49 protein-coding genes (1 of these 49 only partly in view) are annotated in these 57,671 nt (G+C 72.0%); 27 read left to right on the forward strand and 22 right to left on the reverse strand.

What is annotated here, in order from left to right; genetic code table 11:
- The 3 genes in view from ASG96_RS04290 to ASG96_RS04300 are tightly spaced (at most 3 nt apart) and all read right to left on the reverse strand, a layout consistent with a single transcriptional unit that may run on beyond the window.
- Positions 1-827: the beginning of a lipopolysaccharide biosynthesis protein gene (locus tag ASG96_RS04290; protein ID WP_057586873.1), read on the reverse strand. The gene continues 877 nt to the left of window position 1, outside the view; the window shows 827 of its 1,704 coding nt (coding positions 1-827); the start codon lies at positions 825-827; its stop codon lies off the left edge, out of view.
- Positions 817-1,764, reverse strand: a complete 948-nt coding sequence (locus ASG96_RS04295) for a hypothetical protein (protein ID WP_056760965.1) — start codon at positions 1,762-1,764, stop codon at positions 817-819. Before ASG96_RS04295 ends, ASG96_RS04290 begins: the two co-directional genes overlap by 11 nt.
- Before the next feature lie 3 nt (positions 1,765-1,767).
- The gene (locus ASG96_RS04300; protein WP_056760962.1) at positions 1,768-2,739 is read right to left on the reverse strand and encodes a glycosyltransferase family 2 protein; all 972 of its coding nucleotides are present in this window, start codon (positions 2,737-2,739) and stop codon (positions 1,768-1,770) included.
- Positions 2,740-2,808: 69 nt separating this feature from the next.
- On the opposite strand from ASG96_RS04300, the gene ASG96_RS24045 reads away from it, so the two are divergent.
- Positions 2,809-5,103 carry a glycosyltransferase gene (locus ASG96_RS24045; RefSeq protein WP_082591622.1) on the forward strand — a complete coding sequence of 765 codons (2,295 nt, stop codon included), beginning with the start codon at positions 2,809-2,811 and terminating at the stop codon, positions 5,101-5,103.
- Between the two features lie 9 nt (positions 5,104-5,112).
- On the opposite strand, the gene ASG96_RS04310 is transcribed toward ASG96_RS24045, so the two are convergent.
- Positions 5,113-6,003, reverse strand: coding sequence for a glycosyltransferase family A protein (locus ASG96_RS04310; RefSeq protein WP_157610645.1), 891 nt, complete (start codon positions 6,001-6,003; stop codon positions 5,113-5,115).
- 124 nt (positions 6,004-6,127) lie between these two features.
- Between ASG96_RS04310 and ASG96_RS04315 the strand changes: the two genes are divergently transcribed.
- Positions 6,128-6,787 carry a bifunctional 2-polyprenyl-6-hydroxyphenol methylase/3-demethylubiquinol 3-O-methyltransferase UbiG gene (locus tag ASG96_RS04315; protein ID WP_056760957.1) on the forward strand — a complete coding sequence of 220 codons (660 nt, stop codon included), beginning with the start codon at positions 6,128-6,130 and terminating at the stop codon, positions 6,785-6,787.
- A gap of 16 nt (positions 6,788-6,803) precedes the next feature.
- Here the strand turns inward: ASG96_RS04315 and ASG96_RS04320 are convergent, their stop codons facing one another.
- Positions 6,804-7,391 (reverse strand): hypothetical protein, encoded by a 588-nt coding sequence (locus ASG96_RS04320; protein ID WP_235509061.1) that lies wholly within the window; start codon positions 7,389-7,391, stop codon positions 6,804-6,806.
- 53 nt (positions 7,392-7,444) lie between these two features.
- Here ASG96_RS04320 and ASG96_RS04325 point away from each other — a divergent pair, with 53 nt between their 5' ends.
- A complete protein-coding gene (locus ASG96_RS04325) occupies positions 7,445-8,548 on the forward strand; it encodes an LCP family protein (protein ID WP_056760951.1) in 1,104 nt (367 codons plus the stop codon).
- Positions 8,549-8,593: 45 nt separating this feature from the next.
- On the opposite strand, the gene ASG96_RS04330 is transcribed toward ASG96_RS04325, so the two are convergent.
- The 5 genes from ASG96_RS04330 to ASG96_RS04350 all read right to left on the reverse strand — a co-directional run bounded on the left by ASG96_RS04330 (position 8,594) and on the right by ASG96_RS04350 (position 13,140).
- Positions 8,594-9,532 carry a hypothetical protein gene (locus ASG96_RS04330; RefSeq protein ID WP_157610646.1) on the reverse strand — a complete coding sequence of 313 codons (939 nt, stop codon included), beginning with the start codon at positions 9,530-9,532 and terminating at the stop codon, positions 8,594-8,596.
- A gap of 107 nt (positions 9,533-9,639) precedes the next feature.
- A complete protein-coding gene (locus tag ASG96_RS04335; RefSeq protein ID WP_082591623.1) occupies positions 9,640-10,272 on the reverse strand; it encodes a hypothetical protein in 633 nt (210 codons plus the stop codon).
- Positions 10,230-10,835 (reverse strand): dTDP-4-dehydrorhamnose 3,5-epimerase family protein, encoded by a 606-nt coding sequence (locus ASG96_RS04340; protein WP_057586881.1) that lies wholly within the window; start codon positions 10,833-10,835, stop codon positions 10,230-10,232. The genes ASG96_RS04335 and ASG96_RS04340 overlap by 43 nt, the downstream gene beginning before the upstream one ends.
- 13 nt (positions 10,836-10,848) lie before the next feature.
- Positions 10,849-11,727 (reverse strand): glucose-1-phosphate thymidylyltransferase RfbA, encoded by an 879-nt coding sequence (gene rfbA / locus ASG96_RS04345; protein WP_056760937.1) that lies wholly within the window; start codon positions 11,725-11,727, stop codon positions 10,849-10,851.
- A gap of 69 nt (positions 11,728-11,796) precedes the next feature.
- A complete protein-coding gene (locus ASG96_RS04350) occupies positions 11,797-13,140 on the reverse strand; it encodes a UDP-glucose/GDP-mannose dehydrogenase family protein (RefSeq protein WP_057587051.1) in 1,344 nt (447 codons plus the stop codon).
- A 73-nt stretch (positions 13,141-13,213) separates the two neighbouring features.
- On the opposite strand from ASG96_RS04350, the gene rfbB reads away from it, so the two are divergent.
- From rfbB to ASG96_RS04385, 7 genes are all read left to right on the forward strand, one after another.
- Positions 13,214-14,227, forward strand: coding sequence for a dTDP-glucose 4,6-dehydratase (gene rfbB, locus ASG96_RS04355; RefSeq protein WP_057587053.1), 1,014 nt, complete (start codon positions 13,214-13,216; stop codon positions 14,225-14,227).
- Positions 14,224-15,081, forward strand: a complete 858-nt coding sequence (gene rfbD / locus ASG96_RS04360; protein ID WP_057586883.1) for a dTDP-4-dehydrorhamnose reductase — start codon at positions 14,224-14,226, stop codon at positions 15,079-15,081. Before rfbB ends, rfbD begins: the two co-directional genes overlap by 4 nt.
- A gap of 140 nt (positions 15,082-15,221) precedes the next feature.
- On the forward strand, positions 15,222-16,958 hold the full coding sequence (locus tag ASG96_RS04365; protein WP_057586885.1) for a hypothetical protein: 1,737 nt from the start codon (positions 15,222-15,224) through the stop codon (positions 16,956-16,958).
- Positions 16,959-17,076: 118 nt separating this feature from the next.
- Positions 17,077-17,919 carry an aquaporin Z gene (aqpZ, locus tag ASG96_RS04370; RefSeq protein ID WP_057586887.1) on the forward strand — a complete coding sequence of 281 codons (843 nt, stop codon included), beginning with the start codon at positions 17,077-17,079 and terminating at the stop codon, positions 17,917-17,919.
- Between the two features lie 21 nt (positions 17,920-17,940).
- Complete coding sequence (locus tag ASG96_RS04375; RefSeq protein WP_235509062.1) at positions 17,941-18,591, forward strand: SatD family protein; 651 nt, start codon at positions 17,941-17,943, stop codon at positions 18,589-18,591.
- Positions 18,588-19,433 (forward strand): hypothetical protein, encoded by an 846-nt coding sequence (locus ASG96_RS04380; protein WP_057586892.1) that lies wholly within the window; start codon positions 18,588-18,590, stop codon positions 19,431-19,433. The genes ASG96_RS04375 and ASG96_RS04380 overlap by 4 nt, the downstream gene beginning before the upstream one ends.
- Positions 19,434-19,585: 152 nt before the next feature.
- Positions 19,586-20,575: a malate dehydrogenase gene (locus ASG96_RS04385; RefSeq protein WP_057586894.1), complete on the forward strand. Its 990-nt coding sequence runs from the start codon at positions 19,586-19,588 to the stop codon at positions 20,573-20,575.
- A gap of 69 nt (positions 20,576-20,644) precedes the next feature.
- On the opposite strand, the gene ASG96_RS04390 is transcribed toward ASG96_RS04385, so the two are convergent.
- From ASG96_RS04390 to ASG96_RS04425, 8 genes are all read right to left on the reverse strand, one after another.
- Positions 20,645-21,583, reverse strand: a complete 939-nt coding sequence (locus ASG96_RS04390) for a glycosyltransferase (RefSeq protein WP_057586896.1) — start codon at positions 21,581-21,583, stop codon at positions 20,645-20,647.
- 4 nt (positions 21,584-21,587) lie between these two features.
- A complete protein-coding gene (locus ASG96_RS04395) occupies positions 21,588-21,908 on the reverse strand; it encodes a DUF3017 domain-containing protein (RefSeq protein ID WP_056760912.1) in 321 nt (106 codons plus the stop codon).
- A 9-nt stretch (positions 21,909-21,917) separates the two neighbouring features.
- Positions 21,918-22,772: a bifunctional methylenetetrahydrofolate dehydrogenase/methenyltetrahydrofolate cyclohydrolase gene (locus ASG96_RS04400; RefSeq protein ID WP_057587055.1), complete on the reverse strand. Its 855-nt coding sequence runs from the start codon at positions 22,770-22,772 to the stop codon at positions 21,918-21,920.
- 34 nt (positions 22,773-22,806) lie between these two features.
- On the reverse strand, positions 22,807-24,066 hold the full coding sequence (locus tag ASG96_RS04405) for an NAD(P)/FAD-dependent oxidoreductase (RefSeq protein ID WP_056761182.1): 1,260 nt from the start codon (positions 24,064-24,066) through the stop codon (positions 22,807-22,809).
- Between the two features lie 142 nt (positions 24,067-24,208).
- The gene (locus ASG96_RS04410) at positions 24,209-26,218 is read right to left on the reverse strand and encodes an ABC transporter ATP-binding protein (protein ID WP_082591624.1); all 2,010 of its coding nucleotides are present in this window, start codon (positions 26,216-26,218) and stop codon (positions 24,209-24,211) included.
- Positions 26,215-28,113, reverse strand: coding sequence for an ABC transporter ATP-binding protein (locus ASG96_RS04415; protein WP_057586898.1), 1,899 nt, complete (start codon positions 28,111-28,113; stop codon positions 26,215-26,217). The genes ASG96_RS04410 and ASG96_RS04415 overlap by 4 nt, the downstream gene beginning before the upstream one ends.
- A gap of 139 nt (positions 28,114-28,252) precedes the next feature.
- Complete coding sequence (locus ASG96_RS04420) at positions 28,253-31,237, reverse strand: DUF1116 domain-containing protein (protein ID WP_057586900.1); 2,985 nt, start codon at positions 31,235-31,237, stop codon at positions 28,253-28,255.
- The gene (locus ASG96_RS04425) at positions 31,230-32,159 is read right to left on the reverse strand and encodes a DUF2877 domain-containing protein (protein WP_057586902.1); all 930 of its coding nucleotides are present in this window, start codon (positions 32,157-32,159) and stop codon (positions 31,230-31,232) included. Before ASG96_RS04425 ends, ASG96_RS04420 begins: the two co-directional genes overlap by 8 nt.
- A gap of 121 nt (positions 32,160-32,280) precedes the next feature.
- On the opposite strand from ASG96_RS04425, the gene ASG96_RS04430 reads away from it, so the two are divergent.
- The 8 genes from ASG96_RS04430 (at position 32,281) to ASG96_RS04465 (ending at position 41,958) form a co-directional block, all read left to right on the forward strand.
- Positions 32,281-34,005 (forward strand): helix-turn-helix domain-containing protein, encoded by a 1,725-nt coding sequence (locus ASG96_RS04430; protein WP_235506851.1) that lies wholly within the window; start codon positions 32,281-32,283, stop codon positions 34,003-34,005.
- A gap of 403 nt (positions 34,006-34,408) precedes the next feature.
- The gene (locus tag ASG96_RS04435; protein WP_056760899.1) at positions 34,409-34,666 is read left to right on the forward strand and encodes a hypothetical protein; all 258 of its coding nucleotides are present in this window, start codon (positions 34,409-34,411) and stop codon (positions 34,664-34,666) included.
- Between the two features lie 199 nt (positions 34,667-34,865).
- A complete protein-coding gene (locus ASG96_RS04440; protein WP_057586904.1) occupies positions 34,866-36,353 on the forward strand; it encodes a uracil-xanthine permease family protein in 1,488 nt (495 codons plus the stop codon).
- Positions 36,354-36,499: 146 nt separating this feature from the next.
- Positions 36,500-37,381 (forward strand): xanthine dehydrogenase family protein subunit M, encoded by an 882-nt coding sequence (locus ASG96_RS04445; RefSeq protein WP_057586906.1) that lies wholly within the window; start codon positions 36,500-36,502, stop codon positions 37,379-37,381.
- On the forward strand, positions 37,378-37,932 hold the full coding sequence (locus ASG96_RS04450; protein WP_056760889.1) for a (2Fe-2S)-binding protein: 555 nt from the start codon (positions 37,378-37,380) through the stop codon (positions 37,930-37,932). Before ASG96_RS04445 ends, ASG96_RS04450 begins: the two co-directional genes overlap by 4 nt.
- Complete coding sequence (gene cutA / locus ASG96_RS04455; protein WP_057586908.1) at positions 37,929-40,379, forward strand: aerobic carbon-monoxide dehydrogenase large subunit; 2,451 nt, start codon at positions 37,929-37,931, stop codon at positions 40,377-40,379. Before ASG96_RS04450 ends, cutA begins: the two co-directional genes overlap by 4 nt.
- Positions 40,376-41,032 carry a carbon monoxide dehydrogenase subunit G gene (locus ASG96_RS04460; protein WP_057586910.1) on the forward strand — a complete coding sequence of 219 codons (657 nt, stop codon included), beginning with the start codon at positions 40,376-40,378 and terminating at the stop codon, positions 41,030-41,032. The genes cutA and ASG96_RS04460 overlap by 4 nt, the downstream gene beginning before the upstream one ends.
- A gap of 2 nt (positions 41,033-41,034) precedes the next feature.
- Entirely contained in the window at positions 41,035-41,958 is a 924-nt protein-coding gene (locus tag ASG96_RS04465; RefSeq protein ID WP_056760880.1) for a carbon-nitrogen hydrolase family protein, read from the forward strand.
- A 119-nt stretch (positions 41,959-42,077) separates the two neighbouring features.
- On the opposite strand, the gene ASG96_RS04470 is transcribed toward ASG96_RS04465, so the two are convergent.
- On the reverse strand, positions 42,078-42,635 hold the full coding sequence (locus ASG96_RS04470; protein WP_082591625.1) for an RDD family protein: 558 nt from the start codon (positions 42,633-42,635) through the stop codon (positions 42,078-42,080).
- Here ASG96_RS04470 and ASG96_RS24605 point away from each other — a divergent pair.
- Positions 42,634-43,845, forward strand: coding sequence for a DUF4573 domain-containing protein (locus ASG96_RS24605; protein ID WP_369813562.1), 1,212 nt, complete (start codon positions 42,634-42,636; stop codon positions 43,843-43,845). The genes ASG96_RS04470 and ASG96_RS24605 overlap by 2 nt on opposite strands.
- A gap of 35 nt (positions 43,846-43,880) precedes the next feature.
- Here the strand turns inward: ASG96_RS24605 and ASG96_RS04480 are convergent, their stop codons facing one another.
- Together ASG96_RS04480 and ASG96_RS04485 are read right to left on the reverse strand one after the other, a co-directional pair.
- Positions 43,881-45,101 (reverse strand): RNA polymerase sigma factor, encoded by a 1,221-nt coding sequence (locus ASG96_RS04480; protein WP_057587064.1) that lies wholly within the window; start codon positions 45,099-45,101, stop codon positions 43,881-43,883.
- A complete protein-coding gene (locus ASG96_RS04485; RefSeq protein WP_056760874.1) occupies positions 45,098-45,538 on the reverse strand; it encodes a YciI family protein in 441 nt (146 codons plus the stop codon). The genes ASG96_RS04480 and ASG96_RS04485 overlap by 4 nt, the downstream gene beginning before the upstream one ends.
- Positions 45,539-45,722: 184 nt before the next feature.
- Between ASG96_RS04485 and ASG96_RS04490 the strand changes: the two genes are divergently transcribed.
- From ASG96_RS04490 to ASG96_RS04525, 8 genes are all read left to right on the forward strand, one after another.
- Positions 45,723-47,852: a hydantoinase/oxoprolinase family protein gene (locus ASG96_RS04490; RefSeq protein WP_057586914.1), complete on the forward strand. Its 2,130-nt coding sequence runs from the start codon at positions 45,723-45,725 to the stop codon at positions 47,850-47,852.
- 1 nt (position 47,853) lies between these two features.
- Complete coding sequence (locus tag ASG96_RS04495; protein ID WP_200962648.1) at positions 47,854-49,884, forward strand: hydantoinase B/oxoprolinase family protein; 2,031 nt, start codon at positions 47,854-47,856, stop codon at positions 49,882-49,884.
- A 2-nt stretch (positions 49,885-49,886) separates the two neighbouring features.
- Positions 49,887-50,720 carry an NmrA family NAD(P)-binding protein gene (locus tag ASG96_RS04500; RefSeq protein ID WP_057586916.1) on the forward strand — a complete coding sequence of 278 codons (834 nt, stop codon included), beginning with the start codon at positions 49,887-49,889 and terminating at the stop codon, positions 50,718-50,720.
- A 253-nt stretch (positions 50,721-50,973) separates the two neighbouring features.
- Complete coding sequence (locus tag ASG96_RS04505; protein WP_056760866.1) at positions 50,974-51,993, forward strand: BMP family protein; 1,020 nt, start codon at positions 50,974-50,976, stop codon at positions 51,991-51,993.
- Between the two features lie 10 nt (positions 51,994-52,003).
- Positions 52,004-53,596 carry an ABC transporter ATP-binding protein gene (locus ASG96_RS04510; RefSeq protein ID WP_056760863.1) on the forward strand — a complete coding sequence of 531 codons (1,593 nt, stop codon included), beginning with the start codon at positions 52,004-52,006 and terminating at the stop codon, positions 53,594-53,596.
- Positions 53,593-54,678: an ABC transporter permease gene (locus ASG96_RS04515; protein ID WP_082591626.1), complete on the forward strand. Its 1,086-nt coding sequence runs from the start codon at positions 53,593-53,595 to the stop codon at positions 54,676-54,678. The genes ASG96_RS04510 and ASG96_RS04515 overlap by 4 nt, the downstream gene beginning before the upstream one ends.
- Positions 54,675-55,607: an ABC transporter permease gene (locus ASG96_RS04520; protein ID WP_056760861.1), complete on the forward strand. Its 933-nt coding sequence runs from the start codon at positions 54,675-54,677 to the stop codon at positions 55,605-55,607. Before ASG96_RS04515 ends, ASG96_RS04520 begins: the two co-directional genes overlap by 4 nt.
- A gap of 14 nt (positions 55,608-55,621) precedes the next feature.
- Entirely contained in the window at positions 55,622-57,124 is a 1,503-nt protein-coding gene (locus ASG96_RS04525; protein WP_057586918.1) for a carboxyl transferase domain-containing protein, read from the forward strand.
- Between the two features lie 57 nt (positions 57,125-57,181).
- Here the strand turns inward: ASG96_RS04525 and ASG96_RS04530 are convergent, their stop codons facing one another.
- Positions 57,182-57,427 (reverse strand): hypothetical protein, encoded by a 246-nt coding sequence (locus ASG96_RS04530; protein WP_056760856.1) that lies wholly within the window; start codon positions 57,425-57,427, stop codon positions 57,182-57,184.
- Positions 57,428-57,671: the final 244 nt, after the last annotated feature.

Consider the following 57,671-nt stretch of genomic DNA (forward strand, 5'->3'; position numbering starts at 1 on the left):
GGCACGGCATAGCGCCAGAAGCCGGTCGGCATCCCCGTGGGCAGGACCGGTCGCAGCACGGCCCGGCGGTAGACGGCCGAGATCGGCACGAGGCAGAGTGCGACGGCCGCCCCGCTGACGATGAGCCGTATCGTCCAGACGGCGTCGGGGGTTCCGACGGCGAGCACGACGGCGACGACCGCCACCTGGGTGGCCAGCGACGTGACGAGCGCGATCTTGGCGCCGTCGGCGGTCTTGTTCTCGATGGTCAGGCAGGCGACGGCACCGTCGAGCGCCGCTGGGACGACGATGCCGAAGACGATGGCGATGACCATGGCGCTCGTGGACACGTCGGCGAAGAGCAGCACGACGACCGAGAGCACGGGCATGACGACGAGGAGTCGGAAGCCCTGCGACTGCGAGAGCAGCCTGGACACCGCCTCGGTGCGCCCGGCAGCGTGGGCCTTGGCGCCGAACTGGATGACGGCAGAGCCGAACCCGGCCGTCAGCATCCGGGAGACGACCTCCATCAGGGCGGTGAGGAAGGCGAGGCGGCCGTAGTCGGCGGCACCGAGCACGCGGGCCATGAGCAGGTTGACGAGGAAGGCGACGGGGATGGCGATGAAGGTGTGGATGACGGTCCAGACGGCACCGCGGACGGCACCCTCCTGCAGACCCTCCCGGCTCATCTGCCCCGCGGGCTGCGCCTCGAGGTCGTCGACCTGGCGGTCGGGGAGGAGCAGGTCCGCCTCGACCTCGGCGGCCGCGGGCGTGCTCGGGAAGCCCGCCGGGGTCGCGTCGTCGGGGCGCGGGTCGGCCGCGCCCTCGTCGGGTCGGTCACTCGCCACGTCCGACCCCGTTCACCCGGTCGAGGGCGTCCATCAGCTCCGCGCTGCGCACCGTGTGGACCTTACGGCAGAAGGGTGAGCCCGAGGCCCGGATCTCGTCGAGGTCGTCGATGCCGAAGGTCCGCGTCGTGTCGTCGCCCGCCATCCACACCGAGTACGACACCGGGCGCGCGACGGCCGGCGGTTGCTGCCGGGCCAGCACCGTCTGGACGGCTGACTCGTCGGGGATGACCGAGCGCTCGTAGACCCGTCGCAGCGGGCTCCCCTCACCGAGCTCGCGCAGCACGAGATCGAGGCGTTCCCGGTCGAGCGCCAGCCACTGGGAGCCGAGGTGGATCGCGGAGGAACCGGACGGCATACGGCCGCGGAGGCCCACGTGCGCACCACGGCCCCGCGCGACGACGCGGAGCGACACGAGGGGCTCGGTGCGGTGGGCCAGCGCCCAGAGCGCCCGACCGGGGAGGCGTCCGGAGCGCAGGACCCCGTCGAGCGCACCGACGGGGTACCAGCGGTGGGTGTAGCGGGTCAGCTCGTCGTCGCCGGTGCCGTGGCGGCTCCCCCAGGCGCGGGCGTAGGCGAGCTCGCGTGCGGTGCCCTGCCAGCCGCCGGCAGCGAGCAGCTCGTGCTCCCAGGCCGAGAGCGGCCGCACCGGGTAGCACTGGCCGGACACGAGCACCAGGAGGTCGGGGTCGACGGCGTCACGGGCCTCACGCATCGCCTCGAGGGTGACCTCGACGAGCTCCCACGACCCCCAGTCGGTAGCTCTGCCGTGGCTGCGGACGTGCACGCGTTCGTCATCGATGACGGGGGCCGGGGTGCGGCGCGCGTCGTGGGTGACGAAGACCGTCGCCTCGGGGCTCGACCGCAGGATGGCGTGCACGAGCCGGGTGACCTGGTCGGCCTCGGTGTGGCTGAGGACGACGTATGCCGCGGGCACCGGTCAGGCCCGGGCCGTATGCCGGTCGCCGAGGCGGGTGCGGACGGCCGCGGTGGTGCCGGCGGCGAGGCCACCGAGCGCTGCCGAGGCGTGCAGCGCCCGGCCGCCGATGGTGCGGACGCGCTCGCGCGGGGTGCGCTCGCCGTCGACCACGGCCTTGGCGGCGTCGACGGCGTTGCCCCCGACCTCGCGCAGGGCCGTGCCGTAGAAGCGCCGCAGGATCGGGGCGCCCATGCCGAACGTGTGCGACAGGAGCACGACGTGGTTGCGGTGACCGTAGAAGGTGTAGCGCACGTCGAAGCGGCGCCCCCGGGTGTAGGGCGCCGCGACGTGCTCGACGAGGGCCGTCGGCGTGTAGACGATGCGATGGCCGGCCCGACCGAGGCGCAGCATGATGTCACTCTCCTCGCGCAGGCAGGTGCCCGGGAAGAGATCGATGATGCCGCCGATCTGCTCGAGCGCCGATCGCCGCACCGACATGTTGGCGCCGAGGACATGGTCGACGTCGAGGTCGCGACCGGTGTCGGCGGCGAAGTTGCCGGTCAGCGTGCCGTCGGGCAGGAGGCGTCCGACGGCGTCGAGCCCCTCGTGCTCCTCGCCGGGTCGCCCGTTGCTCGCGCGTCCGCCCACCGCGCCGACCGCCGGGTCGGCGTAGCGGGCCACGATGTTCTCGAGCCAGTCGGGCTCAGCGTAGGCGTCGTCGTCGACGAAGGCGATGATGTCGGACCGCGTCTCGGCGACGCCGATGGCGCGCGACGTCGCGAGCGTGCCCGGGCCGGCGTCGTTGCGGATGTAGCGCACACCCGGGAAGTCGGCGACGACGTCGGCCGTCAGGCGGTGCGGCGACGAGTCGACGACGACGATCTCGTCCGGCGTGAGCGTCTGGCGACCGAGGTGCTCGAGGCAGATCCGCACGTTTTCGGGGCGGTTGAACGTCGCGACGACCACGTCGGCGGAGGGCGAGGAAGCCGGCATGTGCGGAAGTATGTCAGCAAAGCTGCACGGACCGACCGAGTTCGGGAAGGTCGTGGGTAGCCTCAGGATGTGCCCACAGCCCCCACCTTGCCCGACCGGCCGCTACGTGTGGCGATCCTCGATCACACGGCCGAGCTGGGCGGCGCGGAGCTCGCCCTCGTGCGTCTGCTGGAGAGTCTGGATCCCTCGCGGATCGAGCCTGTCGTGCTCCTCTTCTCGACGGGTGCGCTGGAGGAAAGGCTCCGGCTGGCGGGCCATCGGGTCATCGTGGTGGCGCTCGACCCGGGCATCCGGGACGTGGATCGCGCCGTCGGCCCGGTGGCTGCCTTGCGCGCAGGCGTGGCAGGGGCCGGGTTCCTCACGCGACTAGTCGCGACGTTGCGGCGCATGGAGGTCGACGTGATCCACTCGACATCTCTGAAGGCCGACCTGCTCGCCGTGCCTGCGGCGATGGCGCTGCGCACCCCACTCGTCTGGCACATCCACGATCGCATCGCCGACGACTACCTCCCGGCGCGGACCGTGCGCGCGATCCGCACTCTGGCGCGCCGCCTTCCCTACGCGGTCGTCGCCAACTCCGCCGCCACCGCGGCCACGCTGCCCGGGGCCCGCCGGCTCACGGTGGCCCACCCGGGCGTGTCCGACAGCCAGCTGGCCGCCGCTCCGAGGGACCACCAGCCCATCGGTGCCGGCGTCATCGGCATGGTGGGACGTCTGAGCCCGACCAAAGGTCAGCTCGTCCTCGTGCGGGCGGCGAGACGGGTGGTCGACGCCCGTCCGGGCACCCGCTTCAGGCTGCTCGGTGATGCGGCGTTCGGCGCCGAGAGCTACGCGCGCAAGGTCAGTGAGACGATCGAGGAGCTGGGCCTCGGCGAGCACGTGGACCTCGTGGGGTTCGTGGAGGATCCCCGCAGGGAGCTCGACGCCCTCAGCGTCTGTGTCCACGCATCTACCGTGCCGGAGCCGTTCGGGCAGGTAGTGACCGAGGCGATCGCGTGGGGCGTGCCAGTCGTCGCGACGAGAGGTGGCGGTGTCGACGAGATAGTGCGCACGACCCCCGTCGGTTCGCAGACGGGTCTGCTTGTCGAGCCGGGCGACGAGGTCGGCCTGGCCGACGCGATCCTGGAGGTACTCGACCACCCCGACGACGCCCTCGCACGGGCGGCGCGCGCCCACGCCGACGTCTCCCGGCGGTTCACCGCAACGCAAACCGCTGAGACCATTACGTCCGTGTGGCAGTCCGCTGCCTCATTCGCGGCCCCCCGACCGCGGGTCGCCATCGCGCACGACTATCTCACGCAGCGCGGCGGCGCCGAACGGGTCGTCCTCGCGCTGCACCGCGCCTTCCCCGACGCGACGATCCACACGACCCTCTACCACCCGGACGGCACCTACCCGGAGTTCGGCGACGCGCACGTGGTCGTCTCCCCCCTCAACCACATCGGCGCGCTCCGCCGTGAGCACCGGGCTGCTCTCCCCCTGCTGCCGTATGCCGTGTCGCGCCTTCGCGTGGATGCCGACGTCGTCGTGGCGTCGAGCTCGGGGTGGGCGCACGGGGTGCCGACGACGGGCCGCAAGCTCGTCTACTGCCACGCCCCGGCCCGATGGCTCTACCAGGCCGACGCCTACCTCGGGGACGAGGCAGGCCGCTCGTTGCGGGCGCGTGCGCTGGGACTGCTCGGCGGGTGGCTACGCCGCTGGGACCGTCGAGCCGCGGCGTCGGCCGACCGCTACCTCGCGAACTCGACCGTGGTGCGCGACCGCATCGCGGCGGCATACGGGATCGACGCTGAGGTGCTGCCCCCGCCCTATGGCATCGACCCTGCCGACCCGCAGCAGCCGGTGCCCATGCTGGAGGACTGGGCCGACGGCGGCTACCTTCTGCTCGTCTCGCGTCTGCTGCCCTACAAGAACGTCGACGTCGCGGTGGCGGCCGTGCGCGGCCTGCCCGAGCGGCTCGTCGTCGTCGGATCCGGCCCGCTCGAGGCCCGGCTGCGCGCCCAGGCACCCGACAACGTCCGCATCGTGACCGGGCTCAGCGACGCGCAGCTGCGGTGGACGTACGCCCACGCCCGCACGCTGCTCGCGCCGAGCCTCGAGGACTTCGGGCTCACCCCGCTCGAGGCCGCGGCCTTCGGGGTACCCACGCTGGCCCTCCACGCCGGTGGCTACCTCGACACGATCGACGAGCGCGTCAACGGGACCTTTTTCGAGGAGGCGACCGCCGCTGCGGTTCGTGCCGCCGTCGTGGCCGACCGTGGCCGAGCGTGGGACGCCGCGGCGATCCGGGCGCACGCGGAGCATTTCTCGGAAGAGCGCTTCAACGAGCGGATCCGCGCAGAAGTCGCTGCTCTCGACATCTGACCTGTTGGATCACTCCCCGGCTGGGAGCCGGCGCCGAACGCTCAGGAACAGGCTGCGCCCAAGCACCTGAGGGCTGATTCCGGCAGCCGCGCGGAGGTGGTGTGCCGCATCGATCCGACGTCCCTGCGCGAGGGCTGCCCGCGCTGCATCAACGGCTTGGGAACCGTAGATCTCCTTGCTTCGCCGTAGCCCTGCCTTTGCCGCACGTACCGTCTCGCGGTCGCCCCTTGCCTGGGCGCGCAGGCGGTGCTGCTCGAGGATCAGGCGCCGCTCGCGCGATCCGCGGGCGTAGTCGCGAGATGCGTTCTGACCGTGCAGGTGCACGTCCACGAGGGCCTCATGGACCACGACCGGCGCATGTCCCGAAAGGAGAAGGCGCAGGAAGAGGTCCCAGTCCTGGGTTTGGGCCAGCAACGGACTCTGGCCGCCGACGCGGAGGTAGTCGGAACGACGGACCATTGCGCTGCTCTGGCACACCATCTGGTCTGCCAACAGCTTGCGGTAGCTCAGGTCGCGCTGGTCTCCACCGACCCGGGACCCGTCGACGACCCATGTGAACCACGTGCACCAGAAGCCGGCATCGGGGTGCTCAGACACAGCCGTCAGCTGCCGCTCGAGCTTCTCTGGGTGCCACAGATCGTCCTGGTCAATGAAGGCGACGAGCTCCGCCTTGGCGACCTCCACGGCGACGTTCCGTGCCACCGAGACGCCCTGGTTCTCCTGGCGCAGATGCACGACCCGGGGATCCACGTCCCGCACCCAGTCGACGGGGGTGTCGGAACCGTCGTCGACCACGATCACCTCGAGGTTCGCGACCGTCTGGCCGAGGACGGACGTCAGAGCGAGGGAGAGGTCAGTCCCCGGGTTGTGGACAGGGAGGATGACGGACACCTTGGGCATCAGATGAAAGTAGCGCAGTGCTGCCTCGCGCACGCCACCAAGAGGTCGTGGCTAGCCTCCACCGACCTAGTGCGCGCGCGACATGGCAGCCCGCTGCGCTCCACGGGCCAGTAGATTCCATGACGTGACCGACCTTCCGCAGCAGGACCTTTATCACGACAACCCACGGCTGGATGTCGCACCCTTCATCCCCACCGGCGCGCGCTCGGTGCTCGAGGTCGGGTGCGGCAAGGGTGGCTTCGGTCCTACACTTCGCCGCACGCTGGGCGAGCAGGCGCGGATCGTCGGTATCGAGCCGGTCCCTACTCAGGCAGCCGTGGCTCGCACCGGCCACGGATTCGACGACGTAATCGACGGGTACTTCCCGCAGGGGCTGAGAACCGAGGACACGTTCGACCTCGTGTGCTTCAACGATGTCTTGGAGCACGTCGTCGACCCCTGGACGACTCTGGCGTCGGCAACCGAGCGTCTCAACCCCGGCGGTCACGTCGTGGCGGCGATTCCAAGCATCCAGTACGCGCCCGTGACGATCGCCTTGCTGCGAGGCCATTGGGACTACACCGACGACGGGACATTGGACCGAACCCACGTACGCTTCTTCACCCGGCAGACGATGGTGGAGATGTTCGAAGGGGCGGGCCTCGAGGTCACGGCGTGCGAGGGTGTCAACTCCGTGTACGACGAGCGCTGGAACCGCCGTAGTCCGCTACGCCGCGCCTGGACCGCCATCATCCCCGACTCCACCTGGCTGCACTTCGTCGTGGTGGGGCGCCGACCATCCTGAGGTCTGTCACACCCGACTAGCTGACGGCGCGCACCACGAGGAGCCAGGCGACGACGGGGGCGCCGACGACGAGGATGATCGCGAGGACACGAAGCGCGGCCGCGTGGCTGTAGACCTTGGCGACGACCGCCCCGAGGATCCCGACGGCGAAGATGGCGAGGGAGTAGTTCGCGAACATCGCGCTCAGCTCGACGATCTCGGGCGACTTCGTGATGTTGGCGATCGTCGCGGCCTTGCCGGCCGGCCCCCACGGCGCGGGCAGAGGCACCTGGGCCAGCAGCAGGGCCGCGAGTCCGAGCACGTCGGTGCGCACGTAGGAGCGCCTCAGGGCCGAGGCCTGCCGACGGCTGCGCACCAACGGCTGCACCGACGGCCTGGGCGGGGTGAACGCGCGCGGAAGGGTGAGCAGCAGCCCCGGCAGGCCCGCCAGCCCCGCGAGGAAGGCGGCGTAGAGCTTGGGGTGACCGTCGGAGGCGAAGGCGAAGACGGTCACCAACGGGACCGTGGCGTGCATGAGCACCCACACGTAGCCCACGAAGGCCAGGGACGCCCCGATCGCGAGGGGGACGTCGGCGCTCACGCGTCGTGTCAGTCCTCCGGGCATGGCGCATAGTGTAAGCAGCCGTGCGATCGGCTTCTGACACCTAGACTTGCGCCGTGGACAGCACCCGAGAGCGCGACACCGACCTGTTCGAGCCCCAGGTCGCGGCCGGCGCCGGCTCCTCCGGAGGATCCGGCGGGTCCGACGGCGACGACTGGGACGGAGACTCGCCTGCCGACGGTGGCTCGGGCCGCCGCGAGAAGAAGCGCAACCGCAAGGTGCTCGTGGCCGCGCTCGTGCTGCTGCTCGTGCCCGTGCTCGCCGTGGGCGGCTATCTCGCGTGGCTCAACCACATCGTCACCAACAACGTGAAGCAGGAGCTGCTCCTGCCCGACGACGGGTCGGCGGGCAGCCAGCCGACCGACCAGAACGGCAACGTCGTCGTGCAGCCGGCGGGCAACGGGACCAACTACCTCGTCATCGGCAGCGATGCCGGTCCGGGCCGCGTGGGCGGTCGCTCGGACGTCATGGTCCTCGTGCACGTGCCGGCCGACCACTCCGCCGTCACCCTGATCCACTTCCCGCGCGACCTCTACGTCTCCATCCCGGGCAAGGGCAAGAACAAGCTCAACGCCGCCTACGCGTTCGGTGGTCCCCCGCTGCTCGTCGAGACGATGCAGAACATGCTCGGCGTGCGCATCGACCACGTGGCGCTCGTCGGGTTCGAGGGGTTCCAGGCGATGACCGATGCCGTCGGCGGCGTCGACGTCAACGTCGAGGAGTCGAGCAACCAGCCGCCCTACGTCTTCACCAAGGGCACCCAGCACATGGACGGTGCGATGGCCCTGGCCTTCGTCCGCGAGCGCAAGCAGCTGAGCGAGGGCGACATCTCCCGTGGTCGACGCCAGCTCGCCTTCATCAAGTCCCTCATGCTCAAGACCGTGAGCAAGGACGTGCTGACCAACCCGATCAAGCTCAAGGACTTCACCGAGGCGGCCACGAGCAACCTCACGGTCGACCAGAAGCTCGACGTCGGGACGATGCGCTCGGAGGGCCTGGCGCTCCGCGGCCTGCGCGGGGGCGACATCCGGTTCATCACGGCGCCCTTCACGGGTTTCGGCACGAGCCCGGCCGGCGCATCGATCGACATCGTCGACGAGGTCAAGATGGCCGACCTCGGCGACGCCATCCGCAACGACGAGCTCAACGCCTACCAGTAGGCCGCGGCGGGCACGGGCACACCCCGCGGAGCGGGGAGAGCGGGGTCAGACCCGCTTCCACGACGTCAGGTCGCGCTGCGAGGTCCACGTCTGGTTGCCGGCGACGATCCAGGCCGCACGCTCGGTGACCGACAGGCCGACGGTCCCGCGCTCGGGACTGGCGACGGGCACGCACGCGATGACCTCGGCGTTGCTGCCCTTGACCACCTTGACGAGCTGGACCCCCTTGCACGCGCCGACCATGCGGACGGCATACGTCGTCAGGCTGTCGTTGACGAGCAGGTTGCTGAGCGCGACCGCGCCCGGCGCGTCACCGGAGTCCGACCAGGTCGTCCCGCCGTCCTCGGTCACGACGACCGAGCCGTCGGCGCAGAGCGACTCGGCCTGCTCCGCAGACGTGCGCGAGAGGTCGAGGACGACCGCCTTGTCGCAGGGCGTCGCGGCCGGCTCCTTGGGGGTGAGCACCTGAGCGGGCTGGTCCAGCCGGCGCGCCCAGCCACCGACGACAACGGTCGGCGCCTGCCACGTCGCGCCCGCGTCACGGGAGGCGTACTGCTTGACGACGCAGTCCCCGCCCGCACCGATGACGAACGCGCGGGTCTCGTCCAGCGCCTGCACGCGGGCGAGGGCTCGGGCCGGTGACCGGCGCTTGGTCCAGGTCTGCCCGCCGTCGGCGGTGACCTCGACCGTCGCGCCACCGGTGTCGCAGGTGCCGGTCGTGGCGCGCCAGGCCGTCGCGGCGTCGAGCGCCGAGACGAGCCGGGTGACCGGGACGGCCTTGGCGGCCGGTGCCTGCGTCGTGCCTTGGGTCGGGCTCTTCGTCGCCGACGCGGGCGGACTCGTGGTCAGGGGGGCGGTCCGCGTCGTCGAGACCGGAGGCAGTGACTGCGAGGTGTTCTGGCCCGACCGCAGGGCGAGCGCGACCAGCGCGACGTCGACCGCGAGGAAGGCGACGAGCCCTGCCGTCGCCATTCGGTTGTTCATTGCTGCAGCTCCCCCTCGACACGCCCGATGGCCCTTCCCCCGGGGGACATGCTAGAGGCGAACCCGCCTGTCGCACGCGGCAGTCCGCGATCGAGTCAGGAGGGAGGTCAGCGAGCGGGCGGTGTGAGGGCGACGACGACGACGGGGAGCTGCGCCTCGATCTCGGTCGACATCAGGTCATAAGCCGCAGAACCGCGCCCGTATGGGTCGGGTATGTCCGAATCGGCCGCGGTCCGGGCCTGGTGGAGCCCTCGGCGACCGCGGGCGACTTCCGCCACGACCGCGGCCCACGGCGTGTCTGGATCGGAGGCGGACGGGTCGGGGGCGTCGGTGGCGCCGACGAGATCGGCGTCGCGGACGAGGTCGGCGAGCTCGCCGAGGGTGAAGGTCTTGCGCAGGGCTCGAGGATGCAGGGCGACGGCTTCGGCACGGTGCTTCTGCGTCGCCGTGATGACGATGTCGGCGGCGTCGAGCAGGGCGGGAGCGAGCTGGCGCGAGGCGAAGCCCCGGGTGTCGGCGCCCACGGCCTCGAGGGCGGCCACGGAGCCGGGCTCGATGTCGGCGCCGACGAGGGCACGGGTCCCGGCGCTCTCGACGAGCACGTCCTGGCCCTCGAGCAGCTGCCGCAGGCGCCGCTCGAGGTAGGGCGAGCGGCACACGTTGCCCGTGCAGATGACGAGGACCCGGCCCACCGACCTCACCGGCGCACCCCGGCGAGCGACGAGGTGTAGGCCAGGCACGCCTCGAGCGTCGGCAGCAGCCCGGCGTCCGCGGCCGCGGCCAGCGTCGGGGCGGCGGCGTCCTTCGGCGAGATCACCGGCTGGAACCCGTCGGGCAGGACCAGCCCCACCTCCGGGTCGAGCGGGTTGATGCCGTGCTCGATCGAGGGTGTGAACACCTCGGAGCAGAGGTAGACGGCAGTGCCGTCCTCGACGCAGGCGAGCGCGTGCCCGATGCCCTCGGCGAGGTAGACGGCCCGGCGGTCGAGGGTGTCGAGCACGACGGAGTCCCACTGCCCGAAGGTCGGGGACCCGACCCGGACGTCGACGACGAAGTCGACGAAGACACCGCCGGTCGCCGTGACGTACTTCGCCTGCGAGGGCGGCACGTCGGCGAAGTGGATCCCGCGGAGAGCTCCGGCCGACGAGACCGAGATGTTGGACTGGCGCACCTGCAGCTCGTGGCCGATGGCCTCGGCGAGGCGGTCGGCGCGGAAGCCCTCCGCGAAGACCCCGCGGTCGTCGGGGAACTGGCGGGGCGTGATCTCGAAGGCTCCGTCGATGCGGAGCGGGCGGATGTCCATCAGGTCCTCGCCTTCACGGGGTGTCCCTGCCCTCGGCGAGCAGGGCATGCAGGTAGAGACCGTAGCCGCTCTTGGCCTGGTCGTCGGCGTGCCGGCGCATGCCCTCGTCGTCGAGCCACCCGTTGCGCCAGGCGATCTCCTCGACGCAGCCGATCTTCTGACCCTGGCGTACCTCGACCACGTGGACGTACTGGCTCGCCTCGATGAGTCCCTCGAACGTGCCGGTGTCGAACCACGCCGTGCCGCGGGGCAGGACGCTGACCGACAGGGTGCCGCGACGGAGGTACTCGTCGTTGACCGCCGTGATCTCGAGCTCGCCACGGGCGCTGGGCGTCAGGTCGCGGGCGATGGCGACGACGTCGTTGTCGTAGAAGTAGAGGCCGGGCACGGCGTAGCTCGACTTCGGGTGCTCGGGCTTCTCCTCGATGGAGATGACGTGGCCCTCGGGGTCGAACTCGACGACGCCGTAGGCCGTCGGGTCGGCGACGCGGTACGCGAAGACGTGGCCGCCCTCGACGTCGGCGTGGTCGGCGAGGCGGGTGCCGAGCCCCGGGCCGAAGAAGATGTTGTCGCCGAGGACGAGCGCCACCCGGTCGTCGCCGATGAAGTCGGCACCCAGCACGAACGCCTGGGCGAGGCCCTCGGGGCGCGGCTGGACGGCATACGTGATCGACATGCCCCACTGCGAGCCGTCGCCGAGGAGGCGCTGGAACTGCTCGACGTCGACGGGGGTCGTGATGACGAGGACCTCGCGGATGCCGGCCATCATGAGGGTCGACAGGGGGTAGTAGACCATCGGCTTGTCGTAGACGGGCATGAGCTGCTTGCTGATGCCGCGCGTGATCGGGTGCAGCCGGCTGCCCGTGCCCCCCGCGAGGATGATCCCCTTCATGGTCGGCCAGCGTATGCCGTGTGCGACGGCGGCGTCGTGGGCAGGTCGTCACGCGACCGCGACGAGTCCTCACCAGATCGAGCTGGATCTGCGTCCCATGCCGCGGTAGTCCCACCCGGCGTCGGTCCACGCGCGCGGGTCGAGCACGTTGCGTCCGTCGATGATCCGCGGCGTCGCGACGAGCGACTTGGCCTGGGACGGGTCGAGCTCGACGTAGTCCTTCCACGCCGTGAGGAGCATGACGAGGTCGGCGCCGGTGAGGGCGTCCTCGACCGAGTCGACGATCTGGAGGTCGGGGCGGGCCAGGCGTACGGCGTCCGCGCCCGCCGGGTCGGTCGCGACGACGTTGGCGCCGCGCCCCCAGAGGCGGCCGGCGATGTCGAGGGCCGGCGAGTCTCGCACGTCGTCGCTGTCGGGCTTGAACGTCAGGCCGAGCACGGCGACCTTGACGCCGACGAGGCGACCGCCGGCCATCTCCGCGGCGAGGTCGACGGCGTGGTCGCGACGGCGCATGTTGATCGAGTCGACCTCGCGCAGGAAGGTCAGCGACTGGTCGACGCCGAGCTCACCGGCCCGGGCCATGAAGGCGCGGATGTCCTTGGGCAGGCACCCTCCCCCGAACCCGATGCCGGCCTGGAGGAACTTGGGCCCGATCCGGTCGTCGTGGCCGATGGCCTCGGCGAGACGTGAGACGTCGGCACCGGACGCGTCGCAGAGCTCGGCCATCGAGTTGATGAAGGAGATCTTCGTGGCGAGGAACGAGTTGGCGGCGACCTTGACGAGCTCGGCGGTCGGGTAGTTGACGAGCAGGCGCGGGATGCCCGCCTCGATGATCGGGGCGTAGACGTCGTCGACGACGGCCCGGCCGGTCTCGCCGCGCTCACGGTCGTCAGGGAGCCCGTAGACGACGCGGTCGGGGCGCTGGGTGTCCTGGACGGCATACCCCTCGCGGAGGAACTCCGGGTTCCACACCACGACGGCGTCCAGGCCCGCCTCGGCGAGGCGGTCGGCGACGGCCTGGGCCGTCCCGACGGGGACGGTGGACTTGCCGACGACGACGATCGGGCCCTCCTGCTCCGAGGACGCGTTGGCGACGATGTCCTCGACGGCGGTCCACACGTAGCTCATGTCGGCGGCGTAGCTGCCACCGCGCTGAGGGGTGCCCACGGCGATGAAGTGGACGCGCGCGTCGGCGAGGGCGCTCTTGTCGGTCGTGAAGCGCAGCGACCCGGCGGCGACGCCCTTGCGCAGGAGCGGCTCGAGGCCGGGCTCGTGGAAGGACGGCACGCCGGCGGCGAGCTTGGCCACCTTGCGCTCGTCGATGTCGACGCCGACGACGTCGTGGCCGAAGTCGGCCATGCACGCGGCGTGCACCGCTCCGAGATAACCGCATCCGATGACCGAGATCTTCACGCCGGGCAGCATATCGAGGGCAGGAGAACGTCCGGTGGCCGTGGAGCAGCCGATGCTTCGTTACCCTCGCCTCATGCGCGTCCTGGTCACCGGCGGAGCCGGGTTCATCGGCTCGAACTTCGTCCTGCGCGCCCGCGAGGTGCGGCCCGAGTGGACGCTGACCGTCATCGACTCGATGACGTATGCCGCCAACCGCCGCTCGCTCGCGCCCGTCCTCGCGGACCTCGGTGGGGACGGCTCGGTCGAGCTCGTCGAGGGCTCCGTCGCCGACGCACCCCTCGTCGACCGGCTCGTCGCCGACCACGACGTCGTCGTGCACTTCGCGGCCGAGTCGCACAACGACAACAGCCTCGACTCGCCGTGGCCCTTCGTGGAGAGCAACATCGTCGGCACCTTCACGCTCCTCGAGGCGATCCGCCGGCACGAGAAGCGGCTGCACCACATCTCGACCGACGAGGTCTACGGCGACCTCAAGCTCGACGACCACGAGCGGTTCACCGAGAAGACCCCGGTCAACCCGTCGTCCCCCTACTCCGCCACCAAGGCCGGCGCCGACCTGCTCGTCCGCGCCTGGATCCGCTCCTTCGGCATCCGCGCCACCGTCTCGAACTGCTCCAACAACTACGGCCCCCGCCAGCACGTCGAGAAGTTCATCCCGCGCCAGGTCACGAACGTCCTCGACGGCATCCGGCCCAAGGTCTACGGGTCCGGGCTCAACGTGCGCGACTGGATCCACGTCGACGACCACAACGACGCCGTCATCGCGATCCTCGAGCAGGGCCGCCTCGGCGAGACCTACCTCATCGGCGCCGACGGCGAGCGCAACAACCTCGAGATCGTCGGGATGGTCCTCGAGCTCATGGGCAAGCCGGACGACTGGTTCGAGCACGTCGACGACCGGCCGGGTCACGACCTGCGCTACGCCATCGACGCGACGAAGCTGCGCCTCGAGACCGACTGGAAGCCGCGCTACGGCGACGTGCGCGCGGGACTCGAGGCGACGATCGAGTGGTACACCGCGCACCGCGACTGGTGGGAGGCCGCCAAGGTCGAGTCCGAGCGCACCTACGCGAGGCTCGGGCGATGACCGCCTCGGTCGGCGCCGGGCGTGCGCTCGTCGCCGGGGCGGGCGGCATGCTCGGGCACGACCTCGTCCCCGCACTGCGCCGGGCCGGCTGGGTCGTGACGGCACTCGGCCGTGACGACCTCGACGTCACCGACGCCTCCCAGTGCGTGGCCGCGGTCGACGGGCACGATCTCGTCGTCAATGCCGCCGCCTACACAGCCGTCGACGCCGCCGAGACCGACGAGCCGGCTGCCTTCGCCGTCAACGCGGTCGGCGCCGCCAACGTGGCGCGGGCGTGCTCGCGAGCGGGGGCGCGCCTCGTGCACGTGTCGACCGACTACGTCTTCGACGGCACGGCCACCGAGCCGTATGCCGTCGACCACCCCGTCGCGCCGGGCTCGGCCTACGGCCGCACCAAGGCCGCGGGCGAGTGGGCGGTGCGCGCCCTGTGCCGGGAGTCGTGGGTCGTGCGCACGGCGTGGCTCTACGGGGCCGGCGGGCCCAGCTTCGTGTCCACGATGTTGCGCCTCGCCGGTGAGCGCGAGACCGTCTCGGTCGTCGACGACCAGGTGGGCCAGCCGACGTGGACGGTCGACCTCGCCGACCTCATCGTGCGTCTGGTCGCCGGCGACACGGCATACGGGATCCACCACGGCACAGCTACCGGGCAGACGACGTGGTTCGGGCTGGCGCGGGCCGTCTTCGAGCTGAGCGGGCTCGACCCCGAGCGCGTCCTCCCGACGACGACGGACGCCTTCCCGCGGCCGGCTCCCCGGCCGGCGTGGAGCGTGCTCTCGCACCACAGCCTCGAGATGGCGGGCATCGCGGCGATCGGCGACTGGCGCGAGGGCCTGAGGACGCACCTGGACGCTTGAGCGCACCAGGGGTCGAACCCCAGCACGTGCGTCGGACTGGGCCGGTCGTGCGGGAGCCGTCCGAGCACTCCTGGCCCGGGACGTCGAAGACACGACACGGCCTGGGCTCCCTGGGCACTCCGACCCGTCATCATGGGCCAGTGTCCACGCGCACCCAGACCGACGACGAGGCCGTCGGCGCGCCCCGGCGCCCCGGCCGCGTGTTGGTGGTGGCCGGCACCATCGTCCTGGCGCTCGTGCTCGCGTGGCGGCTGACGCTGGGGGCGAGCGCGGAGGACGACGGCCACGTCGTCGCGCTGGCCCTGCGCCTCTCCCGCGGGGACTCGGCCCTGGGCGACGAGATGAACCTGCAGGCGACGGGCTCGTTCCTCGCCGTGCCCTTCGTCTGGGTGTGGGACCACGTGGTCGGGACGACGGGCATCGTGCTCGCGTCCCGCGTCTGGTTCGTCGCGGTCGCCGCGGTCGTCTCAGTGGTGACGGCACGCGCGCTGCGCACGAGGTATGCCGCGGGTCCCGCCGCCGTCGCCACCGTCGCGGCGCTCCTCGGCCTGCCGTACCAGCTGCCGCTCATCAGCTACAGCTCCGTGCCGGTGCTCGCCCTCGTGCTCGCGGCGGCCGCCGGCATCGCCCTCCGGGAGACGCGATCGTCCACGTGGGCGGCCGTCCTGGGCGCGGCGACCGCCATGGGCGTCGTCTCGAGCCCTCAGCTGGCACCGGCGTTCGTCCTGGCCCTCGCCGTCGGAGTCATGCGCGTGCAGGGCACCCGTCCCAGGGTCGTGGCCCTGGCGACGAGCGGAGGCCTCGTCGCGGTGGCCGCGGCGTGGGTGCTGCTCGTGGCCGGACCCACGCCGGTCGCGGACACGGTGCGCTACCTGCTGGAGGTCCGCGGTGACGGGCTGTCGCCGCTCGGGCGGCTGAGGCGGGCGGTCGGGACGTACGAGATGGTGCGGTTCCCGCTCTACTGGCCGCTGCTCGCCTGCCTCGGGCTGACCGCGGCCGGGTGCGTCCGCCGGGAGTGGCGCGCGGTCCGGGTCGGTGCCAGCGCGGGCGGCGTCGCGTGGACCACCGCGGTGACCGTCGCGGCCGCGCTCGGTTACCTGCCGCAGCTGTGGTTCGGCAACACCGTGGCCGCCCTCGAGTCCCTCCTCGTCGTCATCCTCCTGCTGCCCGTCTTGGCCGAGCTGCACTGGTCGCGTCGCCGCGGGGACATCGGCGACCTCGTCGCGGCCGCTCTGCCCGCGCTTGTGGCCGCGACCGTCGTCGCCGCCACCACCAACTCCGGCCCGCGGTACTCCGTGCACGGCGCGGCCCTCGGCGGGCTCCTGCTCGTCCTCGTCGTCCAGTGGTCGACGGTGGCCGGTCTGCTCGTCACGGAGCCCCGGTCGCGAGCGATCCGCGCACTGGCCGCGCTCCCCGCGGTCGCGATGGCTCTCGGGCTGCTCTCCCTCCCGTTCGACGAGCCCGGCTCGCTCCGGGTGGACACCCGGATCGCGACGGGACCGTGGGCGGGGCTGGTCACCACCGCCGACCGGGCCTCCGGGATCACCGCCCTGTCGACCACGGTCGCCGACCTGACCCGGGGAGGGCGTCCCGTGCTGCTGCTCGGCGCCTCCGGCGGCTACCTGGCGGCGAACGGCCCGATGGCGACCCCGTCGGTGTGGCTCGAGGACCACGGGGCAGCCAACCGGTGGGTCCTCGACTGGTTCGCGCGGACCGGACGCACCCCGGACGTCGTGGTCGTCACGGCGGCGGCGGACGCGCGGGCCGGGGGCGCCGCCGCGTGGGCGGGACGCGACCCGCTGCGCGCGTGGCTCGCGACGGCATACCCCGTCCAGCGGGTGGTCCCGGGCGTGGGCACGGTGCTCGAGCGACGCTGACGGCGTACGCGCCGGGCGCCCGTCGCATCCCCCGCTGGGACCGGGAGGGTCCACTACGCTGCGAGCACCGGGAGCGTCCCGTGTGGTTCGGCCTCGACGTCTCTGCTGGAGGAGCCCGATGTACACCCCCAAGATGAGCTCACGCCTCGCCGTCGAGGCGCTCGGGACCTTCTGGCTCGTCTTCATCGGCTGCGGCTCTGCCATCTTCGACGCGAAGTTCGTCGCCCGGACCCTCGACGGACAGGTCATCGACTACGGCATCGGCCACCTCGGTGTCGCCATCGCCTTCGGCCTGGCCGTCACGACGATGGCGTATGCCGTGGGGCACGTCTCCGGGGCGCACTTCAACCCGGCCGTGACGATCGGCATCGCCGTCGCGAAGCGCTTCGAGTGGCGAGAGGTGCCGGCCTACGTCGGCGCCCAGCTCGTCGGCGGCCTGCTGGCCGGCGGGGCGCTCGCCGGGCTGCTGTCCTCGACGGGCCGCCCCGTCACGGGCAACCTCGCGGCCAACGGCTTCGGCGTCCACTCCCCCGGCGGGTTCGCGCTCGGCGGCGTGCTCATCGTCGAGGCCCTCGTCACCGCCTTCTTCGTCTACATCATCCTCGGCGCGACCAAGGACGGCGCCCCCAAGGGCTTCGCCCCGCTCGCGATCGGCTTCGGCCTGCTCCTCGCGCACCTCGTCGCCATCCCGATCAGCAACGCGTCGATCAACCCGGCCCGCTCGACGGCCGTCGCCTTCTTCAACGGCAACGGGGCCCCGGGGCAGCTGTGGGCCTTCTGGGTCGCGCCGATCGTGGGCGGCCTCATCGCGGGCAGCACCTTCGCCTGGATCACCGGCGAGCGCCGCGACGACATGGACATCAGCGGCTCGACCGACCTGGCCGAGAACGCCGCCGTCGACGACGAGGGCCGTCCGGTGCTCGACGTGGACTCCGATGAAGGTCAGCGCTCCATTTCCTGAATATGAAGATATGATCTTCACATGTCAGATCTGAAGGCCTCACCTTCACCCGTGGCGCTCATCGGGGACATCGTCGAGTCGCGCACGCATCGCGAGCGCCAGGCCCTGCACGACGCCTTCGAGGCTGCCGTCGCCCGGGCCAACACCGAGGTGCCGATCGAGGAGCCTGCCGTCATCACGGTCGGCGACGAGTTCCAGGGCGTCTACCCCACCCTGGGCGCGGCCCTGCGGGCCAGCTTCGTCGTCCGCACCGAGCTCTTCCCCCGGGCCGACGTCCGCTTCGGACTGGGGCGCGGGGCGGTCTCGACGCTCGACCCCGTCCGCGGCATCCACGACGGGCCCGCGTACTGGGCCGCCCGCGAGGCCATCACCCTGGCGGAGGACCGAGCGCAGCGAGCGCAGACGCGCACGTCGCGCACGGCATACCTCGCACCAGACGAGCCGCCGGCCACCGTCGCTGCGGTGCGGGCCGCGCTCGACTGTCTGGACTTCATGGTTGGCTCCATGTCGACCACCTCACGCGAGATCCTCGGAGGACTCATGCACGGCCATGCGCAGCAAGACGTCGCCGACCAGGTCGGCATCAGCCCGTCCGCCGTGTCGCAGCGCGTCCGGCGCGACGGTATCGGCGTCGCGCTCGAGGCCATGACGGCCCTGGGCGAGCTCCCGTGACGTGGCTCTCGATCGCCCTCGCCGGCATCGGCGTCGGCGACGTCGTCCGGTCGACGTCGTGGCGACCGGGCCGTGTCGTCGGGCACGTGGCCGCACCGGTCGTCATCCTCGCCCTGGCCCTGCTGGCCGGGATGCACGGCTGGGCCGACCTCGTCGCGCTCGTCCTCGCCGCAGCCGCCGGCGCCGGGTGGGCCGAGCTCTCGCGCCGCACCCAGATGACGGGCCGCACCGCGCTCGCGCCGCTCGCCGTCTTCGCCGGCATCGTCGTCGGTCTGGTCGCCGTCTCGGGAGCGGCGTCACCGGCGGGTGGAGTGCTCGCCACCTGGCTCGGCTGGGCCGACCTGCCCGGCAGCGATCCGCTGCCGGTGGGCCGGGTGCTGCTGCTCACCGGGCTCGTCCTCTTCAACATCGCGACAGCCAACGTCATCGTGCGGCTCGTGCTGCTGACCATCGGCGCCCTGCGTCCGTCGGACGTCACCGACGCCCACGCCGCTGCCGCGGCTGCCGCCTCCCTCGCGGGGCGCGCGGCTCCCCCGACCGGCGGGCAGCCCGCCGACCGGCTCAAGGGCGGCCGACTGCTCGGGCCCATGGAGCGCCTCGTCATCCTCGGCCTCGGCGTGGCCGGAGAGTTCGGCGCGGCCGGTCTCGTCATCGCCGCCAAGGGCCTCCTCCGCTTCCCCGAGATCCAGGCCGCCGCCCGCTCGGCCGGCGGCGGGGCCACGGGCCCGAACGGCTCCTACCCGGGCGGCCCCGCCGGCATCGACGACGTCACCGAGTACTTCCTCGTCGGCAGCTTCGTCAGCTGGCTCATCGCGCTCGGCTCCCTCGCCCTCACCGTCTGACACCGCGACCGAGCGCCTCGCGTGATCGTCGTCACGCCGCTCGCGTACGCGTGCGGCGGGTCGCTCGTGAGCGCGGGCGCCCGTCCGGCTGAGCACGGACGCACTGATAGCGTCGGAGCGTCCAGCGCCACACCGATGTGAAGGGCCTTCCTGTGAGCACTACCCCTGTCAAGGTCGCCGTCACCGGCGCCGCCGGCCAGATCGGCTACAGCCTCCTGTTCCGCATCGCGAGCGGTGCCCTGCTCGGGCCCGACACCCCGGTGGAGCTGCGCCTGCTCGAGATCACCCCCGCGCTCAAGGCGCTCGAGGGTGTCGTCATGGAGCTCGACGACTGCGCCTTCCCGACGCTCGCCGGCGTCCAGATCGGCGACGACGCGACGAAGGTCTTCGACGGCGTCAACCACGCCCTCCTCGTCGGCGCCCGTCCCCGCGGCCCGGGCATGGAGCGCGGTGACCTCCTCGAGGCCAACGGCGGCATCTTCGCCCCGCAGGGCAAGGCGCTCAACGAGGTCGCGGCCGACGACATCCGCATCACGGTCACCGGCAACCCGGCCAACACCAACGCCCTCATCGCGATGAGCAACGCCCCCGACATCCCCACCGAGCGCTTCTCGGCCCTGACGCGCCTCGACCACAACCGCGCGATCAGCCAGCTCGCCGCCAAGCTCGGCGTGCCGGTCACCGAGATCACGAAGATGACGATCTGGGGCAACCACTCGGCAACGCAGTACCCCGACCTCTTCCACGCCGAGGTCGGTGGCCGCAACGCCGCCCAGGCCGTCGGTGACCAGGACTGGCTGGCCGGCACCTTCATCCCGACCGTCGCCAAGCGCGGCGCGGCGATCATCGAGGCCCGCGGCGCGAGCTCGGCCGCGTCGGCCGCCTCCGCCACCATCGACCACGCCCGCACGTGGGTGCAGGGCACGCCGGACGGCGACTGGGTCTCGATGGCCGTTCGCTCCGACGGCTCCTACGGCGTGCAGGAGGGTCTCATCTCCTCCTTCCCCGTCACGGTCGAGGACGGCCGGTGGAGCATCGTCCAGGGCCTCGACATCGACGACTTCTCGCGCGGCAAGATCGACGCCTCGGTCGCCGAGCTCGCCGAGGAGCGCGACGCCGTCAAGGGTCTCGGCCTCATCTGAGCCATCCCCGACAGAGGGCGCCGTCCACCACGAGGTGGGCGGCGCCCTTCGCGTATGCCGGTGCCCGGGTCAGCGACGCCAGCCGAGCCGGGCGGCCCCAGCCTTGACCAGCTCGGTCAGCGGGGGCGTCGTGCCCTGCGGCCGCACGTGCGTGCCCCGCAGCCGCCAGTACTTCGCCTCGGCCCACTTCGTCGCCTCGCCCGGGTGCTGCACCCACAGGCGCATGAGCCCCGCGCGGTGGACAGCCTTCTGCCGCAACAGGTTCAGGCCCGACACGTCGCGGTCGTAGACGAGCTCGAGGTCGAAGCGCTCGTTGACGACGCGCGGCGAGACCCGTGCACCGACGGTCATGTTGAGCAGGTTGGTGCCGTGGATGACCTGCACCCACATGGGCGGCGCGCTCACCTCCCGCACGGGCCCCCACTGGCGCGCGCGGGCGTGCCGGGCGGCATACACGGTGCTCGGTGGTGACTCCGGCTGGCGTTGCTCGACGAGCGTCAGGAAGGGACTCGAGAGCTGGTCGTAGAGGTAGGTCGCGCCGCTCCGGTCGATCTGGATGCCACGCGGGAAGTCGACGAAGAGTCCGTGCGTGGGCGTGAACTCGCGCTGGGCGGCCGCCATGAAGCCCCGGGCGATCGCGTCGTCGCTGTCGAGTCGGGTCGTCAGCAACCAGGGGGGTGCCGACCCGGCCGGGCTGCGCTCCGCGATCGCTCTGCCGAAGATCGACGGGGTCCAGCGCTCGTGGCTCCACACCGGGGTGAAGGTGCCCTCGGCGAGGGCCTCGACGTCGGCGCGGAAGTCGTCGCTGCAGCGGTCGTCGAAGAGGACGAGCCACGTGAACTCCGCGCCCTGCTGGCCGCGCACCGACGACCAGCAAGCATCGACGAAGAAGCCGAGGCGGTAGCGCAGCCACTCCTCCTGCGCCGGGACCCCGGGCGAGAAGGCCGCGCTGAAGCGCGTCAGGAGGTAATGCTCGAACTCCTGCGGCGGGGCGCTCGGCACGGACATGCGCTCAGCGGGCGCTGCGGCCGACGGACGTGCGGTCGGGGACGTCGGCCCGGACGTTGACGGTGGCCGAGGCGATGAGCACCCCGATCCCGAGGGTCAACAGGATGACGACGTCGAGGGTGCGGGAGCGGACGTTGAGGCCGCCCGCCTTGCGCGAGGGCCTCGCCACGACCCGGATCAGGGCGCCGATGAAGAACGCCCCGGCCATGATGCGCCCGCCCCAGCGGACGTCGAGGAAGGCCATGACGAGGACCCCGACGGCGGCCAGGCCTGCGACGAGGTACCACCAGCTGAGGACGACGAAGCCGCTACCCCGCCACTGCATCAGGGCCGCTCAGGCGCCGGACGCGACCGAGGACTCGGCCGCCTCCACGATGTTGGTGAGCAGCAGGGCCCGGGTCATGGGGCCGACGCCACCCGGGTTGGGGCTGACCCAGCCGGCGACCTCGGCGACGTCGAGCGCGACGTCGCCGGCGATCTTGCCGCCGACGCGGCTGACACCGACGTCGAGCACCGCGGCGCCGGGCTTGACCATGGCCTTGGTGACGATGCCCGGCACGCCGGCCGCGGCGATGACGATGTCGGCCTGGCGCACCTCGGCGGCGAGGTCCTTCGTGCCGGTGTGGCAGAGCGTCACGGTGGCGTTCTCGCTCTTGCGGGTGAGGATCAGTCCGAGCGGGCGTCCCACGGTGAGGCCGCGGCCGATGATGACGACCTTGGCACCGGCGATCGGCACGTCGTGGCGCCGGAGCAGCTCGATGCAGCCCATCGGCGTGCACGGGAGCGGGGCCGGCTTGCCGAGGGCGAGCCAGCCGAGGTTCATCGGGTGCAGTCCGTCGACGTCCTTGGTGGGGTCGACGCGCGAGAGCAGCGCCATCTCGTCGAGGCCGGTCGGCTGCTGGACGAGGAAGCCGGTGCAGCTGGGGTCGGCGTTGAGCTCGTCGATGACGGCCTCGACCTCGGCCTGGGTCGCGGTGGCCGGCAGGTCGCGGCGCAGGCTCGTGATGCCGATCTCGGCGCAGTCCTTGTGCTTGGCGTTGACGTACCAGTGGCTCCCCGGGTCGTCGCCGACGAGGACGGTGCCGAGTCCGGGCACGACCCCCTGCTCGCGGAGGCGAGCGACCCGCTGGGTCAGCTCGACCTTGATCGCCTTGAGGGTGGCCTTGCCGTCGAGGATCTGTGCCGTCACGGTGGACATCCTGCCACCCCGACCCGCGGGTCGGTCACGTCAGGTCGGCAAGGGCGACGCCCGGGTCGGCCAGGCGGTCGCGGTCGACGACCGTGCGGTCGCGCACGAGGCGCTGGACGTCGTCGATGGTGTCCCAGACGTTGACGTGCATGCCCGCGAGCACGCGCACGCCGTCGCCCTCGGGCACGACCCAGAAGGCCATGAACTCGTTGCTCGACGGCTCGCCGCGCAGGAGCACCTCGGCGTCGGACCCACGGGGGACGTAGCCGGCGTACTCGAGTCCGATGTCGTACTGGTCGGAGAAGAAGAACGGGATGGGGTCGTAGGTGACGTCCTGGCCGGCCATCGACCGGCCGGCCGCGAGGCCGCCGTCGAGGGCGTTGGCCCAGTGCTCGACCCGGACGAAGGCATCGAGCGCCGTCGAGCGCCAGCTGGCGACGTCGCCGGCCGCCCAGACGCCCTCCGCCGACGTGCGGAGGGCCTCGTCGGTCGTGATGCCGTTGGCGGTGTCGATGCCGGCGCCCTCGGCGAGACCGGTGTTCGGGGTGATGCCGACCCCGACGACGACGGCGTCGGCGGGCACCGTGTCACCGGACTTCGTGACGACGCCGGTCACCGAGGTCTCGCCCTCGATGCGCTCGACGCCTTCGCCGAACCGGAACTCGACCCCGTGGCCCCGGTGCAGCTGCGCGAACCAGCCACCGACCTGCTCGCCCATGACGCCGAGGAGTGGCGCGGCCTGCGGCTCGATGACGGTGACCGTGCAGCCCGCCTCGCGCGCTGCTGCGGCGACCTCGAGGCCGATCCACCCGGCACCGACGATGACGATGTGCGCCCCGTCGGTGAGGCGGGCCTTGAGCGCCTCCGACTCCTGCATCTCGCGGAGGTAGAGCACGCCGTCGAGGTCCGCACCCGGCGCGTCGAGGGCGCGCGCCGAGGAGCCGGTCGCGATGAGGAGGCGCTCGTAGGAGAGCCGGTCGCCGTCGGCGAGGGTCAGGGCATGCTGCTCGGCGTCGAGCGACGTGGCCGGGTTGCCGAGGCGCAGCTCGACGCCCTGCTCGGTGTACCAGTCGCGGTCGTGCGTGAACGCCGTGTCCATCTCGTCCTCGCCCTTGAGCACGGCCTTCGACAGCGGCGGTCGCTCGTAGGGCAACCGGTCCTCCTCCGTCACGAGGACGATCGCCCCGTCGGTGTCGCTCTCGCGGATGCCCTCGATCGCCTTCGCCGCGGCGAGCCCGCCACCGACGATGACGTATGCCGTGCGCCCCTGCTGTCCGGTCGTGTCAGTGGTCATGACCACACCCTCACACGCGAGTCCGTGCCCGTCGAGACCCGTGGCGTTCCCCACTCGAGTGAGCGCGCCGCCCCGCTCGAGTGAGCGCTCCGTCCCACTCGAGATGGGGCGGAGCGCTCACGCCCCGCGAGGCGGAACGGAGTCAGGAGGTCCACGCGCGCCAGAGGGCGGCGTACTCACCGTCCTGATCGACGAGCTCGTCGTGGCTGCCGAGCTCGGCGACGCGACCGTCGATGACGACCGCGATGCGGTCGGCATCGTGCGCCGTGTGCAGACGGTGCGCGATCGCGACGACGGTGCGCCCCGTCAGCAGGGCGTTCATCGAGCCCTCGAGGTGACGGGCCGTGCGCGGGTCGATGAGCGAGGTCGCCTCGTCGAGGACGATCGTGTGCGGGTCGGCGAGGATGAGCCGGGCCAGGGCGATCTGCTGCGCCCGTCCGGGCGTCAGCACCTGGTGGCCCGATCCGAGCTTCGTGTCGAGCCCCTCGGGCAGCCGCTCGACCCAGTCGAGGGCGTCGACCGCCCGCAGCGCTTCGCGGACCTCGTCGTCGGTCGAGCCCTCGCGCGCCAGCACGACGTTGTCGCGCACGGACCCGATGAAGACGTGGTGCTCCTGCGTCACGAGGGCGACCTCGGTGCGCAGCTGGTCGAGGGGTAGCGAGGTGAGCTCGACGCCGCCGACCGTGACCGATCCCGTGCGCGGCCCGTGGATGCCGGACAGCAGCCGGCCCAGGGTCGACTTGCCGGAGCCGCTGGGGCCGACGATGGCGAGGCGCTCCCCCGTGCTCAGGTCGAGGTCGATGCCGTGCAGCACGTCGTGGCCGGTGCGGTAGGCGTAGCGCAGGTCGGTGCCGACGAGCTCGGGTCCGGCCGGTCGGCCGTCTCCGGCCTCGCGGTCGGGTGGCACGGTCGCGATGCCGAGCAGGCGGGTCGTCGACGCGATGCCGACCTGCACGCGGTCGACGGTGTGGACGAGCATGTCGAACGGCCCCCACAGCGCCTCCGTGTAGAGGATCGCCGTGGTGATCTGTCCGAGCGTGGCCCAGCCCTGGGCGTACCCGATGGCGCCGAGCAGCAGCACGAGCACGCGCGGCAGGCTGAAGGCGACGTCCATGACCGCGAAGAGCAGGTTGCGCAGGGTCATCGTGTAGCGCTCGGCCTGGCCGGACACCTCGATGTCGTCGTCGCCGCGGTGCAGACGGTGACCCGTGAGACCCAGCGCCTCGACGGTGCGAGCGCCCTCGACCGTCTCGGTGAGCGTGGTGTTGATGCGCGAGTAGGTGCCGCCCTCGGTGAGGTAGCCCTTCGGGGCGCGGCCGAGGTAGCGGCGCACCTGGAAGAGGGCGAGCGACATGAGGACGATCGAGGGCAGCGACAGGATCGGCGAGTTGCTCACCATGGCCACGAGCGTCAGGACGACGGTGATGCTCGCGATGATGGCCTCGGGCAGCGCCCAGCGCACGCTCTCGCTCATCGTGCCGACGTCGCGGGTGACGCGCGTGACGAGGTCGCCGGAGCTCGCGCTCTCGACGCGGGACAGCGGCAGCCGCAGGATGGCGCGCACGACGTACTCGCGCGCCGTCGCGAGGACGCTCTGGCCGAGCACCGTCGAGGACATCTTGGCCGCGAACGTGAACGCGCTCTGAACGACGACGAGCCCGGCGACGACGAGGGCCGCGGAGTTGGCCCCGGCCAGGGCGGCGTCGACCCGGCCCGCCTCGACGTCGGCGACCGTCGAGTCGACGAGCTCCCCGAGCAGGCGCGGGACGAGCAGGCCGGCGGTCGCGGCCAGGGCGTTGGCGAGGATGACGGCGACGACGAGGACGCGCTCCTGCGACAGGAGCCCGCCGATGAAGCGCACGACGCGCGCGTTGTCGGCGATGGGCAGGCCGGTGCGGGCGTTCATCGTGTCGGCGACGAACTCCTGGGCCCGCCGCTCGCGCAGCAGATGGCGTCGGTGCAGCGCGCTGATGCGCTCACCCGGCGAGGCGGACTCGGACGGGCGCAGCTCCTCGGGCACCGCGGGCGCGTGGCTGCCGGACTCCCACGTGCGGGCGGACTCGGCCGCGAGCTGCTCGGGCAGCGGCGAGACCCACTCGGCGCGCGTGACGCCAGCGGCGTCCGTCGCGACCGTGCTGTCGGCGCGGCTCATCGGGACTCCTCGGCGAGGTGGGAGAGGACGGACGGGCCGGCGTCGCCGCCGCGCACGACGACGGAGCGGTATGCCGGCGAGTCGGCCAGCAGGTCGGCGTGCCGTCCGTGGGCGGTCGCCACACCCCCCTCGAGGAGGATGACCTCGTCGGCGTGGTGGAGCAGCAGCGGTGACGCCGTCATGATGACGGTGGTGCGACCGGCCCGGTGGGCGCCGAGGCGGCCGGCGATGCGGGCCTCGGTGTGGGCGTCGACGGCCGAGGTGGGCTCGACGAGCACGAGGACGTCAGGGTCGGCGGCGAGGGCGCGCATGAGCACGAGTCGCTGTCGCTGCCCGCCGGACAGCCCGCGGCCGCGCTCCTCGAGCTCGCCCTGCCACCCGCCCGGGAGGGCGTCGAAGACGTCGTCGGCAGCGGCGGTGTGCAGTGCCAGCTCGGCCTGCTCGCGCGTCAGCCGGCCGAGCGGGTCGACGGCAGAGCGCAGGCTCCCCGCGAACACCTGGGGCGAGGTGTCGCTGACGAGGATGTGTCGGCGTACGTCGTCGAGCTCCACGCGCGACAGGTCGATGCCACCGACGGTCACGCCCCACGGCTGGCGAGCACGCTCCTCGTCGCGCCGGGCCTGCTCCTCGCGGGCCCGGGTGCGTGCGGAGCGCTCGCGTCGGGCCGCCCGGCCCTTGAGCTCCTCGGGGATCTCGTCACTGACGAGGGCGCCCTCGTCGCTGTGCAGGTAGCGGCCGATCCGGTCGGCGAGCGCCGCGGAGTCGTCGGGCACGGCCGAGACGACCATGGTGAGGATGCCCGGGCGGATGGTCGCCCCGGACTCGCCGTCGACGATCTCGGCACTCGTGTCGAGGACGGCCGGCTCGTCGGGATGCACCCACGGTGGGCGTTGCGACAGCACGGCGACGGCCTTGCGCGCCGAGACGACCGAACGGGTCCACTTCTGGGCGAACTCGACGAAGGTGCGCATGGGCTGGATGAGGAAGAGGCCGTAGCCGAGGAAGCTGACGAGCTGGCCCACGGTGAGCTGACCCTGGGCGACCTCGCGCGTGCCGAGCCACATCAAGGCGACGACGAAACCACCCGAGAGCAGCACGCCGACGGACTCGACCGCCGCGAGCCAGCGACCGGCGGAGACGCCGGACTGGCGCACGCGCTGGGACTGGCCGGCGTAGTTGCCGCCGAAGGTCTCCTCGCCGCCGATGCCACGCAGGATGCGCAGCCCGCCGACGATGTCGGTCGCCATCGACGTGAGCTCGGAGTTGCGCGAGCGCTCGACGCCCTGCCAGCGCTGCATCGGTCGCAGCAGCGGCGTGCCGAGGACCACGAGCAGAGGGGCGGAGACGAGCACGAGGACGCCCATGCGCACCGAGGTGCCGAGCACGATCGCGGCCACGACGAGGTAGGCCGCGAGCTGCGAGATGGCGCGCGTGCTGATCTCCATGAGGGCGCCGAACTGGTCGCCGTCGCTGCCCGAGACGGAGAGCACCTCACCCGTCGGCGTGCGCCGCGTCAGGACGTGCCCGAGCTGGAGCGCCTTGCGCGTGACGAGCTTCGTCGTGCCGTAGAGCGCGATGAGCCACTCGCGGACGATGATCGTGTGAAAGATGATGCCGCTGCACGCCCCGAAGAGCGTCACGACGGCCAGCGCCAGCACCCACTGCATCGTGGCGGCCGGGTCGCCGGCGACGATGCCGGTGTCGATGGCCTTGCCCACCATCCACGGGCCCACGGTCTGCGGCACCATCCAGACGAGGGCGGCGAGCAGCCCGGCCCAGAACAGCACGCCGTTCTGCCGCACCATCCACCAGAGGAAGGCCCGCGGCGAGCGGGTGTCGGGCGCCTCGGCGCCTCGGTCGGTGTAGGCCCGGATCTGGGGCGGAAAGTCTCGCATGGCCTGTCCACCCTAGGTCGGCGCACCGACACCGACCCACTTCTTTTCTCCCTCGGCAGATGCCTGCCCGATCCGGAGCGAGGGCCGGGCCGCGCGGCCGACGACGACCGCGCGACCCGAGTTCGGGAGGGTGCGCCGGTCAGCCCCGACCGGCAGCCGACGCGAGCGCGGCGAGGGCCTGCGTGAAGCACTGCTCGGGCGGGGTCACGAGACCCGCACCGACCTGGCCCGTGCCCGCGACCCGGCCGGCCATGCCGGTGTTGATCTGGGGCAGGATTCCGGTCCGCGCCACGGCGGCGACGTCGATGCCCGTGGGCGTGCCGCGGAACTCGAGGATCGGCACCTGGTAGGCCGTGTGCTCCCCCACCGTGATCTCGTACATCGTCTGCGTCGCCCGCAGCGCGAACGGCACGTCGCCGCCGACGAACTTCACGATCGCGGGTGCGGCGGCCATCGCGAAGCCGCCGATGCCGGCCGTCTCGGTGATCGCCGAGTCTCCGATGTCGGGGTTCGCGTCGTCCGGGCCGTAGGACCCCAGGAAGAGCCCCTCGGGCGTGTTGGCCGGACCGGTGAACCATGCATCGCCGGTCCCCGACACGCGGATGCCGAAGTCGGTGCCGTTGCGCGCCATCGTCGTCACGACCGACGACCCCGGGAAGCCATGCGCGGCAAGGGTGCTCAGCTTGCAGGCCGGCATGCCGAGGTTGAGGAAGAAGTGCTCGTTGGCCCCAGAGAAGCGCACGGCCTCGGCGATGTCGGCGGACGACGCGTCGGCCGTGATCATCGTCGGGAGCAGCTCGCGCAGCAGCATGAGCGAGCCGGCGCGGTTGCGGTTGTGGCCCTCGTCGCCCATCTGGAGCATCTGGGCGATGATCCCCTTGACGTCGATGGAGCCCTGCTGGTCGACGCGCGCCCGGACGGCCTGCTGGAGGATCGGCCCGAGCACGGTGTTCATCCACCGGAGGCGCTCGATGACCTCGGGACCGTAGGCGCCGTAGCGCAGCACCTTCCCGAGCCCTTCGTTGAGCGAGCACCACGACGTGTTGTCGTGCACCTCGTCGCGCAGCTCGTAGACCCACATCGACGGGCTGATGACGCCGGCCATGGGTCCGACGGCGTCGCGGTGGTGGCACGGCTCGAGGGTGATGCCGTCGCCCTGCTCGAGCTTCGCCTCGGCCTCCTCGGCCGTGTCGGCGAGGCCCTCGAAGAGCATGGCGCCGATGAGTGCGCCCTTGAGCGGCCCCGACGCCCGGTCGAAGGTGATCGGCGGTCCGGCGTGCAGGAAGGTGCCGCGCTCGAGCCCCAGCGCCTCGTGGGCGGGGCGGACGTCGACGAGGTCGGCGCCCGCGGCGGTCATGCGACGCAGCGCCTCGGCGTTGGCTTCGTCACGACGCGAGTCGGCAAGGACGCGACCGAGGTCGGCCGTCGTGCCTGCCATCGGCGGCTGCCACGAGGCCTCCGTCACCGAGACCGCCTGTGCGCGAAGGGCGTCCGAGAAGAGCGAGACACCCGCGGCCGCGACCGAGACCTCGCTCGTGAGAAGTCCGTGGAGCGGCTCGGCGGCCGCGTCGAAGGCCGTCCCGGCCAGGGTGGCGTATGCCGTGTCGCCCGTCGCGCTCTCGGGCGCGGGGACGTCGTGGCCGAGCAGGTGCAAGGCCCGGCGTGTGGCGGCGGCGTTGGACAGCAGGACGTCGGCACCGGCCTCGGCGAGGGCCTGCGCCGACCGCTCGAGCCCCTGCGGGTCCGAGGTCGTGCCGGTGACCGAGACGACGACGGGCAGGTCGCGGCCTGCTGCCGCCGCGGTCTCGCGGGCGTTGCGCACGGCTGCGGCGAGCTCGGGCGCCGGGTCGGCGTGGGCGCCGTGGCCGAGGACGAGGTCGAGGAGGAGCACGCCGCAGGTGGGGTCGGCCGCCTCGAGGGCGATCCGGTCGAGGCGCAGCGACGGGTCGATCATCGGGTGCGCACGTCCGCGGGTCATCGTGTCGTCCCCGAAGTCGACGACGACGTGGCCGGGGTCGCGCAGGTCGGCGCCCAGGGCGAGGTCGGGTCGCAGCGGGATGTTGGAGCGGATGTCGCCGATCACCTCGCCAGCGACGAGCATCGCCTCGTCGGCGAGCGTGCCGCCGCAGAAGAGCCCGCGCAGCGACCCGGTCGACGCGGCCGCGTCGTGGTCGGACCCGACCGCGGACCACGTCGGCCACTCCGGCACCGCAGCGCCGACGGCGGACAGCACCGACTCGACGGCTGCGGTGAGGTCGGGTCGACCCGCCCCGAGCGTGGCCCAGTGCACCGACTTGCCCAGCCCGGCGGCATACGCCTCGAGGTCGGCAAGCACCTCGGGTGCCGGAGGCTTGGAGACGACGACGACCGACGTCGTCTCCGGGTCGGCGGCGAGGGCGGCGAGCGCCTGCTTCGTCGAGCGGGCGGCGACCTCGGACGACAGGTCACGGCCGCCGACGCCGAGGCAGTGGCTGATCCCGACCCCGGCGGCGTCGAGCAGGCACATGACCTGCTGGGCGCCCGTGCCGGAGGCCGCGACGAGGCCGACCGACCCCGACCGCACGACGTTGGCGAAGCCGAGCGCGACGCCGCCGACGACGGCCGTGCCGCAGTCGGGGCCCATGACGAGCACATCGGCGGCAGCGGCAGCGTTCTTGAGGCGCACCTCGTCCTCGACCGGGACGTTGTCCGAGAAGACCATGACGGACACCCCGGCGCGGACGGCGTCGAGCGCCTCCGTGACGGCGTGCTCGCCGGGCACCGAGACGAGGGCGAGGTCGGCGCCCGACAGGCGGATCGCACCGCCGAGCGTCCGTGCAGCGGGGGCTTCGCCGAAGCCAGCCGAAGCGCCTGCGGCAGAACGACTCTGGGCGAGCGCTGCCTCCAGCTCCGACTGCCCGGCGGCGATGCCGGCCTCGTCACCGCGGATCGCGACCACGAGGTCGTTCGGCGCCGACGCGGGCACGTCGAAGCCCATGCCGCGGATGACCTCGAGGTTGAGCTCGGTGGCCATCGCGACCTGTGCGGCCTCGACCCCGGGGGCTGCGGCGACGGTGCGTGAGACCTGCATGAGGGTCACGGAGTCGAGGTAGGCGCCGGTTCTCAGCTCGAGGTGGTCAGCCACGGTGGGCTCCTTCGTGGGGTTCGGGTCGTGGGGCGGTGTGCTGGGCGTCGACGGCACGGAGGGCGCCGCTGACACCGGACAGGAGGTCGCGACCGGACGTGTGCCCGATGCCGAGCACGCGGTCGACGAGCGCGGTGATGTCGGCGTGGCCGGGCGATGGTCCGACGGGCCGGACCGAACCACCGGAACCTGCTGTGGCGGCCGTTTCCGGCCCGTCGTTCCGGCCGGTCGACCCGGCCCCGGCGACGAGGGTCACGAGACATGCGACGTCCGGGACGGCATACCCGGCCCCCGCCGCGACGAGGAGCGCGGCCGAGAGGCTCGTCGTCCGGGGCAGCGCACCGCGGACGGCGGTCCGCACGGCCGACAGGGCGCGGCGCGACGACGGCGCGTCGACCGCGGCCAGGGTGAGCAGGACGCCGCAGAGCGCGTCGTCGCCGCTCGGGGTGAGCCCCCGCCCGACGCCGACCAGGCCACGCACGCCGGGCCCGGCCGAACGCCCCGCGAGCGCCGCTGCGGTGAGGTCGTGGGCGAGGTCACCGAGCACTCCGGGCTCGGGCAGGGCCTCGGAGGAGGTGGATTCGCGAGGGGCGGGACGCACCCGCGCCGGTCGCAGCAGCCGAGCCGCGACGACGTCGGCGCGAGGCAGGCGGACGCGTCCCTCCCCGACGACGACCTGGGTGCCGGGCTCGACGCCCCAACGGACCTCGGTCGACGGCAGCGCCAGTCGGATGCCGATGGGCAGCGCGACGGCATCGGAGGCGAGGACGGCGAGCACCCGCTCGTGCGCACCGAGGTCGAGATAGAGGCACGTCGGGAAGGCTGCGAGCACCCGGCAGCGCCGCGGGGCACCGGCCACCTCGCCGGCCACGAGCGGGGACACGGCGGCCGGCAGCAGCGTCAGGTCGAGACCGTCGTCCATGCCCGCGCGCACCTCCAGCCGTCAGACCGCCGCCGTGCCGTCCCGGCCGGACGGGCTCCGTCGCGGACCGCCCGCCGCGGACCGCTGACGCGACGCTATCGACGGTGGGTAGGGTGCGCTCATGGTGAAAGTTGCCAACGATCCGGCCCTCCCCGAGGGTGACTTGACAGCCGCGGGGCGCTCCGGCGAGGCCGAGCCCGAGGTGTCCGGCATCTCGCTGCGGCTCATCGCCGGCCTCGCCGCGACGGCCCACGGGGTCGTCCGCGCCGACGCAGCCCGCCTCGACGTCAGCGTCGACAGCACGACGCCGCTCCGGTCCGCCCTGCGCGACGGCGGTGCGGTGCGGCTGACCCATCGGCTCGTGCTCGCCGACGCCGCGGCCCTCGCGGAGCAGGACGGAGACACCCGCTCGCTCGGCCGCACCGTGGCGGCCCTCGACGCGGCCGGTGCCGCGGGGCTCGTCGTGTCCGGGCTGTCGGGCAAGCCCCTGGCGGCCCTCGTCAAGGCCGCCGAGTCCACCGGTCTGCCGCTCATCGAGGTCCCGCTCGACCACATCGCGACCTTCACCACCGACGTGCTGAGCGCGATGCTCGAGCACCAGACCGCGATCCTGCGCCGGCTCGAGGACGCCGACCGTGCCCTCGTGCAGATCGTCCTCGCCGGCGGCTCGCTCGACGACCTCTGCGAGCAGGTCGTCGGCTTCCTCGACGGCGCGGCGATGGTGACGACGACCGACGGCCGCGTCATCGCGCGCGCCGGGTCGCCGCGCGAGCTCGACCACGCCCTGTCGCTCGAGTGCTTCGACCGGACGGGGCGCCTGCTCACCGAGGCCGAGCCGATGGGGCCACGCCCCGACGGCCCGACCGCCAACCGCTCGGCCGTACGCATCGTCGCCGGGCACCTCGACCACGGCGTGCTCATGGCCTTCTGCAGCCACCGCCACCTGACCGTCGACGACGTGCGCCTGCTCGAGCGCGCCGCGACGGTCGCCGCGCTCGCCATCACCAAGGACCAGGCCGTCTCGGCCGTCGAGAGCAAGTACCGCGCCGAGTTCCTCCGCGACGCCCTGGCCGGACGCGCCGGCTCCCCGGTCGACGCCGTCGCCCACGCGAGCTCGCTCGGCTGGGACATCGACCGGCCCATGGTCGTCGTCGTGGCCGAGACCGACGAGGACGACGACCGCTCGACCCGCGACGCCGACGAGGTGCGCTTCCTCCAGCAGCGGTTCGCCCGTGCCTGGACGCACGCCGTGGCCGTGCGCGACTCGCGGTCGCCCGTCATGGGGTTCAGCCGGGAGGTCGTGGCGCTCATCGGCGTGCCGTCCGGCGCTGAGACCGAGCAGGTGATGCGGATCGTCGGCGAGTACGTCCGCGTCGTCCGGGGCGACGGCGGGGGTGGTCGACGCAGCTTCTCGGCCGGCGTCTCACGACCCATCACCTCGGTCGCCGGCCTGCCCCAGGCGTACGACGAGGCCCTCTCGGCCGTCACCGTGGGCCGCCAGATGCACGGCGACGGCGCCACCACCCATGTCGACGGCCTCGGCATCTACCGCCTGCTGGCCCTCATCCCCGACGGTGCGGACCTGCGGCGCTTCGTCACCGAGTCGCTGCGCGAGCTGGCCACTGACGACTCACCGGAGTACGCCGGCCTCCGCCAGACCCTGAGCATCCTCATCGACACCAACATGAACGTCGCCGAGACAGCTCGCCTGCTCTTCTTCCACTACAACACCCTGCGTTACCGCATCGGAAAGCTCGAGAAGATCCTCGGCCCGTTCACGACCGACCCCGACCTGCGCCTGACCCTCGCCCTCGCGCTCAAGATCCACCAGATGCGCGGCATCTGACGCCGACCGCCTCCGTATGCCGTGTCGCGCGGTCCGTGGAAACTCGTACCCCCGCCCAGGGGTGTGACCTTCCACGCGCCTCGACCCTGTGGACGCGCGCCGCGGCGGCCGCAGCGATCCCGTGACGATCGGAGGGTGGATGCACTGCTCCGGGCCAGGGCCGCAGGTCAGGCCGGCCTGCTGACCCGGGCCCAGGCGCTGACCGGCGGCCTCAGCCCGAAGGCGATCGAGTGGCGGCTGGACCGGGGGCGATGGCAGGTCGTGCACCCGGGGGTGCGAGAGCCCGGCCGAGCGGCGCTATGTCCGCGACGTCGAGCGGGCCCATGGCCTCCCCCGCGGGCGTTCGCAGTCGCCGTTCGGGCGCGCCGGCCGGCGGGACCGCGAGTACGAATGGGGAGTCGTCGTGGAGGTCGACGGCCGCCTCGGGCACGCGTCGTGGACCGACGTGCAGCGCGACGGCCGGCGGGACCGCTCCGCTCTCGTGGCCGGACGCATCACGCTCCGGTGCTACTGGACCGATCTCGTGCCGACCGGATGCGCCCTGGCGGGTGAGGTGGGCCAGGTGCTGCGTGCCCGGGGCTGGACCGGCGCGCCACGCCCGTGCGGCCCCGGCTGCCCCGTCGGCTCGACGTCCCGAGCGTGGGACATCGCACCCCGCTGAGGGGTGTGACGCTCCACGCGCTCGGCCGGGCGGAACGCCGGGAACGGGGGTGACGGCATACGTCATGACGTGCCAGAGGGTCACCCTCGGCGTGTATCAACGTTTGACGAACGCAATCCCATGCGGTGGGAGTAGTTTTCGCCCATCCCGGAGTGGGACGTGACCCACATCACCGCATGTGGCAACCATAGGAGTCGGAATGGCTTTGGGCTGGAAACTGCACGGGGACGGCAAGACGATGGGCCCCGACGACGTCGTCGCACCTGACGAACGACTCGCGTGGGGCAGGACGATCGGTCTCGGTGCGCAGCACGTCGTCGCGATGTTCGGGGCGACCTTCGTCTTCCCGCTGGTCATGGGTCTCAACGCCCAGCTCGCGATCATGATGAGCGGGATCGCGACGATCTGCTTCCTGCTGATCGTCAACGGGAAGGTCCCGAGCTACCTCGGCACGTCGGCGAGCTTCGTCGGCGCCGTCGCGGCCATCCGGGCCCAGGGCGGCACGTCCGCCGACGTGACAGGCGCGATCCTCGTCGCCGGTGTCGTGCTCGCACTCGTCGGTGTGGCGATCCACTTCGCCGGGTCCGCGGTGCTGCACAAGGTGCTGCCGCCGGTCGTGACGGGCGCCGTCGTCATGCTCATCGGCTTCAACCTCGCGCCGGTCGTCGCCAGCATCTACTGGCCTCAGGACCAGTGGGTCGCGTTGCTCGTCATGGCGTTCACGATCATCTGCGCGGTCGCCTTCAAGGGCTTCGCGTCGCGCATCGCGGTCTTCCTCGCCCTGATCTTCGGCTACGTCATCTCGTGGCTCTTCGACAGGATGTTCGGCCAGATCACGTCCTTCGACGCCGGCGCCGGCAAGGTCACGACGCACTTCCGCACGAACTTCGACAACCTCGCGAGCCAGCCCTGGTTCGGCCTCCCGCCGATGTCGACGACCGGCGCTGACGGCAAGGAGATCATCGGCATCCACGCGCCGTCGTTCTCGGTCGCCGCGATCCTGCTCGTCCTGCCGGCCGTCATCGCGCTCGTCGCCGAGAACACCGGCCACGTCAAGGCCGTCGCCGAGATGACGAAGTCGAACCTCGACCCCTACATGGGGCGCGCCATCGCGGCCGACGGCATCGGCACCGTCATCGCCAGCTCGGTCGGCGGCTCGCCGACGACGACGTATGCCGAGAACATCGGCGTCATGGCGGCCACCCGCGTCTACTCGACGGCCGCCTACTACGTCGCGGCGATCGTCGCGATCGTCTTCGGCCTCTCGCCGAAGTTCGGTGCGCTCGTCGCGTCGGTCCCGGGCGGCGTGCTCGGCGGCATCACGGTCGTGCTCTACGGCATGATCGGCCTGCTCGGCGCGAAGATCTGGAAGGAGAACGGGGTCGACTTCGGCAACCCGATCAACCTCGTGCCCATCGCGGCCGGCATCATCATCGGCATCGGCGGCGTCTCGCTCGTCTTCACGTCGGACTTCACGCTCGGTGGCATCGCGCTCGGCACGATCGTGACCATCGTGGCCTACCACGCGGCCCGCGCCCTCGCCCCGACAGACCTGCGTGAGCGGGCCGACGCCGCGAGCGGCACGATGATCTCGCTCGGCGAACGGGAAGGGGACTACGGCGACGCCGACGGCATCGACGACCTCTACCAGGACCGCCCCGGCGGTCCGGACCTGCGGCGACGCTGACCCATCACGCAGCACCGGCCCGTGGGCTCCCGATCTCGGATCGGGGGCCCACGGCCCGTTCAGGGCAGAAGTTGCCAAAAGCCCACGAGCAGCGATGCACAACCATCACTAGTCCCCACCGGGGGTCGGAAGGCAGGATCAGTTCGGTGAAGCCCGCCCCCTTCGAGCACCACGCACCGCTCACCGTCGAGCAGGCCGTCTCCGTCCTCAGCGAGGTCGGGCACGACGGCAAGGTCCTCGCGGGCGGCCAGAGCCTCATCCCGATCCTCAACATGCGACTGGCGTCGCCGGCGCACCTCGTCGACATCAACCGCGTGGCCGGCCTCGACTCGGTCGAGGTGACGCCCGAGGCCGTACGCGTCGGCGCCCTCGTGCGCCACGCCGGCCTCGAGCGCTCCGAGGAGGCGTTTGCCGCCCTCCCCCTCCTGCGCCAGGCGCTCGTCAACGTCGCCCACCCGGCCATCCGCAACCGCGGCACGACGGTCGGCTCGATCGCGCACGCCGACGCGGCGGGGGAGATGCCGGCGATCCTCGCCCTGACCGACGGCGTCGTCGAGGTGGCGGGGCCCTCCGGGTCGCGCGAGATCGAGTGGCCCGACTTCTTCCTCGGCGCCCTCGAGACGTCGCTCGCGGCGGAGGAGCTCGCGGTCGCGGTGCGCTTCGGCCGCTTCCCCGTCGGCACCGGCACGGCGTTCACCGAGGCGGCCCGTCGTCACGGTGACTACGCGATGGCCGGCGTCGGTGTCGCGGTGACGGTCACCGACGGGGTCGTCTCGGCGGCGAGGGCCTCGTTCGTCTCCGTCACCGACGTGCCGTCGGTCCTCGACCTCGGCCCCGCGCTCGGTGGCGTCGAGCCGGGCACGGCCGCCTGGGACGAGGCGGTCGAGGCCGCCGCCGAGGCGGTGCGCGAGCACGTCGACCCCGAGGGCGACATCCACGCGAGCGCCGACTACCGCCGCATGCTCGTCACCGAGCTGACCCGCCGGGTCCTCCCACAGGCCGCCGACCGCGCAGGAGCAACCGCATGACCGACACGACCCAAGGCACCGAGACCCTTCACGACGTGACGGTCACGGTCAACGGCGTACGCCACTCGGCCTCCGTCCCGGCGCGCCGTCTGCTCTCGGACTTCCTCCGCCACGACCTCGAGCTCACCGGCACGCACGTGGGCTGCGAGCACGGGGTGTGCGGCGCCTGCACGGTCCTCGTGGACGGCAGCCCGATGCGCTCGTGCCTCATGTTCGCCGTGACGGCCCAGGCCCACGAGATCACGACGGTCGAGGGCCTGGGCACGGCTCCCGATGCCCGCGTCGCGCCGACCGGTGAGTCGATGAACCCCGTGCAGCAGGCCTTCGCCGAGTGCCACGGGCTCCAGTGCGGCTTCTGCACCCCGGGCTTCCTCACCACGGTGACGGCCTACCTCGACGAGAACCCCGCACCGACGAGCGAGGAGGCACGCGAGGCGATCTCGGGCAACCTCTGTCGCTGCACGGGCTACCAGAACATCGTCAAGAGCGTCCTGCGCGCCGCCGAGATCAAGGCCGAGCGGGCGAGCGAGACGGCCGAGGTGCAGTCGTGACCACGCAGATGTTCGGCGCTCCGATCAGACGCAAGGAGGACCCGCGCCTCCTCACCGGCGGTGGCCGCTACCTCGACGACCTCGGCCACGACGCCCTCGCGGCCGCCTTCGTCCGCAGCCCGCACGCGCACGCCCGCATCGTCGACATCGACGCGTCCGACGCCGTCGACGTCGAGGGGGTCGTCGGCATCTACGTCCACGAGGACCTCCCCGGGCGGGTCGGCGAGCCGCTGCCCCTGCTCATCCCGCACCCGACGCTGACCCACGGCCGCACCGGCTACGCGCTCGCCAAGGACGAGGTCAACCACGTCGGCGAGCCGATCGTCATGGTCGTCGCGTCCGACCGCTACGTCGCCGAGGACGCGTGCCAGCGCATCCGCGTCACCTACGAGCAGCTGCCCGTCGTCGTCGGCATCGAGGCCGCCCGCGCGGGCGAGCTGCTCGTCCACGACGACGTGCCCGACAACGTCGCGGCCCACATGCTGCAGGAGGTCGGCGACGTCGAGGCCGCGATGGCCGCGGCGCCGCGCACCCTGACCCTCGACCTCGACATCGAGCGCAGCGCCTGCATGCCGATGGAGGGCAAGGGCGTCTACGCCCGCTGGGACCGCGACCGCGGCGAGCTGCGGATGTACTCCTCGACGCAGACGTCGACCGGTGTCCGCGCGGCCGTCGCGGCGAAGCTCGACCTCCCGCTCGCGAAGGTCGAGTGCATCGCCCCCGACGTGGGTGGCGGCTTCGGCGTCAAGATCGTGCACCCCTGGCCCGAGGAGGTCCTCGTCCCCTGGGCCGCGATCCTGCTCGGCCGCCCGGTCAAGTGGGCCGAGGACCGGCGCGAGCACTTCATCAGCGCCGCGCACGAGCGCGGTCAGCTCCAGCGGGTCACGGTCGGCTTCGACGACGAGGGCCACCTGCTCGCGCTCGACGTCAAGCTGTGGCACGACAACGGCGCCTACACCCCCTACGGGATCATCGTCCCGATCATCACCTCGACCCAGCTGCTCGGCCCCTACAAGCCGGGGACCTACCGCTGCGAGTTCTGGTCGCTCTACACGAACACCGTTCTCGTGACGCCCTATCGGGGCGCCGGCCGGCCGCAGGGCTGCTTCGCGATGGAGCGCACGATGGACGCCATCGCCGACGAGCTCGGTCTCGACCGCGCCGAGGTGCGGTCGCGCAACTTCATCCTCCCGACCGAGATGCCCTGGGACCACGGCCTGCTCTTCCAGGACGGCCGCCCGCTCAAGTACGACTCGGGCGACTTCCCGGCGAGCCTCGCCAAGCTCAAGTCCCTCGTCGGCTGGGACGACTTCGCCGACTACCGCCGCCAGGCCGAGGCCGAGGGACGCAAGGTCGGGCTCGGCATCGGCTGCTACGTCGAGGGCACGGGAGTGGGCCCCTACGAGGGCGGCCACATCCAGATCGAGACGAGCGGCCGCGTCAACGTGTCGACGGGACTCACGTCGCAGGGCCAGGGGCACGAGACCGTCTTCGCCCAGATCGTCGCCCAGGAGCTCGGCGTCCGCATGGAGGACGTCTTCGTCACCACCGGAGACACCCGCAAGATGGCGTATGCCGTGGGCACCTTCGCGTCGCGCGCCGCGGTCATGAGCGGCAGCGCGATCGCGCTCGCCGCCCGCAACGTCCGGGCCAAGGCGCTGCGCATCGCGGCCGATGCCCTCGAGGTGTCACCCGACGACCTCGAGATCGTCGAGGGGACGGTGCGCGTCAAGGGCGCCCCTGCCACATCGATGAGCCTCGGCACCGTCTCGGTGCTGTCCAACCCGCTCCGCTACGCGTTCGACGAGGCGGCACAGGCCGCGACGCAGTTCGCCGGGACCTTCGACCCCGACAAGCCGCCAGTGGCCGACGACGAGGAGCCGGGCCTCGAGGGCAAGGACTTCTACTCCCCCACCCAGGCGACCTTCGCCAACGGCATGCACGCGGCGATCGTCGAGACCGACCCGGTCACGGCCGAGATCAAGATCCTGCGCTACTGCGTCATCCACGACTGCGGCACGATGATCAACCCGATGATCGTCGAGGGCCAGGTCCACGGTGGGGTGGCCCAGGGTGTCGGCGGCGCGCTCTACGAGCGGATGGCCTACGACGAGTCCGGGCAGCTGCTCAACGCGTCGTTCATGGACTTCCTCATGCCCTACGCGTCCGAGGTGCCGACGATCGAGGCCGACCACCTCGAGACCCCGTCGCCGCTGAACCCCCTGGGCATCAAGGGCGCCGGTGAGGCGGGCTGCATTCCCGTCTCGGCCGTCATCGCGTCGGCCATCGAGGACGCCGAGGGCTTCCCGATCACCCGGATGCCGATCTCCCCCTACGACCTCTGGGAGCTGCGTCGCCGCCACGCCGACGGCGAGATCCCGTCCCTGCACCGCACATCCAGCACGACACGCACGTCCGGCACGTCATCGAAGGAGCCGACCGCATGAAGATCACCGGATCCGCCACCCTCGCGGCCGACCCGCAGCAGGTGTGGGACGCCTTCCACGACCCGGCCGTGCTCGCGCGCTGCCTGCCGGGCTGCGAGCGCCTCACCGAGGTCGGTCCCGACCACTACGCGATGACCGTGACCGCGGGTGTCGCCGCGATCAAGGGCACCTACGACGGCGAGGTGTCGCTGCGCGACCCGCAGCACCCGGGCTCCTTCACGATGAAGGCCTCCGGGACGGGCGCGCCCGGCACCGTCGACGCCGACGTCGTCGTGCGGCTCAGCCCGTCGACCACCGGCGGCACCGACCTGACCTACGACGCCGACGCCTCCGTCGGTGGGGTCATCGGCGGCGTCGGCCAGCGCATGCTCGCCGGCGTGACGAAGAAGATGGCCGGCCAGTTCTTCTCGGCGGTCGACGCCGACATCTCCGGCGTGCGCCCGGCCGGCCCGAGCGCTCCCGAGGCGCTCCCACAGACCGCGGCAGGCGGCCTACCCGCCGGCGCGGCAGCGACCGGCACCCCCGTGTCGTATGCCGGCCGGCCGGCTCCGGCGGGGCCGTTCGCCGGGCGCGAGTACGCCCTCGGCGTCGTCACCGGCGGCGTCGTCGCCCTCGTCGGCGTCGTCGTCGGCTGGGCGATCGGGAGGCGCTGACGATGCGGGCCTTCACCGCCGCGGCCGTGCAGGTCGCCCCCGTCCCGGCACCGTTGAGCCCCGAGACGATCCGCGCGAACCTCGACGCGTGCGTCGAGATGACCCGTCGCTGCGTCGCGGCCACCGGCGCCGAGCTCGTCGTCCTGCCCGAGACGGCGACGACCGGCTTCACTCCCGGCTGCTCCAAGGAGGAGCTCTGGGACCTCATGACCGACCTGCCCGGGCCGATGGTCGAGCCGATCCAGGCGGTCGCCCGCGAGCTGGGCGTGCACGTCTGCATCGGCACCTACGAGCGCGGCCCGGAGCGCGGTGTCGTCTACAACTCCTCGGTGCTCGTCGGCCCCTCGGGTGACGTGCTCGGCATCTACCGGAAGACCCACCCCTTCTGCTCCGAGATCGTGAGCGGCGGAGGCTGGGTCACGCCGGGCGACACCGTGACGGTGTGCGACACCGAGCTCGGCCGCATCGGCATGATCATCTGCTTCGACGGCGACTACCCCGAGCTCTCACGCATCCAGGCCGTGCAGGGTGCCGAGGTCATCTGCCGCCCGTCCGCGCTGCTGCGCTCGGCCGACATCTGGGACCTCACCTCGAGGGCCCGCGCCTACGACAACCACGTCTACGTCATCGGGGCCAACGCCGTCGGCGCCGACCCCGCCGGCGTGCTCTACTTCGGCAACTCCCACATCGTCACCCCCATCGGGCACATCGTCGCCAAGGCCGCGACGCACCCCGGCTGGGTCTCGGCCCGGCTCGACCCGGCCGAGGCACTCTCGTCGCTGACCCCGGGCTCCAACGTCGGCCAGGCGTTCGACCACCTGCGCGACCGCAACCTCGACCTCATCCGCAACCACCGTGCCGAGCTTGAGGGCGCCGCCGAGACGCCCTTCCCGCACGCGCCGATCCACCGCGGCGACGCCGGCTGACCGGCGGCCGCAGCCGACCGACGACCGTTGGTCGGGACCACCTCGCCGAGTCGGCGTGTCGTGCCGCGTGTCGCCACGCACGGACGACCAACGGTCGTCCGTCGGCGGGGCGCCGTCGCTCAGTCGTCCTGGGGCAGCACGATCGCGGGCGGCGTCGCCGTCGGCTCCGCGCCCCGACCCCCGTTGGACGTCCAGTCGTAGACCACCGAGGTGCGCAGCAGCACGTCCGGTAGCGACCGGTTCTCACGACTGACGACGACCCAGAACAGCACGATCGGGAACATGACGCACGCAGCGGCGCGCAGGAACGCCCGCGCGAGCCCGATCGTGCCTCCGCCGTCGTCGACGACCCGCAGACCGAGCAGACGGTTGCCGAAGGTCCGCCCGGTCGTGGCCCACGCCACCGTGAGGTATGCCGTGAGCAGCCCGAGCACGAGCAGCAGCAGTCGCAGCCCGCCCGGGTCCGGGAAGTGGAACGACTGCGGACCGAGCAGGAAGATCGTGCCCGCCCACGCGGAGTACATCAGGGCGACGCCGAGGAGGGCGACGACGAGGTCGACGGCCCCGGCGGCCACGCGGGTGACGATGCCCGCGCGGTGGCCCTGGACCGACCGTGCCGGGCCGGGTAGGACGATGCGTGACACCGGGCCGCGGCCGGGTCGGGAGGGTGTCGTCATGACGGCCCGCCGATCATCCGGGCGTCCCGGGCAGCACCGGAGCGCCGGCGATCTCGTTCGCCGGGAGCGCCGGGCCCGGCGTGCGGGGACGACGCCGGAGCATCCGGTCGACGACGTGTGCGACCCGCTCGTCGGCTCCGACGCCCTGCCAGCGCACCTCGCGCATCCCTTCGGAGGCCATCGCGCCCGACGAGCTCTGGATGATGCCGGGCAGGTCGATCTCCTCGACGACGTACTCGGCCAGGCCGATGAGGTCGAGCCGGGCGACGACGGCGTCGAGGTCGAGCCGCTGGGCGATGGCATTCACGTCGACCCGGTCCAATATCGCGTCGATGTCCACGCGCCCGACGATGGCGTCGATGTCCACACCCGAGACGGTGCGGTCGAGGTCCACCCGTGCGACGATCGCGTCGATGTCCACACCCGAGACCGCGCGGTCGAGGTCCACCCCTGCGACGATCGCGTCGATGTCGAGCCGCTCGATGACCGCCCCGATGTCGACCCTGGACACCGCCCGGTCGAGATCCACCCGGGCGACGATCGCGTCGATGTCGAGCCGCTCGACGATCGCGTCGATGTCCACGCGCTCGACGATCGCGTCGATGTCGACCCGGTCGATGACCGCCCCGATGTCCACCCGGGCGACCGCGCGGTCGAGGTCCACCGCATGCACCACGGCGTCGAGGTCGACGTGGTCGACGACGATGTCGGTGAGGTCGACGAGGTCGAGAACGGCCTCGACCACCACCGCAGCCACCCGTTGGGCCGTCACCTCGGCGGCCCGACCGAGCTCACCGCGTCGCGAGCGACCGCGCCGGAGCAGCTCCTGAGCCCAGTCGGCGCGCCGCAGCCGGGAACCCAGCTCGGTCAGGGTCGCCGTCACCGGCGCCGTCACGACGCCCGACACGACGCCCGTGACCAGGCTCGGCGGCCGGACCCGCTCGACGACCCGACCGACGGTCTCGACCCCGACCGCGGCCAGACCGAGGGCCAGCTCGGCGAGGTCCAGGGCGGTCAGCGGCTCGAACCGCGTGTCCGGCGTCTCCGGCGTCTCCGGCACGTCCGGCCCCGCCGCCTCGGCTCCCGTGGTCTCGTCCATGCCTCGTCCTCACCGCCCCGGGCGCCGTGGCCCACGCGGGCGGCGCCTCTGACTCGTTCCAGCTCCAGCATGCGTCCGAACGCGTGGGCCTGCATCACCCCCGACGAGTGAAGGCGGGCCCGGTCGGCCGGACCACGACCCCCGGGTCACGCCCGCGGCGCCCTCAGGCGTGCGGCTCGCGTCGCGAGGTGCCGGCGCTCCGCCTCGTTCGTCGCGGTCGCGGCCGCGCGGTCGAGCAGGTCTGCCGCCGCGTCGCGTTCACCCGCCATCTCGAGCAGCTGGCCGCGCACCGCGAGCCACCGGTGCGTGGTGCCGAGCCGGTCCTCGACCTCGTCGACGACCTCGAGAGCGGCGCGGGGCCCGTGTGCCATCGCCACGGCCACGGCCCGGTTGAGGGTGACGACAGGGTTGCCCGTCACGTCCTCGAGCAGCACGTAGAGCGTCAGGATCTCGTCCCAGTCGGTGTCGGCGGCGGTCGGCGCCCGGTCGTGCACCGCGGCGATGGCCGCCTGCAGCTGGTACTCCCCGACCGCCCCGAAGGACATCGCCCGGCCGAGCAGGCCGAGGCCCTCCGCGACGAGCCCGGCGTCCCACCGCGACCGGTCCTGCTCGGGCAGCGGCACGAGCGCACCCGAGTCGTCGCTGCGCGCCGGGGCGCGCGCCTCGAGCAGGAGCATGAGGGCGAGCAGTCCGACTGCCTCCGCATGGTCGGGCACGCCGTCGACGAGCAACCGCGTCAGGCGAATCGCCTCGCGGGAGAGCTCGATCCGCTGCACGGTCGCTCCGTGCGTGCTCGCATAGCCCTCGTTGAAGAGCAGGTACAGCACGTGCAGGGCCGAGCGGAGGCGGACGTCGTGGTCGTCACCGGACGGCATACGAAAGGCTGCGCCGGAGGCGCGGATCGTGGCCTTGGCACGGCTGATCCGCTGCGCCATGGTGGCTTCCGGCACGAGGAAGGCCTGCGCGATCTCGGCTGTCGTGAGACCACCCACCGCCCGCAGTGTGAGCGCGATCGCCGACGCCGGGGTCAGCGACGGATGGCAGCACAGGAGGAGCAGCGTGAGGCTGTCGTCGTGGCCGACAGGGTCGTGCGCCGGCACCTCCCAGGCGATGACGCGCGCCTCGCGCTCGCGCCGGGCCGCGTCACTGCGCCACAGGTCGACGAGCCGCCGCGAGGCGGTCGTGACGAGCCAGGCACGCGGCTCGTCGGGAAGCCCGTCGACGGGCCAGCGGCGCGCCGCGGCGAGGAGAGCCTCCTGGACGGCGTCCTCGGCCGAGTCGAAGTCGCCGAAGCGGCGGCTGACGATGCCGACGACCTGCGGCGCGAGGGTGCGCAGCAGGTCGTCGACGGCGGGGGCGTCGCTCAGCGTTCGGCCCCCGCGGTGCGCAGGAACGCGTCCATCTCCTCGGTGTTCGCCGGCGCCTGCTCCATGACCTGGCGCACGTGGATGGGCTGTCGTGTCGGCACGCCGCCCCGGCCGGGCACGGCCGACATGAGCGACGCGATCTCGAGGGCCCGCTCCTCCGAGTCGACCTCGACGACCTGGAAGCCGGCGAGCCACTCCTTGAACTCCTGGAACGGCCCGTCGGTGACGACAGGCGCCGCACCGTCGGACCGGACGATCTTGGCGAGGTCGGGACCGGTGAGGATCGTCGAGGAGACGAGCTCGCCGTTCGCCTCGAGCTCGCCGACGAGCTTCTCGTAGTAGTCGAGGTGGGCCTGGACCTCCTCCGGGGTCCAGTCGGTCATCGGGGCCGGGTCGTCGCCGGCCTGGAAGTCCACGCCGATGAGGTACTGCGCCATGGGTCTCTCCTTCGTCACGTCGTGCCAGCGTGGCACGCTCACCCCGGGGACGGAGCGGAGGACGCGCCCTCGACACGGATCGGGCGCCTTCGTCGACGACTGGCGAGGGTTGGCCCGAATGCGGGCAGGTGTTGGCACGATGTGCCAACGCCCCGGCAGGCGTCCCGCGGGTTGAATCCTCACCATGACAGCAGGCACCTCCGCACGCCGCCGGATCCGCATCGGCATCGACACCGGTGGCACGTTCACCGACGTCGTCGCGCTCGACGAGGACTCGGGCGAGCTCGTCACGACGAAGACGCCCTCGACCCCGAGCAACCCGGCGGACGGCTTCCTCGCCGGCGTCCGCAAGGTGCTCGACCTCATGGGCGCGAGCGGCGACGACATCAGCGCCGTCTCCCACGGCACGACCGTCGCGACGAACAAGCTCCTCGAGGGCAAGGTCGAGGCGCTCGGCTTCGTCACGACCGAGGGCTACGAGTTCATCCTCGAGATCGCCCGCCAGGCCGTGCCCGACGGCTACGGCAACTCCTACTTCTGGGTCAAGCCCGCGCGCATCGTCCCCGCCGACTACGTCAAGACGGTCGGCGGCCGGGTCGACTTCGAGGGCAACGAGATCCGCCCGTTCGACGAGGAGCGCGCCGTCGCCGTCGCCCGCTGGTTCAAGGATCGCGGCATCACGACGATCGGCGTGTGCTTCCTGCACTCCTACGCCGACGACAGCCACGAGCTCGCGATGCGCGAGGTGCTCCGCCGCGAGCACCCGGACGCCGTCGTCTCGATCAGCTCGGAGGTGCTGCGCGAGTACCGCGAGTACGAGCGCTCGATGACCACCCTCGTCGACGCCGCGGTCAAGCCCAACGTGTCGCGCTACGTCGCGAACATCCACCAGCGACTCGACGAGTTCGTCGGCAGCAGCGAGAAGCTGCCCTTCTACATCATGAAGTCCAACGGGGGTGTGCTGTCGGCCGACGAGGTCGTGCACCAGCCGATCACGACGGTCCTCTCGGGTCCTGCTGCCGGCGCCCTGGGTGCCGGGCTCATCGCGAGCCGCGCCGGCTTCGACCGGGTCCTCACGTGCGACGGTGGCGGCACCTCGACCGACGTGTCCGTCGTGCTCGCCGGAGAGCCGACCCTGACGACCGAGGGCACGGTCGGGGCCTACCCGAGCAAGATCCCGATGATCGACGTCGTCACCGTCGGTGCGGGTGGCGGCTCGATCGCCTGGATCTCGCCCGAGGGATCGCTCAAGGTCGGCCCGCAGTCGGCAGGTGCCGACCCCGGCCCGCTCTGCTACGCCAAGGGCGGCACCGTGCCGACGATCACCGACGCCCACGTGACCCTCGGGCGCATCCCCCCGCACCTGCTCGGTGGCGAGATCCCCCTCGACGTGGAGGCCGCACGCGCCGGTGTCTCGACCCTGGCCGACCGCCTCGGGCTCGACTTCGAGCGCTGCGCGACCGGCATCCTCGAGATCTCTGCGTGGAACCAGGCCAACGCGCTGCGCCAGGTGTCGGTCAAGCGCGGCCTCGACGTGCGCGACTTCATGCTCGCGACCTTCGGCGGCTCGGGCTCGCTGCTCGCCTGCCGACTCGTGGACATCCTCGGCCTCGCCGGCGTCGTCGTGCCGCAGAACCCCGGCAACGTCTCCGCCTTCGGCCTGCTCACCGTCGACGTCAAGAACGACTACGTCCAGACGTCCGTCGCGCGCCACCACGCGCTCGACCACGCCGCCGTGCAGAAGACCTTCGACGTCCTCACCGCCAAGGCGGCGAGCGCCCTCGACGGCGAGGGCTTCGCGCGCGAGAGCCACCGCTACACGCGCACCGTCGACCTGCGCTACTTCGGCCAGGCCTACGAGGTCCGCGTCGCCGCGCCCGAGGGCGAGATCGACGAGGCGTATGCCGCTGACGTCGCCTCGCGCTTCCACGACGAGCACCGCGCGCTCTACGGCTACGACTTCCGGAACGACCCGACCCAGCAGGTCGAGTGGGTCAACCTCCGTGTCACCGGAGTCGGCCCCATCACGCGGCCCGAGCTGCGCGACCTCGCGCCGTCCGACGGCACTGCGTACGTCCGCGAGCGCGCCCACCGCAGCGTCCGCCCGGTCTGCTTCGACGCCGACGCGGGCTACGTCGACACCGACGTCTGGTGGAGGCCCGACCTCCTCGCCGGCGACACGATCGAGGGCCCGGCGGTCATCGAGGAGTTCGGCTCGACGGTCCCGGTCCACCCCGGCTTCGTCGTGCGCGTCGACACGCTCGGCAACCTCGTCATCACCCGGTCCCCCTCGACCACCACCCCGGAGGCCTGACATGTGCTTCTCCTGCCAGACCGCGGCCACCCGGCTCGCCCCCGTCGACGCCGCCACCGGGTCGCAGCACGCTGACGTCTCTGCCGGCCACGACGCGGCCCCGGTGAACCCCGCGGGCCTCCCGACGGCATACGAGCACGGCAACCGGCTGACGGCCGAGGGCACGACGGTTGACCCGATCCTCGTCGAGATCGTCGAGGGGACGCTCGCGAGCGTCGAGATGGAGGTCGAGACGGCCATCGCCCGCACGTCGCGCTCCCCCATGATCCGCGACGCCCACGACTTCCGCGCCGGCATCCACGACCGCCAGCTGCGCAAGCTGACCGGGCGCTCGTACAGCGCGCTCGTGCACCCGATCGCCCGCGACTTCCCGCTCGCCGAAATGAGCGAGGGAGACGTCTTCTTCCACAACGACGTCTACGAGTCCGAGGGCGGCATCGGCCACCTGCCCGACCTGTGCGTCACCGTCCCGGTCTTCTCCGGCGGCGAGGTGGTCGCCTTCGTGCAGGCCTTCGGGCACCACGACGACATCGGTGGTGCGGTGCCCGGCTCGATGCCGAGCAACGCGCAGACCGTCTTCGAAGAGGGACTCTCGGTCCCGCCGATCAAGCTGTGGGACAAGGGAGTTCCCAACCAGGCAGCCCTGCGCATCATGACGCGCAACAGTCGTATGCCTGACAGCCTCGCCGCCGACCTCGACGCCGAGTGCTCGGCCTGCCTCATGGGCGCCCGCCGCCTCGGCGAGCTCTTCGAGCGCTACGGCCGCGACACCATCGAGGCCGCGTTCGACGCCATCCTCGACAAGACGACCGAGACCTACCGCCGCGAGATCCTCAGCAAGATCCCCGACGGCACGTACGTCTGGGAGGACTATGCGGAGCACGACGGCGTCGACGAGCCGAAGCTGCACACGCAGCGCATCACGCTGACCAAGGTGTCGACCGGCGGGCCCGGCCCGGGTGACGGCGGCCCCAAGCTCGTCATCGACTTCACCGGCACGGCGCCGCAGGCGAAGGGCCCGATCAACCACTGCGGCGACTACGTCGGCGGCAACTTCCTCAAGAAGTGGCTCGCGCCCATCCTGCGCAACCTCGCCGAAACCCCGGAGCGGATGGCCGAGCTCGACGTCAACGAGGGCATCGTCCCCCTCATCGAGATGAAGTTCCCCGAGAAGGGGACGCTGCTGACGCCGATCTACCCCGCGCCGACGAACGCTCGCACCTTCGTGATCCTGCGCCTGCTCGGCGTCCTCGCCGGCGTCGTCGCCAAGGCCGTCGACGGGAAGATGCCCGCCGACCAGGAGACGATCCGCTACACCGGCGTCTACGGCAAGGACCGCGACGGCAACGACTACCTCATGCGCGAGGTGCTCGGTGGCGGTTCGGGCGGTCGCTACTACGCCGACGGCGAGGACACGATCCACGTCGTGCCCGACAGTCGCAACCTGCCGACCGAGTTCACCGAGAGCCGGTTCCCGTTCATCGTCGAGCGCCTCGGCCTCGCCGTCGACTCGGGCGGTGCGGGACGCCACCGCGGTGGCCTCGGCTACGAGAAGCACATCCGGATGCTCAAGGACGCGCACTTCATGTCCATCGCCGACCGGTCGATCCTCGCCTGCTGGGGCGTCAAGGGCGGCAGGGCGGGTCGTCCGTTCCAGGTGACGGTCGACGTCGGCGGCCCCGAGGAGCGCACCGTCGACGCCCTGGCAGACGCCGAGGTCGTCAAGGCCGGGCAGGTCATCCGCATCCGCACCACCGGCGGTGGCGGCTGGGGCGACCCGCTCGACCGGCCCTACGACGAGGTCGAGCGCGACCTCCGCTGGGGCAAGGTCTCGTTCGAGGGCGCGCGCCGCGACTACGGCGTCGTCGCCACCGGAGACCTCGACCAGCCCGTCATCGACACCTCCGCGTCGGACGCCCTGCGTGAGCAGCTGCGGGGCGACCGCGCGGACGAGCAGCCGTTCTTCGACCGGGGCCCCGGCTACGCGACGCTCGCCGCGGGACGGTCGGCGGCGGATGTCGACTGGGTCTGAGCATGACGACGGTCCTCGTGATCGGCGCGGCCGGCAAGACCGGCCGCGCCGTCACGCGCGCCCTCACGTCACGGGGTGTCAGCGTGCGCGCTGCCGTGCGATCGCCGGAACGGTCCGAGAGAGCGTATGCCGCTGGGGCCCGGTCGATCTCGGTCGTTGACCTCGAGACGGGCCAGGGGCTCGTCGAGGCCGTGACCGACGTCGACGGCGTCTACCACCTCGCGCCCAACGTGCACCCGGACGAGGTCGCCATCGCCGAGCGGGTCGCCCGTGCCGCCGCGCGGGCCGACCTGGCCCGCTTCGTGTTCCACTCGGTGCTTCACCCCCACGACGCCTCGATGCCGCACCATCTCCGCAAGGCCGAGGCCGAGGAGGTCGTGCGCACCTACCTGCCGGGAGCCACGGTGCTGCGCCCGGCGGCATACCACCAGAACCTTGTGGGCGCGGCTGTCGCCGGCCGTCTCGCCGTGCCCTACTCGCTCGACGCGCCGTTCACGAACGTCGACCTCGACGACGTGGCCGAGGCGGCGGCGACGGTGCTGACGCGGCCCGGCCACGCGGGCCTGACCTACGACGTCGCCGGCCCCGAGGTGCTCTCGGTGCGCGAGCAGGCGCACGTCGCGACGGAGGTGCTCGGGCACCCGGTCGAGGCCGTACGCATGGAGCTCTCGGAGTGGGTCGCCGGAGCCGGCGCCTCGCTCACGCCGCAGGCGCGGGACGACCTGCTGGCGATGTTCGGGGCCTACGACCGGAGCGGCCTCGTCGGAGACCCGACGACGCTCCGACGCCTTTTGGGCCGCGAGCCCGGTACCTGGGCGCAGGCCCTCGTCGGCTGAACAGGATTCAACGACAAGGGAATTCACGGTGCTGAGACCGGAAGAGCCTCAGCGCGCCCCTTCGGGCACCGCTACGGCGCCGTCCATGGCGGGCCGCCGCTGAGGGCGCATCCGACCGACAACCCGCGCCCCCTTCCCCTGTCAGGTATTGACGAAGAGTCGCGTTTATGACGGCTGGCACAGTCCTCCGCAACGGCACAGGCCGCACTCACACACCGACCCCAGCCGGGTCGGAGCACCCCTTGGAGGGCTCATGGCACGCCTCACGTTCTTCCGGATCGCCGCTCCCGCTCTCACCGTCGCACTGCTCACGGCCGCCTGCGGCTCGGCAGACCCGAGCACCGGCCAGAGCGGGGGCGCCGGCGGCGACAGCCCCCGGATCGCGGCGATCTTCTCCGGTTCCGCGACCGACGCCGACTACAACGCCCTCGGTCTGCTCGCCCTGCAGTCGGCCGAGAAGTCGCAGGGCGCCGAGACCGCGCACTCCGAGAGCGTCCCGGTCCCCGACGCCGAGCGCGTCATGAAGGAGTACCTCGCCGACGGCTACACCGTCATCTGGAGCCACGGCAGCCAGTACTTCGAGGCGACGAGCAAGCTCGCGAAGCAGAACCCCGACGTCACGTTCATCGGCGAGTTCGACGACAAGCCCAAGGAGTCGATCCCCAACCTCTGGGTCCTCGACCGGAACTTCCACACGGCCTTCTACCCGCTGGGCGTGCTCGCCGCCGCCCAGACGAAGTCGGGCAAGATCGGCTACGTCGGTGGGCTGTCCCTGCCGTTCTCCTACTCCGAGGTCCACGCCGTCAACCAGGCCCTCAAGGACAGCGGCTCGAACGCCACCGTGACCCCCGTGTGGACGGGTGACTTCAACGACCCGACCAAGGCGCAGCAGATCACCTCGCAGCTCGTCGGCCAGGGCAACGACGTCATCGTCGGATCACTCAACCTCGGCATGGTCGGGGCGTTCCAGGCCGTGAAGGGCAAGACCGACGACGTCGTCGTCACCGCGAAGTACACCGACAAGTCGCAGTTCGACCCCGAGCACTACGCCACGGCGGCGATCTACGACTTCACCAAGCCGCTCGGCGACATGCTCACCAAGATCAAGGCCGGCGAGCGCAGTGGCTACTACCCGCTCGGGTTCGACACGGGGGTCTCGATCCAGACGCCGAAGAACGTCGATCCTGCCGTCGTGGCCAAGGTGGAGCAGGCCGTCGCCGACATCACGTCGGGCAAGATCACGGTCGAGAAGAACCTCACCCCGATCAAGTGACGACCCAGTCATGACCGAGAACTCCTCACCAGGCCCCCGCCCCCTCCTGCACATGGACGGGATCCGCAAGACGTTCGGGCCGGTCGTGGCCCTCGACGGGGTCGACCTCACGGTCGGCCGCAACGAGGTGCACGGCCTGCTCGGCGGCAACGGCGCGGGCAAGACGACCCTCATGAACGTCCTCTACGGCCTCTACCGCGCCGACGAGGGCATCGTGACCCTCGACGGCCAGGAGGTCGTCATCCGCGACCCGCGCGACGCGATCTCGCACGGCATCGGCATGGTCCACCAGAACTTCCTGCAGGTGGACACCTACTCCGTGACCGAGAACATCGTCCTCGGCACCGAGCTGCCGTCGTGGCCGTCGATGGACCTCAAGGGCCAGGCCGAGCGCATCGCGGAGCTGTCGACGCGTTTCGGTCTGTCCGTCGACCCGCTCGCCACGGTCGCCGACCTCTCCGTGGGTCTGCGCCAGCGCGTCGAGATCCTCAAGGCGCTCTACCGCGGGGCCAAGGTCCTCGTGCTCGACGAGCCGACGACGAACCTCACTCCGCAGGAGGTCGACTCGCTCTTCGGCTCGCTTCGGGCCATCGTCGACGAGGGGATGAGCGTCGTCTTCATCACCCACAAGATCCGCGAGACCATGGCGGTCTGCGACACGCTCACCGTGATGCGCGACGGACGTCGCGTCGGCACGGTGGCACGGCGTGGGACCACACCCACCGAGCTGGCCGGGCTGATGGTCGGTGACGATGCGATGGTCAGGAGGGTCACCGAGGTCGTGACGGCCGGCATGGCCGCCCCGGTCGGGCGGGGACCGACGGTCGACGCGTATGCCGCGGGCGACGCCCCGGAGCGCGTGGTCGTCTCGGGCCTCCTCGCCCACAACGACCACGGCGTGCCCGCCGCCGACGTCAGCCTCTCGGTCCGCGGTGGCGAGATCGTCGGCATCGCCGGTGTCGCGGGCAACGGCCAGGTAGAGCTCGCCGAGGCCCTCGCCGGGGTCCGCCCCACCGCGGCAGGATCGATGTCGCTCGACGGGCGCGACCTCGCCGGCTCGCCGACCGCGACGTGGCTCGACGGCGGAGTGGCTTACGTCCCCGAGGACCGTCACCGCGACGGCATCCTGCCCTCGGAGAGCATCGTCGAGAACCTCGTGCTCGGCGCGCAGCGCGGTCGACGCTTCCGGTCCGGTCCGTTCCTCGACTGGCGTCGGGCGCGTCAGCACGCGGAGAGCTCGATCCGGGCGTTCTCGATCAAGGCCCCGTCCGCGAGCACGCCCGCCGCGCAGCTGTCGGGGGGCAACATCCAGCGGATCATCCTGGCGCGCGCCTTCTCCCACGAGCCCGGGTTCCTCATCCTGCACAACCCCACCCGAGGCCTCGACATCCCTTCGACCCAGTTCGTCTACGACCGCACGCGCGCCGCCGCGGCGAGTGGGACCGCTGTGCTCCTCATCTCCGAGGACCTCGACGAGCTGACCAACCTCTGCGACCGCATCCTCGTCGTCTACTCCGGTCGCATCGTCGGCGAACGCCGCCGCGGGGAGTACGACCAGTACGAGCTCGGCCACCTCATGGCCGGGCTGGAGGAGTCGGCATGACGACGACCACCGCTCCGGTCCAGACCCCACCGCGCACCGAGACCCGGGCCGGCCGGGGCAACGCCCTCGCCCGTCAGGTGCTCGCCTACGTCGTGGCCGTCCTCATGGCCTTCGTCGTCGCCGGGATCATCATCGCCGCCCTCGGGCACAACCCGTTCGACGCCTACCGGGCCATCGTCACGACCTCGTTCAAGTCGGGCTTCGGACTCGTCGAGACCGTGCACAAGTGGGTGCCGCTCGTGCTCCTCGCGCTGGCCTTCACCATCCCGCTCGCAGCCGGCAAGTACAACATCGGCGGCGAGGGACAGCTGCTCGTCGGTGCCACGGCGAGCGCCGCGGCCGGCATCCTGCTCGCGGACCTGCCGATCCACGTCCTACTCCCCCTCGTCCTCGTGTGCGGCGTCCTCGCCGGCGCCGTCTTCGCCTGGGTCGCGGCCTGGCTCATGGACCGTTTCGGCATCAACGAGATCCTCAGCACCGTCCTGCTCAACTTCGTCAGCTTCGGGATCGTCGACTACGTCGCGTCCGAGGTGTGGAGCGACCCGGCCGCTGGACACCCGACGACCATCCCGATCGGCGAGGGCGGACTGCTTCCGCTCGTGGGCCGGCCGCCGATGCACCTCGGCGTGCTGCTGGCGGTGCTCGTCGCCGCGGCGGTCGTCGTCGTCATGCGACGCAGCGTGCCCGGCTTCGAGCTGCGGGCCGTGGGCGCCAACGCCCGGGCCGCCCAGGTCCACGGCATCCGGGTCGGCCGCGTCGCGGTCGGGTCGCTCGTCGTGGGCGGCGCCCTCGCCGGCCTCGCCGGGGCCATCGAGGTCGCCGGCGTGCACGGAAAGCTCATCGAGGGCATGCAGTCGAACTACCTGCTGCTCGGCATCATCATCGGCCTCATCGCCCGCGGCAACGCGCTGGCCGTGCCGTTCGTCGCGTTCGGCATCGCCGTGCTCGAGGTCGGGTCCAGCGCAATGCAGCGCAGCGCCGGGGTGCCCAGCGAGATGGTGCTCATCGTCGAAGCCCTGATCCTGCTCTTCCTGCTCTTCTCCGACGTCGTCGGAGCCCGTCTGAGGAGGTCCTCGCGATGAACGAGGTCACATCGTTCCTGCAGCTCGTCGTCACCGCCATGGTGCCGTTCATCCTCGCCGCCCAGGGCACGATGATCGCCGGACGCGCCGGCGTCTTCAACGTCGCCCAGGAAGGTCTGATGATGCTCGGCGCGAGCGTCGGCTTCCTCGTCTCGCTGACGTTCGGGGGCAACCTCGTCGGCCTCGTCGTCGCCGGCCTCGGCGGCGGCCTCTTCGGTTGGTTCCTCGGCTGGGTCACCACCCGCTTCCGGCTCGACCAGTTCGTCATCGGCCTGGCCCTCTTCTTCGCCGCGGCCGGACTTGCCTCCCTGCTCTACAAGGTCGTCATCGGGGTGACGCTGCAGCCGCCGCTCATCCCGACGCTCGACGACCTGAGCGTCCCCGGCCTGTCCGCCATCCCGTTGGTCGGCCCGGTCCTCTTCCAGCAGTCGGCGATGGTCTACTTCGCGTTTCTCCTCTCCGGCGGGCTCTACTGGTTGCTCTACAAGACCAACCACGGCCTCAAGCTGCGGTCCGTCGGTGAGAACCCCAAGGCCGCGGACAGCCTCGGCGTCAACGTGGCCCGCACGCGCATCTGGTGCAGTGCCGCAGGGGGCGCCCTCATGGCGCTGGCCGGTGCCTACCTGCCGATGACCTACACGGGCACGTACACCGAGGGCATGGTCGCCGGACGCGGCTGGCTCGCCATCGCCCTGGCGTTCTTCGGGGGCTGGCGCCCCCAGTACATCCTGGCGGGGTCGGCCTTCTTCGCCGGCATGGAGGTGCTCGCCCTGCGCGTGCAGGTCGGCGGGCTCGACGTCCCGCACCAGTTCATCTCGATGCTGCCGTACGTGGCGACCCTGCTCGTCATGATGTTCGCGCTGCGGTGGGCCAGGATCCCGGCCTTCCTCGGGCGCAACTACGACCGCGAGAGCCGGACGTCACACTGAGACGGGAGGTCCGCATGGCACACACCCGGCGTCTCGGCGCCCGAGAGCTGCTCGACACGGTGCTCGACGACGGCACGTGGCTGGGCTGGGACTCCATCCCGGTCCAGCCCGCCGAGCCCGGCAGCCCGTATGCCGCCGAGCTGGCTGCCGCTGCCGAGCGCAGCGGGTGCGACGAGGCGATCATCACGGGCGAGGGGCGCATCCGCGGGCGCCGCGTGGCCGTCATCGCGGGCGAGTTCCGCTTCCTCGCCGGCTCGATCGGGGCGGTGGCCGCCGAGCGCATCGTGCTCGCCTTCGAGCGGGCCAGGCGCGAGGAGCTGCCGGTCTTCGCCGCGCCGAGCTCGGGTGGCACCCGGATGCAGGAGGGCACGCCGGCCTTCGTCGGCATGGTCAAGATCAGTGCGGCCTGCGCGCAGCTCAAGGCGGCGGGGCTGCCCTACCTCGTCTACCTCCGGCACCCGACGACCGGTGGCGTCTTCGCCTCGTGGGGCTCCCTCGGGCAGGTCACGGTCGCCGAGCCCGGCGCCATGATCGGCTTCCTCGGGGCTCGCGTGTACGAGGCGCTCTACGGCAGGCCCTTCCCTGACGGCGTGCAGACCGCCGAGAACCTCTTCGAGCACGGCCTCATCGACGCGATCCTGCCCGTCGAGGCCCTTGCCGAGACGGCAGACAGGGCACTCAACGTGCTCATGGGCCCACGGGAGGACCTCCCGGACGTGCCCGAGCTCGTCAAGGAGCCCCTCGCCGACATCCCCGCCTGGGACTCGATCGTGCGCTCGAGGCGGGACGACCGACCCGGTGTGCGGGCGCTGCTCAAGCTCGGGGCGACGGACGTGCTGCCGCTCCACGGGACCGGCCAGGGCGAGTACGACCCCGGGCTGCTCATGGCGCTCGCCCGGTTCGGCGGCGCACCCTGCATCGTGCTGGGCCAGGACCGCCGCGGCCAGACGCTCGACGCCCCCCTCTCGCCGAAGGGACTGCGCGTCGCCCGTCGCGGCATGGCGCTCGCGCTCGAGCTCGGCCTGCCGCTCGTGAGCATCGTCGACACGGCTGGTGCCGCACTGTCGAAGGAGGCGGAGGAGGGCGGCATGGCGGGCGAGATCGCCCGATGCCTCGCCGAGCTCGTCACGCTCGAGGCGCCCACCCTGTGCGTGCTGCTCGGCCAGGGCACCGGCGGCGGTGCCCTGGCGGTCATGCCCGCCGACCGGGTCATCTGCGCACAGCACTCGTGGCTGTCGCCGTTGCCACCGGAAGGGGCGTCGGCGATCCTGCACCGCGACACCGAGCACGCCCCCGAGCTCGCGACGGCCCAGCGGGTCCGCTCGCTCGACCTCCTCGCTGACGGCATCGTCGACCGGATCGTCGCCGAACACCCCGATGCCGCCGACGAGCCGGAGGACTTCTGCCGGCGGATGAGCCAAGCCATCCAGCACGAGCTCGCCGTCCTGGCCCGCGAGGAGCCGCGAGCTCGGCTCGCCGCACGACTCGCCCGCTACCGCATGCTCGGTCAGCGCTGAGCGACCGTCGCGCGCCTGTCGGCACAGCTGGGTGGCACCCACCGCACCGATGTCGACCTAGTCGACGTCGCGCTCCTCGATGGTCTGGCGCACGGTGCTCGTCGGGGTCGTCGCGCCGCTCGGGCGCTCCTCGCGGGTGATGATGCGCTTGCGCCGGGTGCCCTTGCTCCCGTGCCAGATGAGCGCGGCGCCCGCGACCATGAGGATGACACCGACGACGGGCAGGCTGATGACCGACGTGTTGGCCCGCACCGCGAAGGTCAGGATGGCCCCCACGACGGCGAGCAGGACTCCGACTCCCACGGTCCCCCACCTCTCGGCTCGATCGAGGACGCACCGGACGGCGCCCCTTGCACATTATGTCTCTCGTACCCGCCTGACCGGTATGCCGTGCAGCGTCCCGACGGCGCGCCGACCCGGGTGGCGGGCAGGGGCGCTCGGGGCACCCGACGGCATACATCTGCCAATGTCGAGGGCCGCGTTGGGCAGGAGGTGACAACGCGCACGCTCCGCCGGTCTCCCTAGGCTCACGCCATGACGACCGAGG

This window comes from Terrabacter sp. Soil810, assembly GCF_001429645.1.
Taxonomy (GTDB): domain Bacteria; phylum Actinomycetota; class Actinomycetes; order Actinomycetales; family Dermatophilaceae; genus Terrabacter.

Bases quoted from the DNA above. Each gene is read 5' to 3' on its own strand.
- ASG96_RS04460 (WP_057586910.1), top strand. From the start codon at position 40,376: ATGAAGATCACCGGATCCGCCACCCTCGCGGCCGACCCGCAGCAGGTG.
- ASG96_RS04415 (WP_057586898.1), bottom strand. From the start codon at position 28,113: ATGCGAGACTTTCCGCCCCAGATCCGGGCCTACACCGACCGAGGCGCC.
- rfbB (WP_057587053.1), top strand. From the start codon at position 13,214: ATGCGCGTCCTGGTCACCGGCGGAGCCGGGTTCATCGGCTCGAACTTC.
- ASG96_RS04340 (WP_057586881.1), bottom strand. From the start codon at position 10,835: ATGGACATCCGCCCGCTCCGCATCGACGGAGCCTTCGAGATCACGCCC.
- ASG96_RS04470 (WP_082591625.1), bottom strand. From the start codon at position 42,635: ATGACGACACCCTCCCGACCCGGCCGCGGCCCGGTGTCACGCATCGTC.
- ASG96_RS04515 (WP_082591626.1), top strand. From the start codon at position 53,593: ATGACGACGACCACCGCTCCGGTCCAGACCCCACCGCGCACCGAGACC.
- ASG96_RS04405 (WP_056761182.1), bottom strand. From the start codon at position 24,066: ATGACCACTGACACGACCGGACAGCAGGGGCGCACGGCATACGTCATC.
- ASG96_RS04525 (WP_057586918.1), top strand. From the start codon at position 55,622: ATGGCACACACCCGGCGTCTCGGCGCCCGAGAGCTGCTCGACACGGTG.
- ASG96_RS04500 (WP_057586916.1), top strand. From the start codon at position 49,887: ATGACGACGGTCCTCGTGATCGGCGCGGCCGGCAAGACCGGCCGCGCC.
- ASG96_RS04490 (WP_057586914.1), top strand. From the start codon at position 45,723: ATGACAGCAGGCACCTCCGCACGCCGCCGGATCCGCATCGGCATCGAC.
- ASG96_RS04440 (WP_057586904.1), top strand. From the start codon at position 34,866: ATGGCTTTGGGCTGGAAACTGCACGGGGACGGCAAGACGATGGGCCCC.
- ASG96_RS04495 (WP_200962648.1), top strand. From the start codon at position 47,854: ATGTGCTTCTCCTGCCAGACCGCGGCCACCCGGCTCGCCCCCGTCGAC.
- ASG96_RS04520 (WP_056760861.1), top strand. From the start codon at position 54,675: ATGAACGAGGTCACATCGTTCCTGCAGCTCGTCGTCACCGCCATGGTG.
- ASG96_RS04430 (WP_235506851.1), top strand. From the start codon at position 32,281: ATGGTGAAAGTTGCCAACGATCCGGCCCTCCCCGAGGGTGACTTGACA.
- ASG96_RS04485 (WP_056760874.1), bottom strand. From the start codon at position 45,538: ATGGCGCAGTACCTCATCGGCGTGGACTTCCAGGCCGGCGACGACCCG.
- ASG96_RS04410 (WP_082591624.1), bottom strand. From the start codon at position 26,218: ATGAGCCGCGCCGACAGCACGGTCGCGACGGACGCCGCTGGCGTCACG.
- ASG96_RS04510 (WP_056760863.1), top strand. From the start codon at position 52,004: ATGACCGAGAACTCCTCACCAGGCCCCCGCCCCCTCCTGCACATGGAC.
- ASG96_RS04375 (WP_235509062.1), top strand. From the start codon at position 17,941: ATGTCAGATCTGAAGGCCTCACCTTCACCCGTGGCGCTCATCGGGGAC.
- aqpZ (WP_057586887.1), top strand. From the start codon at position 17,077: ATGTACACCCCCAAGATGAGCTCACGCCTCGCCGTCGAGGCGCTCGGG.
- ASG96_RS04425 (WP_057586902.1), bottom strand. From the start codon at position 32,159: ATGGACGACGGTCTCGACCTGACGCTGCTGCCGGCCGCCGTGTCCCCG.
- ASG96_RS04390 (WP_057586896.1), bottom strand. From the start codon at position 21,583: ATGTCCGTGCCGAGCGCCCCGCCGCAGGAGTTCGAGCATTACCTCCTG.
- ASG96_RS04465 (WP_056760880.1), top strand. From the start codon at position 41,035: ATGCGGGCCTTCACCGCCGCGGCCGTGCAGGTCGCCCCCGTCCCGGCA.
- ASG96_RS04395 (WP_056760912.1), bottom strand. From the start codon at position 21,908: ATGCAGTGGCGGGGTAGCGGCTTCGTCGTCCTCAGCTGGTGGTACCTC.
- ASG96_RS04310 (WP_157610645.1), bottom strand. From the start codon at position 6,003: ATGCCCAAGGTGTCCGTCATCCTCCCTGTCCACAACCCGGGGACTGAC.
- ASG96_RS04505 (WP_056760866.1), top strand. From the start codon at position 50,974: ATGGCACGCCTCACGTTCTTCCGGATCGCCGCTCCCGCTCTCACCGTC.
- rfbA (WP_056760937.1), bottom strand. From the start codon at position 11,727: ATGAAGGGGATCATCCTCGCGGGGGGCACGGGCAGCCGGCTGCACCCG.
- ASG96_RS04320 (WP_235509061.1), bottom strand. From the start codon at position 7,391: ATGCCCGGAGGACTGACACGACGCGTGAGCGCCGACGTCCCCCTCGCG.
- ASG96_RS04330 (WP_157610646.1), bottom strand. From the start codon at position 9,532: ATGAACAACCGAATGGCGACGGCAGGGCTCGTCGCCTTCCTCGCGGTC.
- ASG96_RS04300 (WP_056760962.1), bottom strand. From the start codon at position 2,739: ATGCCGGCTTCCTCGCCCTCCGCCGACGTGGTCGTCGCGACGTTCAAC.
- ASG96_RS24605 (WP_369813562.1), top strand. From the start codon at position 42,634: ATGACGGCCCGCCGATCATCCGGGCGTCCCGGGCAGCACCGGAGCGCC.
- rfbD (WP_057586883.1), top strand. From the start codon at position 14,224: ATGACCGCCTCGGTCGGCGCCGGGCGTGCGCTCGTCGCCGGGGCGGGC.
- ASG96_RS04450 (WP_056760889.1), top strand. From the start codon at position 37,378: ATGACCGACACGACCCAAGGCACCGAGACCCTTCACGACGTGACGGTC.